Source organism: Polynucleobacter sp. Tro8-14-1 (assembly GCF_018881655.1).
Taxonomy (GTDB): Bacteria; Pseudomonadota; Gammaproteobacteria; order Burkholderiales; family Burkholderiaceae; genus Polynucleobacter.
In genome coordinates, this window is sequence record NZ_JACVPX010000007.1 from 111,050 (window position 1) to 168,720 (window position 57,671).

Here is a 57,671-nt window from a genome sequence, read left to right on the forward strand (position 1 = left end):
CCGCGTGAAGTGCCGGGCGTTAATTCGATATAACCTTTTTTGGCAAGTGCGCGCAGATGTTCTTCGGCAGCATTGGCAGAGGCAAATCCGAGTTGGGTGGCTATCTCTGCACGGGTTGGCGGCAGACCACTTTCATCGATGGCCTTAGTAATCAACTCCAAAATCTCATTCTGACGTGGAGTGAGCTTGGGGAGGGCAGTCAGCCCCTCCGGAAAATCGACTGTGTTTATGTCCATACTGGGATTGTATACAGCAGTATTTGATAGATCAAGCTATTTAAGGGGGATAATGGGGTATGAGCTCTCAACAAAATACTCCTGAAACCTCACCCCACATTTTAGTGTTGGGTATGGGTGGCACGATCGCCGGCTTGGCACCGAGCCCGGCAGATAAACCTCTGCAATATGAAGCTGGCCAGGTCGAGGTTTCCTCTTTGCTTGCCCATATTCAATCTGCCGTTCCAGAAGGCATTAGCTTAGTTTCAAGGCAGGTTGCCAACATCAATAGTCGCAATCTGACAGAGCCCTTATTAACAATTTTGGGTGAAACTGTTAGAGAGGCCCTTGCTAATACCTTGGTTAAAGGCATAGTGGTCACTCACGGAACTGACACGATTGAGGAGACGGGTGTCTTTTTGCAGCTGACTTGCGGTAAATATGCTCAAAATTTAGGCAAAAGAGTCATCTTGACTGGCGCCATGTTGCCGTCCAATGCACCTAAGGCGGATGGCCCATCCAACTTGCTAGACGCTATTCGTTGGGCATCTAGCCCATTAGATGATTGCCCAGGCGGCATATATGCCGTAATGGATGGCAGAGGTTGTTTGGCCATGGACCTAGCAAAACGCCACGGTAGCGCCCTCAATGCGCCCATCCAAGCTTCTCCTAGCAGCTCAGTTGGGTTGATTAATCCATCCTGGTTGTCGGGCGTGAAGGCAGTTCAGGCGCTTTGGAGTGAGGATTTGCCTATTCCTAAGGAGGGTGAATGGCCTTGGGTAGAGATATTGACGAGCCATGCAGGCGCTCGCTCAGAAACGATTACCCATTGGCTAAACTCCAAAGTAAAGGGCTTGGTCCTTGCGGGTTCGGGTATGGGGGGCTTTCATGATGCGTGGAGAGATCCCCTGGGGGCAGCAGTAAAGCATGGAATTGCCTTGGTGAGAACTACTAGAACGGGCGCGGGTGAAACCCTGTCCGATTTGCCTGAAAAGGACATTGGCGGGTGTTTGGCATCAGGCAGTCTTACTGCTCCTAGGGCCAGAATTGCACTCCAGCTAGCGTTGAATGCCGAAAAACAGGCTCAAATAGCTGGTAAATCCCTGACTTGGCAGGATTTTTTTGCTAGAATAGCGGTCTTGCCTGTAATACGGTAAGTGCTGAAAAGCAGTTGTAAAAGTGTTGTTAGCAGTACCTACAATTTGTTACTACCTTGTCACACTGGCGCTGAGTTCACAACCATCAGAACTTAGCAAGACGCCCAGGTGACTCTATCCTTAAGGAGTGTTAGATGCGTCATTATGAAATCGTCTTTATCGTCCATCCGGACCAAAGCGAGCAAGTGCCAGCGATGATCGATCGTTACAAAGCTACATTAGCAGCTGCGGGCGGCAAAATTCATCGTATGGAAGATTGGGGTCGTCGTCAGATGGCTTACATGATCGACAAGCTTGCTAAAGCCCATTACGTTTGCATGAACATTGAGTGCGACCAGAAAACTCTGGAAGAGCTCGAGCATGCGTTCAAATTTAACGATGCTGTTTTGCGTCACCTCATCATCAAGACTAAGAAAGCTGAAACAGAGCCTTCCATCATGATGAAAGAAGTGCAACGTGAAGAAGCACGTAAATCTGCTCAAGCCGACGCTCCTGTAGCGACAGCCTAAGTTAGAAATTTGAAGAGGAATACACAGACTAGAAAACGTATCAGAGAAGCGGAGCGGCGTTGAATCATTTCACCCTCACTGCAATCTTGGTATCTAAAGACGCGATTCGATTTACACCAGCAGGAATACCGGTGATGCATTGCCAGCTAGAACATAGCGGCCAAGCAAACGAGGTAGGAGTGGCAAGGAAAATTCAGATGAACGTTGAAGCCATCACAATCGGTCCGATACAAAAGGACTTAGAGCGAGTGGATTTAGGAACTGAGGCAGTGTTTGAGGGATTCTTAGCACCCAAGACTCTACGTAATCAAAGACTTGTTTTCCATATTACCCATATTCAATTGAAAAATTAAAGAGGAAATCATCATGGCGTTTGGAAAGAAACCCGATTTCAAAAAGAAACCAGCTCAGAACCCATTGTTCAAGCGTAAGCGTTATTGCCGTTTCACTGTTGCTGGCGTAGAACAGATTGACTACAAAGATGTAGATACATTGAAGGACTTCATTGGCGAAAACGCCAAGATCACTCCTGCTCGTTTGACAGGCACAAAAGCAAAGTATCAGCGTCAGTTAGACACTGCTATCAAGCGTGCTCGTTACTTGGCTTTATTGCCATTCTCCGATCAACATAAGAAATAATTGGGAGCCCTCAATGCAAATCATTCTTTTAGAAAAAGTAACTAACCTGGGCAACCTTGGCGACGTAGTTCGCGTTAAAGACGGTTTCGCTCGTAACTTTTTAATCCCACAACGCAAAGCCCGTCGTGCAACTGAAGCAGCAATTGCTGATTTTGCAGTTCGTCGTGCTGAGTTGGAAAAATTGGCTGCTGAGAAATTGGCTGCCGCTGAAGCAGTTGGCATCAAGCTCAAAGATTTGGTTCTTGAAATCGGTCAAAAAGCAGGTGTTGACGGTCGTTTGTTTGGTTCTGTAACCAATCATGACATCGCTGATGCTTTGAAAGCTAAAGGCTTCACAATTGAGAAGTCTTCAGTACGCATGCCTACTGGCCCATTGAAAATGGTTGGTGATCACCCTGTAGCGGTTGCTGTTCATACCGACGTAGTTGCAGACATCACTATTCGTGTAGTTGGCGAGCAAGCTTAAGTCTTAGATCTGTAAACTAGCCACATGGCTGAATCCCGTTCACGTTCCGTTACGCTGAATCCCGGCATGATGGGTTCTGGGGATGCAGTCGTGCAGGCTTTAAAAGTTCCGCCGCATTCTGTAGAAGCCGAGCAATCACTGCTCGGCGGTCTACTGATCGATAACTCTTCTTGGGATAACCTGGGTGGAGTATTAAACGATAAAGATTTCTATCGCCCCGAACATGCTTTGATCTACAAGGCAATTGCTCGTTTGGTTGGCGACAATCATCCCGCTGACGTCATTACTGTTCATGATGCAATTAAATCTGAACAGGGTGGTGATTTGGTTGGTATTGATTACCTAAATTCATTGGCGCAAAACACTCCCAGTGCAGCGAACATTAAAGGCTATGCCGATATTGTTCGTGACCGCAGTATTTTGCGTCGCTTGATTGAGGTTTCAGACAGCATCGTCAATTCTGCATTCGTTCCTGAGGGACGTACTGTTAGAACGCTGTTGGATGAAGCTGAGTCACGCATTCTTCAGATTGGCGAAGAAGGTAGTCGCAAAGCCGACTATCTAGAGATTGAACCTTTGCTGAAGGCTGTTGTTGCCCGCATTGATGAGCTCTATAACCGCCAAGGTGGAAGCGACATCACCGGTATTGCAACTGGCTTCATAGATTTAGATAAGCAAACTAGCGGCCTGCAAAAAGGTGACTTAGTGATTGTTGCGGGTCGTCCTTCTATGGGTAAAGCTCAGCCTCTAGATGCAAAAGTGAAAACGGTTGATGGCTGGAAGTTGATGGGTAATTTGCGTTTTGGCGATCGCCTGGCTTCCGTTGATGGCCAGCATTCAATGGTTACCGGTATTTATCCGCAAGGTCTTAAGCAGATATACAAAGTTACATTTTCTGATGGTCGTCAAGCTGAGTGTTGTGATGAGCATCTCTGGCGGGTGATGTATCGCGATTGGTCCGAGCCACGCGTTGTCAATACCACCCGATTAATGGAAATGCTGCAATGTGTTCGATATAAAAATAGATTGTGGATTGATCCTGTTTCGGGTGACTTTGGCCACTCGAATGCATTGCCAATTCATCCATGGGTTTTAGGTGCGTTGCTAGGTGATGGCACTCTAGCCCTTTCTCATGGATCAGTTATGTTTTCAACTAAGTCACCTGAGCTTGTAGAACGCATGAATTTGCTTGCGAACTATGAGATGGAGTTGGTGCATGCTAATGCATATGACTGGAGAATAGTCTCTAAAGCTAGAATTGCAGCCAATGGTGCACGTCAAGCAGTTCCAACAAATTATTTCAGATCTGCATTGCAGGATATAGGTGTTCTTGGCTGCAGAAGTTTTGATAAATATATTCCTGCTACTTATCTAGAGGCGAACAAGACTTCTCGTCTCGCATTATTCCAGGGATTGATGGATACCGATGGGTGGATTGAGAAGTGGGGTTCTATTCGTTTCTGTACGGCGAGTAAGCAATTGTCTGAAGACGTTGCGGCTTTAGCCAGGTCTTTGGGTGGCTTTTGCTCAACAGCACAGAAAAAATCAAGCTACACCTACAAGGGTGAAAAGAAGCAAGGCCGCTTATCTTATGTTTTAAATATGAGTTTTGGTCCCGGTTTTCAAGCTTTTACTCTGCCCGAAAAGACTGAAAGATTAAGAGCAAGCTGGGATCGCCAACGTAGACTTTCATTTCAAAGTATTGAGCCTTCCAGGATGTCTGAGGCGCAATGTATTTCAGTTAGTCACCCCCAAAGAACTTACGTAACGAATGATTATGTCGTTACTCACAACACTGCATTTGCATTAAATATCGCCGAGAACGTTGCGCTTGCTGAAGGCTTGCCTGTTGTGGTGTTCTCTATGGAGATGTCGGGTGAGCAATTGGCTGCCCGTTTGCTTGGATCAGTAGGGCGCGTAGACCAAGGTCGTATGCGTACTGGTAAGCTGCAAGACGATGAGTGGCCACGCGTCACAGATGCAATTGCTCGCTTAAGTAATACCCAAATTCTGATTGATGAGACTGGTTCTTTATCAAGCTTAGAGTTGCGTGCACGCGCACGTCGCATTGCCAGAAACTTTGGTGGCACCCTTGGTCTAGTAGTAATTGACTACTTGCAGTTGATGAGTGGCTCTGGTTCTGAAAACCGCGCAACCGAGATTTCAGAAATCTCCCGCTCACTCAAGTCACTCGCAAAAGAATTGCAGTGTCCTGTAGTGGCGCTCTCCCAGTTAAATCGTGGTCTTGAGCAACGTCCTAATAAGCGTCCAATCATGTCTGACTTACGTGAGTCAGGTGCTATCGAGCAAGATGCCGACTTAATTATGTTCATCTATCGTGATGAGGTTTATCACCCGGACACTACCACCGATAAAGGTATGGCTGAGATTATCATTGGTAAACAACGTAACGGTCCGATTGGAACTGTGCGCTTAAGCTGGCAAGGTCCGTATACCAAGTTTGATAACTTAGCGATGGGCTCTGTTGGTTACTCTTCTGGTGGATACGAGCCTTTTTAAATCCAAATAAGAAAACAAATTGCCCAAAGAAAAAGCCTCACACTGTGAGGCTTTTTTTATTCGGCAATTAAGCTGAATTGATAAAGCTTATTTACCGCCTTCACATTTCTTGATTGAAGCAGCTTTAGCTGCGCCATAAAGTGGTTTGCCATCTTTGCTAATTGCTTTAGCTTCACATTCATTTGCTTGAGCTCCGCCCATGCATTTTTTAATGGAAGCATCTTTAGCTGCGCCATAGAGGGGCTTACCTTCTTTGCTTACTGCTCTAGCTTCGCAAGCCGCTTGGTCAGCGAAAGCAGAAGTAGAGAGTGCAAAACTAAATGCAATACTTAAAGCGATGATGATTTTTTTCATGACATCTCCAATTGTGAGTACTTCAGTTCGTGGACTACTTAATAAAATACTGTAATCTAAATTAAGATATTAGGAAACATGGGGAAAGTGCTATTAACCCTAAAGAATGTCAATATCAGGGCACCATACGACGTGCTTCAGTAAATTTAGCTGCCCAATAGGGTGATGTGATGTAGTCTAATCGCACAGTGCCACCGGCACTAGGGGCATGAACAAACCTGCCTTGCCCAACATAGATTCCGGCATGGGAATATTTTTCACCGGTAGTGTTAAAGAACACTAAATCACCTGGTGCGGGAGGCTGCCCTTCAATGCTTCTACCTTTGGTGCTCATCAATTGAATCGTGCGCGGTAGTTTTACCCCAGCCGCTTTGTTATAGACATACACAATCAGACCGCTGCAATCAAAACCACCCTTTGGGGTATTGCCACCATAGCGATAGGGCACATCCACCAAGCCTACGGCTGCAATGGAGATATCTTCAGTGCCAACACTAGTATCTTGCTTAAATTGAGAAACTTTCGAAGAGGATCCCGATTTACTGCCGAATGTGCTGCATCCGCTTAGGATGAGTAAGCTGCAAATAAAAATGCCGCACCCTAAAAGAGTGCGGCATGAGAGGGATTGCTTAGAGTGCGTCAGCAGCATGATCCGCAAGACGTGAGCGCTCACCGCGAGCCAATGTCACATGACCACCGTGACGCCAGCCTTTGAAGCGGTCCACCACATAAGTTAAACCGGAAGAACCTTCTGTTAAGTAAGGCGTATCAATCTGGGCGATATTACCTAAGCAAATGATTTTGGTTCCAGGGCCTGCACGGGTTACCAAAGTCTTCATTTGTTTTGGGGTTAAGTTTTGCGCTTCATCGATGATCACAAATTTGCTCACAAAAGTTCTACCGCGCATAAAGTTCATGCTCTTTACTTTGATGCGGGAGCGAATTAACTCTTGAGTTGCAGCACGACCCCATTCACCAGCGCCGCCATCTTCGTTGCGCTGTAATACCTCGAGGTTATCGTCAAATGCACCCATCCAAGGTTGCATCTTTTCTTCTTCGGTACCTGGGAGGAAGCCGATATCTTCACCTACAGGGACAGTGGCACGTGTAATGATGATCTCGTTATAGCGTTTGCTGTCGAGGACCTGCTCGAGGCCGGCAGCCAGTGCTAGCAAGGTTTTACCAGTTCCCGCTTGACCCAATAAAGTCACAAAATCCACATCTGGGTTCATCAGTAGATTCATGGCAAAGTTTTGTTCGCGGTTACGCGCAGTCACACTCCAAACATTATTTTTCTGATGAGAGAAGTCTCTGAGTGTTTGCAAGAGAGCAGTCTTGCCATTAATTTCTCTAACCTGAGCATAGAAAGGCGTGGAACCATCAGGATTTTCTTGATAGACGAACTGATTGACCAACATGCTTTGTACGGAAGGTCCAGTCACTCGATAGAACATCGTGCCGGATTTAGAGTCAGCCCAGCTTTCCATATCCTTGCCATGTTTGGGCCAAAAGTCGGCATTTAGTTGCATGACTCCGGCATACATCAAGTCGCGATCTTCTAAAACTTGGTCATTGAAATAATCTTCAGCCGGTAAGCCAAGTGCGCGGGCTTTGATGCGCATATTGATATCTTTGGATACCAATACTACTTCTTGACCTTTGCGAGTTTTTTGCAGCTCACTCACTACCGCCAAAATCATATTGTCACCCTTACCTTCAGGTAAGCCTTCAGGTAATGCTTGTGTAGAGAATTTGGTTTGGAAGAAGAGGCGCCCAGTCACATCTTGGTTGCCCAGCTTATTTAGGGGGATGCCTTCATCCAGAGTGCCACTAGTACCAGCAATCAGTTGATCCAGGGATCTGCTAACAGTACGAGCATTGCGGGCTACCTCAGTCATGCCTTTCTTGTGATTGTCCAACTCTTCTAGAGTGGTCATCGGCAGGTATAGGTCGTGCTCAGAGAAGCGGAACAAGGAACTTGGATCATGCATCAATACGTTGGTATCGAGAACAAATAAGCTCGGCGGTCCAGTACGAATTACACGTTTAGGTTTTGCTGGTGTAGGCGCCTTGCTTTCGTTTCGCACATTAGAAGTGGGGCGATGATCTGCTTTGATCTTCTCGAGAGCTACTTCTGCAGCGGATAAATCTTCCTCTGCGTCGTTGGTCCAGTCAACGGCTTCCACTACCATCGGTTTTGCTTGAGCAGGGCGTTTCTTTAAGTCGGGAGTATCTTTGCGACTGAGTTTGACTTGATCAGCAATTTGAGTGGGGATTGGGGGCAGTGGCATGGACTCTCCTAAAAGAAAAAACCGCCAAGCGGATTGCATTGACGGTTTATTACGAAACTGGTTGTATTAAGGTCTGAAAAACGGAGGGGGTTACTCCCCGTACCTGATCTGAGATATTCAGGTTTCTGATTCAAACGGATTGTCAGACTTTCCCGTCGTTTACGGTGCATATGAACCACTTTACCCCAAATTTTGGGGTTTGCAAGCACCTCAGATCAAATTATTGTAAAAATTATTTAGTAGCTTGAGCAGCTTGTAATACCTCTGTCACATGACCCGAAACCTTAAGGCCACGCCACTCTTTTGCTAGTTTGCCGGATGAGTCAAATAGGAAGGTGCTGCGCTCGACGCCACGAACTTGCTTGCCGTACATATTCTTCATTTTCATGACGCCAAAGATCTGACAAAGCGTTTCTTCGGTATCAGCAACCAACTCAAATGGGAGTTCTAGTTTGCTGCGGAAATTGTCATGTGACTTGAGGCTATCTCGTGAAACGCCTACCACCAGGGTATTGGCTTTGGTGAATGCTTCAATATTGTCTCTAAATTCTCCGGACTCAGCTGTGCAGCCTGGAGTCATGTCTTTAGGGTAGAAGTAGAGGACCAGTTTTTTGCCTTTCGCGGAATCAGGCGAAAATGTTAATCCAGAGGTTGCTGGAATCGCACACTGCGGCATAGGTTGACCGATGGCTACTGTCATGATGATCCTTTGTTGGTTATTGTCTCTGAGGTCTAGTTATTTTGAATGATTAAATCACCGCTGCGATTGGGTATTTCTCCCCAGGTCAGCGGTAATACAGCTATTTTATCGAGTTGCTTGGTGGCTTCCCAGGATTTGTGAAGCTCGCCCATGGTAACGAGCTCATGACCTTGATTTAGCCATCCAGCTAGCAGCTGCTCGAACGCAGGCAATAGCTTTTGCCCCTCTAGTTCAGCGTGCAGTGTGAAGACTTGGTCATTTGGATTGCTTTGGGTGATCTCTAATAACTTTTTGACTGCGCCAAATTCATCTGCGCCATCGATGCCAATAAGTTCATCAAAGGTCGGGAGTGTTGTTGGGTACTGAACATGCTTCGCTTTTCCTGAAGGCAGTGCAAGGCGATAAGGCATGAGATTGGGTTCAGCTCTACCATCAGAGGAGTAAGCAATGCCCCATTGATCGAGTTGCTCAAAGGCGGCATCGTTCATTTGCCAACCAGCAGCACCATAGGTTAACGGTGCATGACCGAAGATTTCTACAAAGCGATCCCAGCTTTTCTGCATCATCGCTTTTGTCCAAGACGCATCTTGGTCACGCACTGCATCTTGCCAAGCAACATGATCCCAAGTATGAATACCTGTCTCATGACCTGCTTTATCAATGACACGCATTTCTGCAGCAGCTTTCTTGCCGATATCGGGGCCGGGAAGAAGTACACCGTATAAGAGCGTCTTAATACCGTAGTGCTCTACAACAGAAGTGCGGCTAACTTTTTTTAGAAAGCCAGGGCGGAAGACGCGCTTTAAGGCCCACCCTGTATGGTCAGGGCCAAGGCTAAATAGAAAGGTGGCTTTAAGGCCAAAACGCTCTAGAGTGCGAGCTAGATTGGGAACACCTTCTTTGGTTCCGCGTAAGGTATCAACATCAACCTTGAGAGCAATCTTAGCCATGTACCTTTGAATTTACTTTCGCTTATTCTTTATCAACTAAAGTGCGGGCTTTTTCTACGTCTTCACGATAGGCTTCAAAGATGTTCTTGAGCGCATCAGACATCGTAGTAGTAGGTTTCCAGCCTAGTTCACTCATCGTGTTATCTATTGCTGGAACACGATTTTGAACGTCTTGATAGCCTTCGCCGTAGTAAGCGCCAGAGGTAGTTTCTACAATCTTTACTTCATTCGCATTCTTTGCGTACTCAGGAATGCTGCGAGCGATTTCCAGCATCTGATTAGCGAGTTCGCGAATGGAGTGATTGTTCTTTGGATTGCCGATGTTGTAGATCTTGCCGTTAGCAACACCATCTTTGTTATCGATAATGCGCATCAAAGCATCGATACCATCATCAATATAAGTAAAGGCACGTTTCTGGGCGCCACCGTCAACAACATTGATGGATTCGCCGCGAACGATGTGACCCAAGAACTGAGTCACAACACGGGATGAGCCTTCTTTGGGTGTATAGATACTATCTAAGCCAGGGCCAATCCAGTTAAATGGGCGGAAGAGAGTAAAGCGCAACCCTTCCATGCCATAACCCCAGATCACACGGTCCATTAATTGCTTAGAGCAAGCATAGATCCAGCGTGGCTTGTTAATTGGGCCATAAACCATATTGGATTTAGTAGGATCAAATTCACCATCCTCACACATTCCATACACTTCCGAAGTTGATGGGAATACCAAATGCTTTTTGTACTTAACAGCAGAGCGCACGATTGGGAGATTGGCTTCGAAGTCGAGCTCAAATACCTTGAGTGGTTGCTGAACATACGTAGCTGGCGTTGCAATCGCCACTAAAGGCAAGATGACATCGCATTTGCGAATGTGATATTCAACCCATTCTTTATTAATTGTGATGTCGCCTTCAAAGAAGTGCATGCGAGGATGATTAACTAAATCACCAAGACGATCGTTTTGCATATCCATGCCGTAGACATCCCAATCGGTTGTCTCAAGAATGCGCTTCGAAAGGTGGTGACCAATAAAACCATTAACACCAAGAATGAGTACTTTTTTCATCTCTACAGCCTCGTTTTAATCTAATTTGCTATTGCTGAATTTTCTGCTTATTTGCTTGCTGGAAACCATTCCAAAACTTCTACTGCTTGATGGTCGCCACAAATACCGAATACCCGATTATCAACCACTTGGATGCCGCAAACCCCAAGATTGAGCTTGTCTGGAAATGGCCCATTTAGGCTGGTGCGGGCCACAATCATGGTTTTCCCATCATGGTCGCAAAAGGCGCCTGGATAAGGGGGTGCGACAGCCCTAACCAAGTCGTGGACCTGTTTAGCAGTCTGATTCCAGTGAATTTGCCCGTCTGCAGGCTTTCTACCGCCAAAATAACTGCCTTTTTGGAGCTCATTTGCCTTGCGGGGAACAATTCCTTTTAGAAGGCTGGGCAAGACTTGATCGATCACGCTGACGGCAGCCTGACTGACTTTAGCAAATACATCGGTAGCGGTCTCATCTGGGTCGATACTGACGGTTGCTTGCCTAACAATATCTCCTGCATCCGGTTTCGCTTCCATGACGTGTAAAGTTGCGCCGGTCTCTGTTTCGCCATGCAGAATGGCCCAATTCACTGGCGCACGCCCACGATATTTTGGGAGTAGCGAGCCATGCATATTAAGTGCGGCAATTTTGGCGCAAGCCAAGATCTGCTCCGGAATCATGAAGCGATAGTAGAAAGAAAAAATGTAATCTGGTGCTAGCGCTTGAAACTTCGGAATTAAAGTTGCTAATTCATTAGCATTCGGAGTGAGGTAAGAAATATTTTTTTCTTGACAGAGCTTTTCAACGCTTCCAAACCAAATATTCTCATTGGGATCATCTTGATGGGTAACGACTAGATCAACTTGCATACCCGCATTGAGAAGTGCCTTGAGGCAGTTGACGCCAACATCGTGATAAGCAAAGACGACTGCGTGCAATTATTTTTTCTCTAAAACGGTTTGCACTACATAACGAGGGCGCTTGCGGATTTGCTGATAGATGCGACCAATGTATTCACCTAAAAGTCCGAGCCCAAAGAGCATCACACCAATCAGGAAGAAGGTCAGGGCGAAGAGGGTGAATACCCCCTCAACCTCAGCGCCCAGAAGGAAGCGGCGAACTAGCAAGTAGGCAAATAAGCTACCAGCAGCAAGGGATAGCAGCATGCCGAGTATTGAGAAAATCTGCAACGGCATGACAGAGAAGCCAGTGACTAAGTCAAAGTTCAAGCGAATCAATTGGTACAGGCTGTATTTGGATTCACCGGCAAAACGTTCTTCATGTTTAACGGTGATCTCTACTGGATTTGCAGAAAAGGTATACGCCAGTGCCGGTATAAAAGTATTGCTTTCATCGCATTGGCGGACTAAGTCAACAATGCGACGGCTATATCCACGCAACATACAACCTTGATCAGTCATCGTGATGCGGGTAATGTTTTCGCGCAAACGATTCATGGCGCGTGAAGCGAATTTTCTGAAGAAGCTATCGCGGCGATCGGCGCGAATAGTGCCCACGTAGTCATGACCTTTTAATAACTGCTCAGTCAATGCATCAATTTCTTCGGGAGGATTTTGTAGGTCTGCATCCAAAGTAATGATGTGTTCGCCTTTGGCGTATTCAAAGCCAGCCATGATGGCCATATGTTGGCCAAAGTTGCTGTGAAATAAAACTGCACGGGTTACATCAGGGCGTAACTCCACTTGCCTGGAAAGGATGCCGGCGGAACGATCTTTACTACCGTCGTTAACAAATACGATCTCATAGGTGATCTTGCGTTTGGCAGCCAGGGTATCCAATGCTGGATAAAGGCGATCAAATAGAGCCTTTAATCCGTCCTCCTCGTTGTAAACGGGAATAACAATGCTGAGTGTTGGGTTGGCAACTAAATTTGCAGTCATGCTGCAATTTTGCCTGATTCTTTGGGTTTAACCCAAGAACGCTAGTTTTTGCGGTATTTCTGCAAAATTCCGACCAATCCACTGGCTATACGGTCAATATCTTCATCTGCCATTGCCGGAAATAAGGGGAGGGTAAGAATGGATCGACCAATGCGTTCGGCAATTGGAGTGTCTGAAGTTTTGTAGCCCTGGTTTTTATAGAGAGTGAACCCAGTAATTGCAGGGTAATGAACGCCAGTACCAATGCCCAAATCTTTTAATTCCGTCATCACTTGAGCGCGATCCGTATTGAGCTGCTCGAGTGGCAAAACAACTTGAAACATGTGCCAGTTACTATCCGTGAAATTTTCTACTGGAAGCTCTAAATGTAAGTCTTCCAATCCAGCCGATTTTAATTTGGCACGAAGCACATCAAAGTATTGGTGCGCGAGTTCAGCACGACGTGTTTGATAAGAGGGAAGTTGCTTGAGTTGTTCAAGACCGATAGCTGCATTCACATCGGTCAAGTTATCTTTGCCGCCCAATACATCCACATCCATACCATCCATGCCTTGACGAGTTAATCCTTGTAGACGGAATTTCTCAGCCAGTTTTGCTTCATCTAGATTATTGAGAACAAGGCAGCCTCCCTCAACAGTGGTGAGGTTCTTATTGGCCTGGAAGCTAAAGCTCACCAGGTCACCAAAGCTACCAATCTTCTTGCCTTGCCACTGTGAGCCAAAGGCCTGCGCTGCATCTTCAATTACACGAAGCTTGTGCTGTTTGGCTAGCGCATAGAGTTGATCCATATCAACAGGTAATCCAGCTAAATAGACCGGCATGATCGCACGTGTCTTTGGCGTGATTGCAGCAGCCACTTTATTTAGATCAATATTGCGTGTAATGGGATCGATATCCACAAATACTGGTTTGGCGCCAACACCCAAAATCACATTAGAAGTTGCCACCCAAGAAATTGGAGTGGTAATTACTTCATCGCCATCACCAATGCCGGCAACTTGCAGAGCGATCTTCATGGTTGCGGTGCCATTGGCAAAACAGCGTACCGGACGACCGCCAAAGTATTGGCTTAAAGCAGCTTCAAACTCGGCCAATTTCGGTCCAGATGTCACCCATCCTGAGCGCAATACCTCTGAAACAGCGTCAATGGTTTCTTGATTGAAGCTAGGGCGCGTGAAGGGGATGAAGTTTGACATGGTGTCCTATATTACTGCGAGATATCTGGATGCTTGACAATGACCCTGCGTGAATCACGATCGACTTCCTGCATTGGGAAGCCCTGAGTATTAAGCGCATCAAATTGCTCTGGAACCATCATGGCATAAGCTGTTTGATCTTCTTGCCAGCGGGTAATAAAGGCGTCTAATGTTGGCATCCAAAGTTCTGGCTCTTGATTAACCCCAAACTCAAGCTCATCGGGTGATTCAACCATGATCATCGTTCTGCCTAAATAGAAAGGCACGGTGTGATCCAAAAGACGCACTGAATAGAAGTTCACTTTTTCTGGAATAGAGGCTTTGACTCGCTCGACTAGGTCGATACCAGAAACTGCGCGGCCCAATGTCTCGTGACCTGTTCCTGTGATGATCGCGCAGAGAAGGAACCCACAAGCAAAGCTGACGATGCTTTGAATGCCATTGCGCTTGCTTTGCCATGCAGCGTAAGCGCTAAAACTGACAAGCGCTACTAATGCAGCAATCACCCAATAGGTATATTGCGCATAAGCTTCAATCTCATCAGGTCTTGCTTGTTTACCAATGGCATCTAAAAAGAAAAATCCAACACACCCCAAAATTGCAAAGCAAAGTGTCTGTAATTTCCATGGTAATGCCATGGTGTTGGTGTGACCAAGTAAGCGATCTAAACGATTGCCAATAATTAAAGCGAGCGCTGGGAAAACGGGGATGATGTAACCCGGAAGCTTAGAGTGCGATACGCTAAAGAATGCAAAGATCACAGCAAACCAGCAGACTAATAACCAGCCCGCTGAGAATTCGCGACGGCGCTCGCTCCATGCTTGTGCAAACGCCCCAGGGACCTGCAGAATCCAGGGGAGCAGGCCGATGAGGAGGAGCGGTACAAAGTAGTAAATGGGGCCAGTTCTACTGTGATCATCTTGTGTGAAGCGTTGTAGATGTTCGTGAATAAAGAAGAACTCTAGGAATTCAGGATTGCGTTGCGCTACCAATACAAACCAAGGGGCAGTGATAGCTAAGAACAAAATAGTTCCACTAAATAAACGCAAGCGAGCCCAGATTTTCCAGTCCCATGTACTAATGGAGTAAGCAATAAACACCATTGCAGGAATCGCTACGCCAATAACACCTTTGGATAGTGTTGCTAGCGCCATAAAAATCCAGCAAGCCCACATCCAGTTGCGACAGTTATTTTTGTTATGCGAAGTTTGTGCAAGCAAGAGGCTACAAAGAGCCGCCACTAAAAATGAGGACAAGCCCATGTCGAGCGAATTGAAGTGACCACTGATAATCCACATCGGACTCGATGCCAATACAACAGCAGCCAACCATCCTGCTCTCGCGTTGAAGATGCGCGCACCAGTAAAGCCGACCAAAAGAATAGTTAGGAAACCCGTTAGCGCTGTCCAAAGGCGCGCTTGCCAATCGCCAATACCAAATGCCTGAAATGCGGCGGCAGTTGCCCAAGCTTGAAGAGGGGGTTTTTCAAAATACTTATAACCGTTGTAACGCGGAGTAATCCAATCACCGGTAACCAGCATTTCTCGTGCTATTTCTGCATAGCGGCCTTCGTCGGATGGGATGAGGTGGCGGTAATTGAGGGTGCCAAACCAAAGCAGGCCGTAAATAATGACCAGCAGCAAAATCTTGCCTGGGTGCAGGGCTGATGACTGCCGAATCTGGCCAAATTGCATTAAGTGGGTTCCACAATCAGGGCAAGCACGACCTGACGACCCTCACCGACTAGGATGTTGTAAGTGCGGCAGGCGGCTTGAGAATCCATGATTTCAAAGCCAATTTTGGCCTCAATCAAGGATTTAAGAAGTTCTGGCTTGGGAAAGCGCTGGCGGCTACCAGTCCCAATGAGGATTAATTCTGGTTTTAAATCAACCATTTGCGCGAAATGACTAGCTTCTAAGCTATCAAATGTTTGCGCAGACCAGTTAGAGATGGCGCCGTCCGAGCTGAGTAGGACCGCATGGTCGTGAGGGATCTTATTGATCTCTACGTAGCCATCGCCATAGCCAGTGATCGTATTCGCTCCGGAATGGGGGTCAGATTGAAGCTTCAAGTGGACTCTCTGTCATAATTATGTGGATTATAGCTAGCTGTTTTTTCTCATATTTCAAGAACTTACCCTTAAATTTATTGTGAAACCGATCCTAAAGTCCCAAAAGCTCGATAACGTCTGTTATGACATACGTGGGCCGGTGCTTGAGCTTGCTCAGCGCATGGAGGAAGAGGGCCACAAAATCATCAAATTAAACATCGGAAACGTAGGGGTTTTCGGTTTTGATCCGCCTGAAGAGATTCAGTTGGACATGATTCGCAATTTAAGCAATGCCTCAGCTTATTCTGATTCCAAGGGAATCTTTGCTGCTCGCAAAGCCATCATGCAGTATTGCCAAGAAAAAGGCATTCAAGGCGTGACCTTGGATGATGTCTATACCGGCAATGGTGTTTCTGAGCTCATCGTTCTGTCGATGAATGCACTCTTAAATGATGGTGATGAGGTATTGGTCCCAACACCAGATTACCCGCTTTGGACTGCTGCAGTCAGTTTGTCGAGTGGCACACCAGTGCACTATCTTTGTGATGAATCCAAAGAGTGGGCGCCAGACTTAAACGATCTCCGTAAAAAAATTACACCGCGTACCAAAGCGATTGTGGTGATTAATCCAAACAATCCTACTGGTGCAATTTACTCCAAAGAAGTGCTGCTTGAGTTAACTCAAATTGCTCGTGAGCATGGTTTGATTTTGTTTGCGGATGAGATTTACGACAAGATGTTGTACGACGGCGAGAAGCATCTCTCATTAGCTTCTTTGTCTACCGATGTAGTCACTATTACCTTCAATGGCCTTTCTAAAAATTACCGTTCCTGCGGCTACCGTGCCGGCTGGATGGTGGTTTCAGGCGATAAAGAGATGGTCCGAGACTATATCGAGGGGCTCAATATGTTGGCCTCAATGCGCTTGTGTGCGAACGTGCCAGGTCAATATGCGATTCAAACAGCATTGGGTGGTTATCAAAGCATTAATGATTTAGTGGGTGAGGGTGGCCGCCTTGCAAAGCAACGTGATCTTGCATGGAAGCTCATAACTGATATTCCAGGCGTGACTTGCGTGAAGCCAAAATCTGCTTTGTATTTATTTCCAAAGCTAGATCCTGAGGTTTATCCAATTGAAGATGATCAGCAATTTGTAGCTGATCTTTTAAAAGAAGAAAAAGTATTGTTAGTGCAGGGCTCTGGTTTCAACTGGGGCAAACCTGATCACTTCCGTGTAGTGTTCTTGCCTCACGAAGATGTTCTCAAGGAAGCTATAGGCCGCCTTGCTCGTTTTCTGGAGCGTTATCGTAATAAGCACAGCCGCAAGGCTTCTTCAACTGCAGCAAAGGCATCATGAAACCGATTCAAGTAGGTCTGTTAGGTATTGGCACTGTTGGTGGTGGCGTATTCACTGTTCTCGAGCGTAACCAAGATGAAATTACTCGTCGTGCTGGGCGCGGCATTCGTATTAATACGGTTGCTGATTTAAATGTAGAGCGTGCCAAAGAGTTGGTTAAAGACCGCGCGCAGGTGGTGAGTGATGCTCGTGCCGTGATCAATAACCCAGAGATCGACATCGTTGTTGAGCTTATTGGTGGTTATGGCATAGCTAAAGACTTGGTTCTTGAGGCAATTGCGGCAGGTAAGCACGTAGTTACAGCTAATAAAGCATTGATTGCTGTTCACGGTAACGAAATCTTTAAGGCTGCGCATGCTAAGGGCGTGATGGTTGCCTTTGAAGCTGCTGTTGCTGGTGGTATCCCCATTATTAAAGCGTTGCGTGAAGGCTTAACAGCGAACCGTATCGAATGGATTGCAGGCATCATTAATGGCACTACGAATTTCATCCTGTCAGAGATGCGCGACAAAGGTTTGGATTTCGCAACAGTGCTTAAAGAAGCGCAACGCCTAGGCTATGCAGAAGCAGATCCGACTTTTGACATCGAAGGTGTTGATGCTGCTCATAAAGCGACCATCATGAGTGCGATTGCATTTGGTATTCCAATGCAGTTTGAAAAAGCACACATCGAAGGCATCACTAAATTAGATGCAATTGATATTAAGTATGCAGAGCAATTAGGCTATCGCATTAAGTTGCTTGGCATTGCCAAGAAAACGTCAACTGGTGTCGAGTTGCGTGTCCATCCAACTCTCATTCCTTCCAAGCGTTTGATTGCAAACGTTGAGGGCGCCATGAATGCCGTGCAAGTATTTGGCGATGCCGTTGGAACAACTTTGTATTACGGCAAAGGTGCAGGCTCTGAGCCAACTGCTTCCGCAGTGATTGCTGACTTAGTAGATATCACTCGTTTGCTAAGCGCTGACGCTGAGCATCGTGTGCCTTACTTGGCCTTCCAGCCAGATGCTGTCCATGACACACCAGTGCTCCCTATTGGCGAAATCACTACTAGTTACTATCTGCGCTTGCGTGTAGCTGATCAAGCTGGCGTATTAGCTGACATCACTAAAATTTTGGCATCGCATGGTGTTTCTATTGACGCACTTTTGCAAAAAGAAGCTGATGAGGGTGAAAGTCAAACTGATTTGGTGGCTTTAACTCACGAGACTAAAGAAAAGAACATGCTTGGCGCGATTAAAGAGATTCAGAATCTCAAGACAGTTACTGGCGAAGTGGTGAAGATCCGTTTAGAAAATCTGTCTTAAGTAAAACTCAGCAAAATTTATGCGCTACCAATCTACTCGTGGCAATAGTCCACAACAATCCTTCTTAGAAATTTTGTTGGGTGGATTGGCGCCTGATGGCGGGTTGTATTTACCTACTCAATACCCACAAGTCACTGCAGCGCAATTGGATTCTTGGCGCGGCTTGTCATACGCAGACCTCGCTTATGAAGTATTGAGTCTGTATTGCGACGATATTCCTGAGGCGGATTTGCGTGCAATCTTGCGTAAAACGTATACCGAGCAGGTCTATTGCAATGGCCGTGCACAAGATAACGCTAAAGACATCACGCCTTTGCATTGGTTGGGCGAAGAGCAGGGAACACGCATTGGGCTATTGAGTCTTTCAAATGGCCCAACCTTGGCTTTTAAAGACATGGCCATGCAATTGCTGGGCAATCTTTTTGAGTACACTCTCAAGAAAAAAGGTCAGCAGCTCAATATTTTGGGCGCTACATCTGGTGATACGGGTAGCGCAGCTGAATATGCGATGCGCGGTAAAGAGGGTGTGAAGGTATTTATGCTTTCTCCCCGCGGCAAGATGAGTGCCTTTCAGTCTGCACAGATGTATTCCTTGCAAGACCCTAATATTTTTAACTTAGCAGTAGCTGGTGTCTTCGATGACTGCCAGGATATTGTTAAGGCAGTCAGCAATGACCATGCTTTTAAAGCGAAGAACCAAATTGGTACCGTGAACTCCATTAATTGGGGTCGTGTAGTGGCTCAGGTGGTGTACTACTTTCAAGGTTATCTACTGGCCACTAAGTCCAGCTCCGAAAAAGTCTCATTCACCGTACCATCCGGTAACTTCGGTAATGTCTGCGCTGGTCATATCGCCCGCATGATGGGTTTGCCTATCGAGCATCTCATCGTTGCTACCAATGAAAACAATGTATTGGATGAATTCTTTTCCACAGGCATCTATCGTGCACGTAAGTCTGCTGAGACCTTGCATACTTCCAGCCCTTCGATGGACATCTCTAAGGCTAGTAACTTTGAGCGCTTCGTATTTGATTTTATGGGTCAAGATGGTAAAGCGACTGCAGCTATGTTCAAGCAAGTAGATGAAGCAGGTGGTTTTGATATCTCAAAAGAGGCAGTCTTTAAAGAACTGGGTAAATACGGCTTCCAATCTGGCCGTAGCACTCACGAGAATCGCTTAGAAACAATTCGTGATATTGATCAACGCTATGGCGTCATGATTGATACCCATACCGCTGATGGCGTGAAAGTGGCTCGTGAGCATTTGCAAGCCGGAATCCCGATGATCGTGCTCGAGACGGCGCTCCCCATTAAGTTTGAAGAAACAATTGAAATTGCTTTAGGACGTCCAGCTGAGTGTCCACCAGCATTTAAAGACATTAAATCTAAGCCGCAGCGCGTAGAAAATATCGATGCCGACGTGAATCAAGTTAAAGCGTTTATTACTTCACATCTAAGTTAATTCTTAACTTAGAAAATTTAAGCAATAAATAATTACTCTATGACAAAGCCACCGATGTTGACTGCGCAGCAGGCTTTAGATCACTTACTTTCGCATGCTCAAACTGTTGGCGAGAGTGAGAAAGTTGCCATGCAGGCCGCTTTAGGCCGTGTGCTCGCTGAAAACGTCAATAGCCTTGTTGATGTGCCTCCACTTGATAACACTGCGATGGATGGGTATGCGGTTCGCTCTGCTGATATTGCTACTCCAGGAAAATCACTCAAGATTGCTCAGCGCATTCCGGCTGGATCGATGGGAACCCCCTTGGAGTCAGGCACTGCCGCTAGAATTTTCACAGGAGCCCCCGTACCTCCTGGTGCGGATGCAGTCGTGATGCAAGAGGATTGCGCGCTAGAGGGTGAAAGCGGTCAAGTAACTATCAATACCGTTCCAATAGCAGGTCAGTGGATTCGTCGTAGAGGCGAAGATCTCACTGCTGGCAAAACTGCTCTCACCGCAGGCACTTTCTTGCGCCCACAAGAGTTGGGTGTAGCTGCTTCAGCGGGTTTGACTCACTTAAGCGTTAAACGTCGCGTCAAGGTGGCCGCCTTTTTCACTGGCGATGAATTAGCCCTTCCTGGTGAGCCATTAAAACCAGGCGGTATTTATAACTCCAATCGCGACACCTTATTAGCCTGCCTCAAGTCTTTGGGTTGTGATGCCACTGATTTGGGTATCGTCCCAGATCGCTTAGATGCAACCCGTGCAGCATTGCGTAAAGCCAGCAAGGACCACGATTTAATTATTACCTCTGGTGGCGTCTCAGTTGGCGAAGAAGATCACATCAAGCCAGCAGTTACCGCTGAAGGAAGATTGGATCTATGGCAGATCGCGATTAAGCCAGGTAAGCCATTGGCATTTGGTGCAGTCCGAAAATCAGACGAACCTAAGGATGGTGAGGCTTGGTTTATTGGTCTGCCAGGCAATCCGGTATCCAGTTTTGTAACTTTCCTATTGTTTGTACGTCCTTTTATTCTGAAGTTGCAGGGTCGTGAAGTGAGTCTTCCTCAGTCGTATTTAATGCGCGCAGATTTTGATTGGTTGAAAGCCGATCGACGTAATGAGTTTCTGCGTGTCAAATTGAATAGCAACTGCGGCTTAGATTTATTTCCTAATCAAAGTTCTGGCGTGCTCACTAGCGCCTCTTGGGGCGATGGTCTGGTTGATTGTCCGCCAAACCAGCAAATCAAAGCTGGCGATTTGGTGAAGTACATCCCATTTGATGCGCTGCTCAAATAATCACTTTACGATTAGCTCATGAAACTCGAATTACGATTCTTTGCCTCACTACGTGAAGCGCTTTGCATCTCGCAAGAGAGCATCACCATCCCGGCGACAGTAAAAACCATTGCCGATCTCAGAACGCACCTCATTGAACGTGGCAATCCATGGTCTGAGGTCTTGGCAGATGGCAAAGTCTTGCGTTGCGCCTTGAACCAGCACATGGTTGATGCAAATACAGCATTGCAAGATGGTGCAGAAGTTGCTTTCTTTCCTCCGGTGACTGGGGGCTGATATGCCAATCAAAATCCAAGAGAGCGATTTTGATGTCAGCGCTGAAATAGCGGCATTACGTAAAGGTGATCCGCGAGTAGGTGCGGTAGTTTCTTTCTTGGGTACCGTGCGAGATATGAATGACGGTAGCCAAGTAAAGGGCATGACGCTTGAGCATTACCCCGGCATGACTGAAAAAGCGCTACAGGAAATTCTGGATCAAGCCAAAGCGCGCTGGGATATTTATCAGGCCTTAGTGATCCATCGTGTTGGTCCCTTATTGCCCGAAGATCAAATCGTATTAGTGGTGGTCACCAGCGCACACAGAGGTGAAGCATTTGCTGCCTGTGAGTTCGTCATGGACTACCTTAAGACGGCGGCCCCATTTTGGAAGAAAGAAGACACCCCTGAAGGGGCTCGCTGGGTTGATGCCCGCGTTACCGATGAAGTGGCATTATCTAAATGGAAAAAATAATTAAAAAACATATAACGAGAAAGCTCTATGTTTGCCTATCGATCATGCTTACAGGCGGACTATCTGGTTGCGGTGCTGGCGATAGTGTGCAAGCACAATCAACCCCATCTACTTTGGCAACAAAAGATCTTACTGCTTTTGTGGATACGTATTGGTCTGTGCCTACGGATTATTTGCTGGCCTATGCCTATAGCTCTTCCGGAAATCCAAAGACTAGTGCGGTAAACGATCAGACTATTTGGCATATCACTTCTGTCAATCAGGGATTTTTATTGGGCTGCTCTTTTGCTAGCACCAATAATGGCGCTACTTGGTCTGCATCAACTATTGTGGGGTCTGTAACAGCCAATAATTCGGTATCTATTGGTTTTTATGGATCATCTCTAACCGTAGGTTCTGGGCAGTTAACTACATCTAGCGGTCAACCTGCATTTTTGATGCAGATGTCAACCGGAAATGGAGCAGCCGGTCTCACGCACTGGGCTTATATGCTGCCCGTAACCTCATCTAATCCTGCCTGGTCTAGTTTGCCTGGCACTAATAGTGTGAGCGTCCCTACGGCAACTGCTTCGGGGTGCTAGATCAAATTCGTTTTATAGAAGCAGATGCCTGTTTGAAAAGATGAGCCATCCTTAGGGGTGGTTTTATTTTTATTGGTGCATCAAGCTGCATCAAAATAAGCGCTTCTGCACCATATCAGGGAATTCCTTAGTAATTACCCGTAAATTTAGATCAAAATGCATTAACAAAAGCATTTTAGAAATTTTGATTAAACAAAGCTCAGGAGATTTACATGACAACAGCAGCATTGAGTACGGAAAGTACTAGTAGCAGCCCCCTAAAGTCGAAATGGGTGCAATTGGCTTTAGGCGTCATTTGTATGATGTCCATATCCAGCCCTCAATATGTGTGGGCTTTATTTACTAAGCCAATCATGGGTCAGCTCGGTGTTACTTTGACTGAGTTGCAAATTACATTTTCGATTTTGATTGTGTTGCAGACTTTCTTTTCACCGTTTCAGGGTTACTTAGTTGATAAGTTTGGCCCTCGCCTTTTGTTATCCATTGGTACTATTCTGACGGGTGCAAGCTGGGTTCTTTCGGCTAACCTGACTACTGTATCTCATCTTTACCTCACCTATGGAGTGTTAGGTGGCTTGGGTACCGGTATTGTTTACATCGGCGTTGTTGGCTTGATGGTTCGTTGGTTCCCAAACAATCGAGGATTTGCAGTAGGTATGGTTGCTGCAGGTTATGGCATCGGTGCATTGCTGACGACTTTCCCAATCTCCACTAGTTTGACTGAGACAGGGATTCAGGGCACGTTGACATTCTTTGGTTACATCATTGGCGCTGTTGGACTATTGGCTGCTCAAGGCATTCGTGTGCCGCACGCTGATCGTGTGCAAACGGCTGATCAAAAAGAGGCTGCTGCATCGGGAGTTGCACCAAAGGTAATGTTAAAGACACCGGTTTTTTGGCTTATGTTTTTAATGATGTCCATGATGTCTACATCAGGTTTGATGGTTATCTCCCAAATGGGCGCATTTGCAAAAGACTTTGGTATTACATCGACCATGGTTTTTGGTATGGCTGCCTTACCTTTGGCCTTAACAATTGACCGCGTTACCAATGGTTTAACTCGACCAATATTTGGCTGGGTATCTGATCGTATCGGCCGTGAATACACCATGACGATTGCTTTTGGTTTAGAAGCGGTCGCTATGTTTGCTTGGGTAATGACACGCTCAGATCCCGTCATGTTCGTATTGCTCTCAGGTATTGTGTTCTTTGGTTGGGGTGAGATTTTCTCCTTATTCCCATCTACTTTGACTGATACTTTTGGCCAAAAGCATGCCACTACAAACTATGGTTTCCTTTACATGGCTCAAGGCGTTGGCTCTATTGTTGGCGCACCAGTTGCAGCCTACATTCATGGTGTTACAGAAAGCTGGATACCAGTATTTGGCATCATGATCGTATTGGATGCTACTGCGGCTATCCTGGCATTCTTCGTACTACGCCCAATGCGTGCTAAGTATTTGAAGACCTGTGCTGCATAAGTGCTAACTCAGTGGTGATTTGAAATTCGAAGATAGAAAAAGGCTACCAAGTTTGGTAGCCTTTTTTAATGCCATCTAATTGTTACTGAATTGAGACCTATTAGAATGAGCTCACAGCCCCATCACTTCTAGGATCCCATCCACCTTGTAGCGTACCCGATGGATCGCGAATGATACAACCCGCATGACCAACGGTTTCGTCAAATGCATCGAGCATTTCAATTTCATGACCTAAAGCGTGAAGTTCTTTAGCTACCCATGGACTAAAGCGCGACTCTAATTTAAGGCTATCACTGGTTTGCCCCCAGGTCCGTCCAAGCAACCAGCGTGGACGACTGATAGCATCCTGTGGATCAAGACCATAAGTTGCTGTTCGAGTAAATACTGCGCACTGGGTTTGTGGTTGACCATCTCCACCCATCGTTCCATAAACCATTGAGCGACCATCTTTAAATAAAGCCATCGCTGGGTTAAGAGTATGAAAAGGCTTGCGATGCGGCTCAAGGTGATTGAGTGTATTTGGGTCAAGAGAAAAGCTGCAACCACGGTTTTGCCAGTTGACACCTGAGGTAGGAAGCACAATGCCTGCGCCAAACTCATGATAGATGCTTTGAATGAAAGAAACACAATTGCCGTCGCCATCAATCACACCCATCCAAATAGTATCTGCAGGACCTTTACCCTGACCCCAAGGGAGCGCTTTTTCTGGATCAATATTCTTGGCTAACTTTTTCAGGAATGCGGGTGATAAGAAAGATTGCGCATTCTTTGTCATATAGGCAGGATCAGTTACAAATTGATCGCGTACTTTAAATGCTTGTTTGGTAGCCTCAACACAATGATGAACGTACTCGGCGCTATCAACCTTAAAGCGTTTTAAGTTCAACTGGTCCAAGATGCCAATAATCATCAATGAGACAACGCCTTGTGTGGGCGGCGTCATGTTGTAGACATTACCCATGCTATGTTTGAGCTCTAGAGGGTCTATGAGTTTTGCCTTATGACGGTGTAGATCGTCTAACCTCAGTGGACTGCCTAACTCAGCGAGTTCTTTTGCTAGTGATTGAGCTAGTTCGCCGCGGTAATAGTCATCCGTACCTTTTTTGGCAATCTGACGTAAGGTTTTAGCAAGACGCTCTTGCTTAAAGATGCTGCCAACAGCGGGCGCTTTGCCATTTGCTAAAAAAGTCTCTGCAAAGCCTGGAATGGGACTCAGTTCTTGACGCTTCTTTTCTGTGAGGCTTGATTGGCTGAAAGTAACGGGTGTGCCAGCTTCTGCATAGTGAATCGCATCAGCTAATAGGCGTGAAAGCGGTAGTTTGCCGCCTAACCCTTGTTTCGAGAGTTGGTGCGCTGCGCCCCAGCCAGAGATAGTTCCAGCAACGGTATTCGCTGCTACTGCACCACGAAATGGAATGGCCTTAGTGATACCACGTTCTGCGTACCACTGCTTTGTCGCCAAACCAGCAGCCGCTCCACAAGCATCAATTCCACCCATGGCCTTTCCAGGAGAATGAACTACCCAGAAAGAGTCACCGCCTATGGAGTTCATATGAGGGTAGACCACTGCAATAGTTGCAGCAGCAGCTACCATTGCTTCTAAGGCGTTGCCACCTTCTCGTAAAACAGCTAAAGCAGATTCTGATGCTAGAGAATGTGGCGCTACCGCCATTCCTCTGGTTCCCCATTTTGGTTGCATGATTGTTGTCCGGTTAAATAATTGGTTTTGTTATAGCTATATTGTATTGCTGGCTCATAGATTGCTCTGACTAACTGTGCCCAGTTTTGGTGGTGATCTCAGTCTCAAAAAAGGCTAGCTTTTCAGACCTTGGTAAACGCTTTAAGCGGAGCTCTGCTTTAGAGGCTTCAGAACGGTCAGGGTGCTTTTGTGTTGCTAAGAGGACAACTGGTCCGCGCGATCTTGTATAGCGAGCGCCTTGCCCTGAGTTATGGGCCTCTAAGCGATGTTCTAAGCGGTTAGTAATGCCGGCATAGTAGGTGCCATCTGAGCATTCAAGGAGGTAAACAAGCCAGGTCAAAATAGGGAAAATTAGGGTTAAAAGTGCGGTAGATGCTTGAAATTATTAATATTGCCCTTATATTCTATAGATAGATAGACGGAGCTCAAAAATGAGAATAGATAAATTAACAACCAAATTTCAAGAGGCCTTAAGTGAGGCCCAAAGTATCGCTTTAGCCAAAGATAACCAATATATTGAGCCTGCCCACTTGTTGCTGGCCATGTTGCGTGATTCCGATGGTGGCGCCAAGAGTTTATTGACTCGAGCAGGAGTCAATGTCCCTAGCCTTGAAAAAGGCGTAGAGAAAATCATCAGCAATCTCCCCGAAGTGCAAGGAACTAGTGGAGAAGTGCAGGTGGGCCGTGATTTAAGTAATTGGCTCAACCTATGTGAAAAAGAAGCCAATAAACGCAATGATCAATTTATTGCAGGCGAATTGTTTTTGCTTGTGGTGGCTGATGACAAGGGCGAGCTCGGTAAAGTGGCTCGTGAAAATGGATTAAATCGCAAATCGTTAGAAGCGGCTATTGATTTAGTGCGCGGAGGAGAATCAGTGAATAGTGCAGATGCTGAAGGCCAACGTGAAGCCTTAAAGAAATACACAGTGGATTTAACTGAGCGCGCTCGTATGGGCAAGCTTGATCCAGTCATTGGGCGTGACGATGAGATTCGTCGCACCATTCAGATCTTGCAACGTCGCGGTAAGAATAACCCTGTACTCATCGGTGAACCTGGTGTGGGCAAGACTGCCATCGTTGAGGGCTTAGCGCAGCGCATCGTTAATGGTGAAGTGCCTGAGACTCTGAAAAATAAGCGTGTCCTAGTCTTGGATATGGCCTTACTTCTAGCTGGCGCTAAGTACCGCGGTGAGTTCGAAGAGCGCTTGAAAGCAGTTCTCAGTGATGTCGCTAAAGATGAAGGTCAAACAATCATCTTTATTGATGAAATTCATACGATGGTAGGCGCTGGTAAGGGTGATGGTGCAATGGATGCTGGAAATATGCTCAAGCCTGCCTTGGCCCGCGGTGAATTACATTGCATTGGTGCAACTACCTTAGACGAATATCGTAAGTACATCGAAAAAGATCCAGCGTTGGAACGTCGTTTCCAAAAAGTGATGGTGGAGGAGCCTACCGTAGAGGCAACTATTGCCATCTTGCGAGGCCTTAAAGAGCGCTATGAACTACATCATGGCATCGAAATTACTGATCCAGCGATTGTTGCGGCTGCTGAGTTATCGCATCGCTACATTACGGATCGTTTCTTGCCAGATAAGGCGATCGACCTGATTGACGAAGCGGGTTCGCGTATTCGGATGGAGATTGATTCTAAGCCTGAAGTGATGGATAGGCTGGAGCGTCGTCTGATTCAATTAAAGATTGAGCGCGAAGCGGTTAAGAAGGAGAAGGACGATGCTTCGCAAAAACGCCTAGGTCTCATTGAGGATGAAATTAAACGTCTGGGTGCTGAGTATGCTGATTTAGAAGAGGTTTGGAAAGCAGAGAAGGGCGCTGTATTAGGCGCAGCTCAGCTGAAAGAGGAAATTGAAAAAGTAAGGGTAGATATTGCAAAGTTACAACGCGATGGCAAGTTAGAGAAGGTTGCTGAATTGCAATATGGCAAGCTCCCCGAACTCGAAGCAAAACTGAAGTCTGCCGCAGCTGCCGAAGCTAAGGGTGACAAAGATGGCGTATTGAAAAACAAGTTACTTCGCACTCAAGTTGGCGCAGAAGAAATTGCTGAAGTGGTTTCTCGTGCGACAGGTATTCCAGTTTCGAAGATGATGCAGGGTGAGCGCGATAAGTTACTCAAGATGGAAGAGCTATTGCATAAGCGTGTAGTTGGTCAAGAAGAGGCCATTCGAGCAGTATCGGATGCTATTCGTCGTTCACGTGCTGGCTTGGCTGAAGAGAATCGTCCTTATGGATCCTTCTTATTCCTTGGGCCTACCGGTGTTGGTAAGACTGAGCTCTGCAAAGCTCTGGCGGGCTTCTTGTTTGATAGCGAAGATCACCTCATTCGTATTGATATGAGTGAGTTTATGGAGAAGCATAGCGTGGCCCGTTTAATTGGCGCGCCTCCAGGTTATGTTGGTTACGAAGAGGGTGGTTATTTAACCGAGCAAGTTCGCCGTCATCCATATAGCGTGATCTTGTTTGATGAAATTGAGAAGGCTCACCCAGATGTATTTAATGTGCTCTTGCAGGTATTGGATGATGGTCGTCTAACTGATGGTCAAGGTCGTACCGTAGACTTTAAAAACACTGTCATCGTAATGACTAGTAATATTGGATCACATTTGATTCAGTCGATGGTTGATAAGAAGCAAGCAGAGATTAAAGAGGCAGTATTCGAAGAACTAAAGAATCATTTCCGTCCTGAGTTCTTAAATCGTATTGACGAAATCGTAGTGTTCCATGGTTTGGATAAAGGCAATATCGCCAATATTGCGAAGATCTTGCTGAAGAACTTGTCAGATCGTTTGGCAAAAGTGGATATGCAACTTGAGGTCAGTGATGCCGCCTTGAATAAGATTGCTGAGGTGGGCTTTGATCCAGTCTTTGGAGCAAGGCCTCTGAAGCGGGCGATTCAGCAGCATATTGAGAACCCAGTCTCCAAGATGATTTTGGAAGGTAAGTTCGGACCCATGGATGTGGTACCTGTCGATGTAGATAAATCAGGTGAGTTTAGCTTTAGCCGTCAGGTTCATTAAGTAGTCCTAAGTAGCAAATACGTAGTTCAGCAGGAATATTCCTGCCCTAGTAAACTTGGTACATGACTGTTGCGCTTAGTAGGCGTGCCAGTGATGTCCGGGTTATTAGTCTCATTAGCCTAGCTCACGGCAGCTCTCATTTCTTTCATTTAATCCTTCCTCCCATGTTCCCATGGTTGAAGGACGCTTTTTCCCTTAGTTATGCTGAGCTTGGCATGCTCATGTCAATATTCTTTGTAGTCTCTTGCATTGTGCAGGCTGCCTCCGGATTTTTGGTGGATCGTATCGGCGCAAGACCCGTACTGTTTGCTGGGCTTGCTTTGCTAGCGCTTGCAGCACTTACCTATTCACAAAGCACTAGTTATGCCATGTTGATTTTGGGTGCGGTAATTGCTGGTTGCGGTAATGGTATTTTTCATCCAGTTGATTACACGCTCATTAATCACAAAGTATCACCACCCAATCTTCCTTATGCCTATTCAATGCATGGAGTGACTGGATATTTAGGGTGGGCTGCTGCACCCACCTTTATGGTTGGGATTGCAGAGTTATCTGATTGGCGCATTGCCTTCTTATCTGCAGCGCTATTAGAGGTTTGTATCCTAGTGATTCTTTGGATGAATAAAAGCTATTTACTGGATAACGTCAAAGAGCGTCATGAAAATAGTTATGCAAGCGCTCAGGTTGCTAGGCTTGGCGTAGCACCTGAGAGTACATTCGCATTTCTGAAGCTCACTGGGGTTTGGTTATGCTGGATTTTCTTTTTCTTCAGCATGGCTTCTACTTCTAGCCTGCAATCATTTGCCCCTAGCGCGCTCTTTAAGCTTTACGAGATACCTTTAGATGTGGGAAGTTATTTCATTACCCTGCTGGCATTAGGAAGTGCTGGAGGAGTTTTATTTGGTGGATATTTAGCAGCCAAGTTGCAAGCTCCTGAGCGTATTGTGAGTTCTTGCTTATCTATTACCGTAGCTATGTGTTTATTACTTGCTACTGGACTACTTTCCGCACAGATCATTCCCTATGTATTTTTTGCGCTGGGATTTGGATATGGTGTCGTAGCGCCTTCTCGAGATCTCATGGTGAAGCAGGCAACCCCTAAGGGAGTGGCGGGTCGCGTTTATGGGATTGTCTATTCAGGAATTGATTTAGGAGCAGCGGTTGGCCCATTTATCTTTGGCTTCTTTATGGACGCCGGTCTTCCTAAGGCCTTGTTTATTGGAATTGCCCTATTCCAATTGATGATCATTCCTACCGTCTTTAAGGTGTCATCGAGCACACAGAGTAGAGTCTAAGAGAGTTCCGCTTTAATTTTTTTAGCAAATTCAATGGCATGTGGGTTATCCCCATGAATGCAGAGCGTATCCGCTTGAATTGAAACTTCACTACCGTCGATCGCTATCACTTTTCCAGTTTGTGACATTCCCAATACCTGCTTGAGTGCCGCCGATTCATCTTCAATCATTGCGCCCACTTGGCCGCGTGGCACCAAAAACCCTTCTTTTGAGTATCTGCGATCCGCAAATACTTCCTGCCACACGGGAATATCGAGTTCATTAGCAGCATCAACTAAACAACTTCCCGCTAATCCATACAAAATGACATCGTTACCAAGATCTTTCACCGCTCTAGCAACCCCTCGGGCAAGTTTCATATCCCTTGCGGCTTGGTTATATAAAGCGCCGTGTGGTTTCACGTGATGCAGTTTTTTGCCTACCGCTTGAACAAATGCTTGTAAGGCACCTGCTTGATACAATACATAGTTATAGGCATCTTGTTCGGAGATAGCCATTTCTCGTCTGCCAAATCCTTCTAAATCAGGAAGGCCGGGATGTGCGCCAATATGAACCTTTTTTTGCGTTGCGAGTCCAACTAATTTTTTCATACGGGCGGGATCACCAGCATGCCAGCCGCAGGCGATATTGGTGGAGGTAATGTAGTCAAGCAAGAGGGCATCATTGCCCATTTCCCAAGCTCCGAATCCTTCGCCCATATCACTATTTATATCCATCACGCTTTTCCAGTAGTTTGAATCATGGTTTGAATTGAGTGCATCGTTGCATCTTGTAACTTTAATGCTTCTGCATTGATGCGATCCGCCTCTTCAAGATCAATTGGCATCAATTGAATTTTATTACCTGGTTTCAGTTGCGCTAACTTCACAAGATCTGCGCGAATAACTTCTGCGAGGCGCGGGTATCCTCCCGTAGTTTGATGTTCTGCCAACATGACGATTGGCTCTTGAGATGGTGGAAATTGCACAGTTCCGAATGTGATTGCTTGAGAGGGGATATGAGGTAAATCTTTTTTAAGTTTGAAGTTACTTTGTAAGCGCACACCCATACGGTTACTTTGATTGCTCACAGTCCAAATGGTAGACCAAAATAATTCTCGGTCTTTTTCTGGTAAAAAAGATATGTGAGGCCCTGCTAAGCAATTGATGTGCGTTACGGAGTTTGCAGGGTGGAAAGGTGATCTCACATGCCATTTTGGGAAGCATGGCAACAGACCAGATTTATAAAGGGACTTTAGGAATGGTGAGCTCAGAGGTGCTTTGACATCGGAAAGCAAAAGTACATCACCCTTTTCTAAGCGCTTCGGACCGATATCAGCACTGATGTGAGAGCCTGCCCGACCTAAAATTTTAGGAAGCTCAAGACCTCCCCCAATAGCCAGCACTACTCTAAAACCCAAATTGAATGAAGAAAATTTGAGGGTATTTCCCTTTGCCAACCATACTGGCCGATTGCCTGGAATACGTTGGCCATCCACAATACCTTCGCAGGAGGCGCCAACCCAAGCTACACAGCACGCTTCGTGGAAAAGCAGTGTGGGTCCGGTAGAGGTCATTTCAATGGCGGCAGTTTCTGGTGAATTGCCAACCATTGCATTCGCTAGATGAAGCGAATCAAGGTCACACGCGCCCCCGGGTCCCACGGCCCAGTGAGATAAATTTTCACGAGGATTATCTTGAATGGTACTGAATGTCCCAGCCTGCAATACTTCAATACTGGCATTGCCTTCATCGGGTTTCGGTGCGCGAAGAATTTCAGATGAGGGTTGATTTTGATCTAGCTGTTTAAATTCATCTAAGGAGATTTCATGAATTTCCATTTGATCGCCCGCCATAAATAATCCTGGCGGATTTTTTTGAATATCAAACAATGTATTGGGCGATCTGCCGATGATATTCCAGCCACCCGGTGTAGTACGCGGATATATGGCTGTTTGTAGTTCTGCAATCGCAACGCTTCCTTTGGGCACTGATGGTCTAGGAGAGCTGAGTCGGGGTAGACGCAATTTCGGATTCAGCCCGCTGAAATAGGTAAAGCCGGGCATGAATCCAAGAATGTCAGCGGTGTAGAGGCTATCTTTGTGTATGCTGATGACCTCTTCAGTAGTTAGCTTACAAGCCTTGGCGATTGTCATTAAATCCAAAGCTACATCAGGGTGATAGCAAACCTGAATACGATGCGTAGTACTTAGCTCTGACTGAATCCTTTTTTGCTTGAGGAATTTCTCCCCCAGCTTTTCTAATTCATCAATAGCGCGCCTGCGAACGACGCTGGGGTTATCTGAGGAGTACTTCAGTTGCACAATCAAAGACTCTAGTCCGGGGATAATTTCGCCTGCCCATTCTGGCTTATTCGCAAAAAGGAGCTTACTGATTCCATGGATCTCACTTAAAGGATTCGGTGATTTCGAAAAATCTGCCAAAACACTGTGATCGCCAATTAGTGTGCAATGCATCATGAAAAGATATTAAGGGTTTTCTCTAGTTTGCCCTGTGGGCGCAATATTTGAGTTATAAAGATGCTACTCATTCAATAATTTAAAGCCTAAAAATAAAGGAGACAAAGTGAGTCAACAAACAGATACTAGTCTGACCGGTTTTTATAAAGTCATGAACCCTAAAGAGAAAAAAACCTTTTGGGGTTGTTTCTTGGGCTGGGCTTTGGACGGCATGGATTTCATGATTTACCCTCTGGTGATTGGCACCATTATTGCAGTATGGCAGGTGGACCGCGGAATGGCTGGTCTTGCTGTGACGGGTACGCTCTTGGCATCCGCATTTGGTGGCTGGTTTGCTGGTTACTTAGCTGATCGTATAGGTCGCGTTAGAACTTTGCAGTTCACTATTCTTTGGTTTTCTAGCTTTAGTTTGATCTGTGCATTTACCCAAGACTTCAATCAATTGATGGTTGCACGCGCATTACTTGGCTTTGGCTTTGGTGGTGAGTGGGCTGCTGGTGCGGTGTTAATGGGTGAAACGATTCGTGCAGAATATCGTGGCCGTGCAGTGGGTACCGTCCAATCTGCCTGGGCAATTGGTTGGGGTGCTGCAGTACTCTTACAAGCGATTATGTTTAGCCTGCTTCCGCCTGATATGGCTTGGCGTGCAATGTTCGTAGCTGGCTTCTTCCCTGCTGTTCTTTTGTTATACATTCGTCGCCATGTCGAAGAGCCAACAATTGCTAAGCTTGCTCGTGAAAAAGTAGTAGCAGCAGGCCAATCACCCTCCATTCTAGAAATCTTTAAACCTGGTTTATTGAAGACTACGATTTGGGCTTCATTACTCACGATGGGTGCACAAGGTGGTTACTATGCAATTACCACTTGGGTTCCTACATTCCTCAAGACGGAGCGTAAATTGACGGTAGTTGGCTCTACTGGTTATTTAGCATTTCTTATTGCGGGTAGTTTTATAGGCTACTTGGTTGGCGCGTGGATGGCTGACCGATTTGGCCGTCGGAAATTATTTATCACCTTTTCAATTGGCGCGATTGTCTTGGTTCTGGCATATACCCAGCTAGAAATCACAAATGAAATGATGATGTGGCTCGGCTTCCCATTGGGATTCTTTGCTAGTGGATATTTTTCCGGTATGGGCGCTTTCTTGACAGAGTTATTTCCAACTCGCTTACGTGGATCCGGACAAGGCTTTTGCTATAACTTTGGTCGCGGAATTGGCGCTTTATTTCCAGCCTTAGTGGGATATTTTTCAGCGCAATATGGATTGGCAATGGCAATTGCTATTTTTGCTGTAATTGCTTACGGAGTTTTCTTGATCGCTGCTATTGTGCTTCCGGAAACACGTGGTCGCGAGTTACAAGCAAACTAAATAAAGATCCTAACGTTGGAAAAAGATATTCCGTTTTGCCCAGGGCCGCCCGAACATCAAGGCGGTCCTTTTCCTTTTGTGATGCCTAAAGGTGCGGTCGATACACACGCCCATGTGATAAGCGCTGCCAGTCTCGTTCCTGGCCGCTCTTACACTGCGCCAGAAGTAACGGGTGAGCAATATATAGAAATGCTCGATGAGGTGGGTATGACCTATGGTGTTTTGATTCAGGTCAGCGTCAATGGGCAAGACAATGAGCCCATGCTAAGAGTGTTAGACCAACACCCCAAGCGGTTGCGGGGAGTAGCGGTCCCATTGCTTGGGCAGCCCGATGCTTACTATCAAAATATGAAAGATAGGGGTGTAGTAGGAATTCGAGTCAACGTCATGTTTGCTGGTGGTGGTCTAGATCTATCAAACCTAGAAGAATGCGATGCGCTTGCTCGAGACTGGGGATGGCATATTCAGTTCTTATTAGATGCAAATGATTTGCCCGCTCTGATGCCGCGCATGCAAAAGATGAAATCTACTTTAGTCATTGATCACATGGGTTTCCTGAAAACTTCAGTCGGCGTTCATTCCCCTGGGTTTATGGCATTGGTGGAATTGGTGCGCGAGCGAGCTTGGGTAAAAGTATCGGGTGCTTATCGCTTGAGTGAAAAATACCCCGGCTATCATAATGTGGTTCCTTATGCAAAGGCATTGATTGAGGCTGCGCCCAATCGCTGTATTTGGGGATCGGATTGGCCGCATGTTGCAACGTGGGGGAATATGCCTACCATTGCACAATTATTGGATTGTTTCGCTTTATATGCTCCTAATGAGGCAATTCGTAAGCAAATCTTGTGCGACAACCCTCAGCGTCTATACGGGTTTTAATTACCCATACCTAGCACTTTCTTTTTCATAATATGAAACTTCATTACGCTGCGTAAAATCCAGCGCAACATCTAGCCCTATATTCCATTCCAAGAAGTGAATAAATATTCCACATAGTAAAAATATATATATAAGTTATTGAATTTAAATAACTAAATATTTTGAAAAATATCTTAAATTCCTCTTGCCTGCTTTTTTGAACTGTCTAAACTCTTATATAAGACATAAGACTGAATTCAGTCTTAAGAGTCCTCAAATTTAGAAGTACTTGTTTAACTTAGGGAGAAAAACATGGCAGATCGCAAAGCAGAAATCGCAGCACTACAAAAAGACTGGGATACCAATCCACGCTGGAAAGGTATTACTCGTGGCTATACGGCTGAGGACGTAGTGCGTCTTCGCGGTTCATTGAAAATTGAGCACACTTTAGCTAAGCATGGCGCTGAGCGTCTTTGGGAATTAGTAAATAACGAAGCTTACGTTAACTGTTTAGGTGCTTTGACTGGTGGTCAAGCAATGCAACAAGTTAAAGCTGGTGTACAAGCTATTTACTTGTCAGGCTGGCAAGTAGCTGCTGACGGTAACTCTTACGCAGCGATGTACCCAGACCAATCTTTATATCCAGTAGATTCAGTTCCTAAGATGGTTGAGCGTATTAATAACTCATTCCAACGCGCTGATGAAATTCAAACAGCTAAAGGTATCAACAAAGGTGATGCAGGTTACATTGAGTATTTCGCTCCAATCGTTGCTGATGCTGAAGCTGGTTTCGGCGGTGTATTGAATGCATTTGAATTAAGCAAAGCGTTGATCAAGCAGGGCGCTGCTGGCGTTCACTTTGAAGATCAATTATCTTCCGTTAAGAAGTGTGGTCACTTAGGCGGTAAGGTATTGTTACCTACTGCTGAGTCAGTTCAGAAGTTGATCTCTGCACGTTTGGCTGCTGATGTGATGGGTGTTTCAACTATCATCTTGGCCCGTACTGATGCTGAAGCTGCTGACTTGTTGACTTCTGATTATGACGCGAATGACAAGCCATTCTTGACGGGCGAACGCACGCCAGAAGGTTTCTACAAAACACGTAAAGGCTTGGATCAAGCGATCTCACGTGGTTTGGCATATGCTGCTTACGCCGACATGGTTTGGTGTGAAACTGGTACCCCTGATCTTGATTTTGCTCGTCAATTTGCTGAAGCAATTCGTGCGAAGTTCCCAGGCAAGATGTTGGCTTACAACTGCTCACCATCTTTCAACTGGAAGAAGAACTTAGATGATGCAACTATTGCTAAATTCCAACGTGAATTAGGTGCAATGGGTTACAAGTATCAGTTCATCACATTGGCTGGTATCCACTCTATGTGGTACAACATGTTCGACTTGGCTCAAGACTACATGCAGCGCGGTATGACTGCATACATCGAGAAGGTACAGGAGCCAGAATTTGCTGCTCGTGACCGTGGATACACATTCGTTTCACATCAGCAAGAGGTTGGTACTGGTTACTTTGATGATGTAACGACTGTTATCCAAGGTGGTAAGTCTTCTGTAACGGCATTGACTGGTTCTACTGAAGAAGAGCAGTTCCATTAAGAATCCCTAAGTAGTGCGTTGTAAGCAGTAGCACCATACTGCCGCGGCACCTAAATGACCCCACAAGGGTGACTTAGGTGCCGTTTTCGTTTACATTCTTCAAATGACTAATTGCGTACTTTGTAAAGACGAACTCAAGCCTGAAGATGGTCAACTCATTTGGCGCGGCGATGACTGTCGGGTTATGCTCGTAAACGATCCCGACCTACCTGGATTCTGCAGGGTGATCTTGAATCGTCACGTAGCTGAGATGACGGACCTTACCCATGGTGAGCGAGAGCATTTGATGGCTCTAGTATTCGCTGTTGAAGAGGCCATGCGATACGTCATGCACCCAGATAAAGTCAATATTGCCGCCTTAGGCAATATGGTTCCTCATATTCATTGGCATGTCATCCCTAGATTTAATGATGACGCATTCTTCCCTGGATCGATTTGGTCCAAAAAAACTCAAGAAACAAAAGAGGCTGTATTGGAGGCCAGAAGAAAAAAGGCTCAGGAATTGCCAGCCGCAATCAAGGCTGCAATTGCCAAATTATCTTAGGTATTTAGTGCGTAAAATATTTTTTACCTTTTTAATACTTGCAACTAATGTATTGCAGGTTGACTATTCTTATGCGGCAGAAATACAAGTAATTACCTCGGGAGCATTCGCTGAGGCGTTAAAGCAGTTAGTCCCTGAGTATGAAAAACAATCTCCTAATAAAGTCATTATTTCTTATGGCTCATCAATGGGTGCTGCACCCGACTCCATCCCTTCTAGATTAGCCAAGGGTGAGCAGTTTGATATATTAATCCTGGCTGCACCGTCTTTAGAGGGGTTTATCAAGAGCGGAGATCTTCAATCTGGGGCGCGAGTTGATTTGGTTGCTTCGGTAATGGGTGCGGTAGTAAAGACAGGTGCACCAAAGCCTGATATCAGCACAATGAATGGATTGAAATTGGTTTTATTAAATGCAAAGTCGGTTGCTTATTCGGCAAGCGCAAGTGGAGTTTATTTATCAACCGAGCTTTTCCCGAAAATGGGGATTTCGGAGCAGATGAATAAAACTGCAAGAAAGATATATAGCGAAAGGGTTGCTTCAGTTGTGGCTAGGGGTGATGCGGATTTGGGCTTTCAGCAAGTCAGCGAGCTACTCCCCATTCCTGGCGTTGACTTTATAGGTGAGCTACCGCAAGAAGCTCAAAAGACAGTGCTATTCTCTGCGGGCATTACAAGTAACACGCAAAATTTAGATGCATCAAAAGATCTCATAGTATTTTTAGCATCAACAAAAGCAGTTGATACCATTCAAAAAGCAGGATTAAAGCCAGTATTGCCAGCAATACCTTGGTAGGATAAAAGGGACCATAGAAATGAAGTGTTTTACAAAAGCCGTTCTGATTACATTCTTATCTTTAGCATTTGGACCGGCGTTTGCTGCTGACCCTTGGCCCAATCACCCCATTAAATTTGTTGTTGGGTTTGGTCCTGGCGGTGCTAACGATACTGTTGCCAGGGTGGTTGCTGAAGCTGCCTCAAAGCAATTGGGTCAACCTATTATTGTGGAAAATAAGCCAGGCGCCGGTTCTGTATTGGGCGCAGATTTTGTAGCAAAGAGTGCGCCAGATGGTTACACCTTCTTTGTTAGTGCCGGTGGCATTATTACTAATCCCATGATTAAGTCTTCTATGCCATATAAGGAGGGCGACTTAGTTCCGGTGGGTTTGTTAACAATCAGCCCCTCTATTATTGTTGTTTCAGCAGACTCCAAAATCAATAATATGAAGGATCTGCTCGTGCTGGCCAAAGATCCCAAGGGGCTTAACTTCTCGACTGCTGGCACTGGGAGTACTCCACACTTCGTAGCGGAGATGTTGAAAGTAAAAGCAGGCGGTAAATATGAAATCATTCCTTATAAGAGTGGCTCCGAAGGAATGGTGGCTGTTATCTCCAATCAAGTTGACGCAACCTCAGAGGCAAGCGTTGTAGTAATTCCGCAAATCCAAGGCGGCAAATTAAAAGCAATTGCTTCCACTTGGAATAAAAGAATTGCTGCTCTGCCTGATGTTCCAACAACTAAGGAGCAGGGGCATCCTGAAGTTTTCATTGGTCACTGGGCAGGGGTCTTTGCGCCCAAAGGCACACCTGATGCTATCTTAGAGAAAATGAATCAGGCGATTAATGCGGGCCTTAAGACTGCAGCTGTTCAGAGCCGCTTAACACCACAAGGTATTGAGCCATCACCCGGAACGAGAACCTCGTTTACTAAATTCCTCGCAGATGAGAAAGCAAGGCTAGAGCCAATAGTGAAGCGCGCCAATATGAAGGAGGATTAAGCCAATTTCTTGAGAGTTTCGAGACATCTTTCAGGATTTGGTAGTAGATCAGTACGTTACGTTTTCCATAGTGCCTGGGAAAAGTCTGCCTTTAGCTAATGGGGGCATTCAAGTAAAGCGTTCTTAGTTCATCTAAGGCAACAATAGCCATTTGATGGCTCCATCAAATTCGCCTCCGAAGATAAATTTCTTATTCCATATGTCTGATAGCGAACATGAAATTTATTCATTAAGGAATACGCTTAAATCTTGCATTGCTTAAAGAGCAAGCTGTAAGTGCATTATTTAATTAATGAATTAAACCCCATCTTTGATTTTTATTAAGTTTTGGGGTTTCACAAAAAGGAATTGATATGAATATTCTTCAAAAAATTGGACTTGTGTCTTTATTTAGTATTGCCTTAGCCGCATGGGCTCCAATGTCTGCTGGTCAAAGCATCGTTAAATCCAATAATGGCATTTTAGTTAGCACCAGCAATATGACCCTGTATACCTTTGATAAGGATCAAGCGGGATCGGGCAAATCAACCTGCAATGGGGATTGCGCCATTAACTGGCCTCCATTATTGGTTGATAAAAATGCCACATCTTATGATGACTACTCAATTATTACGCGTGATGACGGTAAACAGCAGTTTGCCTACAAAGGTAAGCCCTTGTATTTCTTCAGTTTGGACAAAAAGCCCGACGATCGCAACGGTGATAACTATTTAAATGGTGCCTGGCATATCGTTCAGATGTAATGCGCTGGAATTTTTGAAAGCTGCCCTTGGGCGGCTTTCATCTCACCTTTACTTTCCCAGATTTTTCAAAGCCTCTAAATACTTCTCGGGACTGAGGGGTTGTCCTTCACGCTGTGCTTCCCACATCACTTGCCCTAGGCATTCCATCATTACGTGCTGGGCCTCATGCATTGAACCCAACTTCAGAGATAGCTTGTCTGCAATCTCTTTAATGCCTGGTGGTTGATTGATCGAGATCTGCTCACTAATCGAAAGATGCATCGACAAATGTAAGAAGGGGTTGGTTTCGCCACGTTCCGGCGTGTAGTCCTGAGCAAGAGCGCTCTCTGGATCCTTGAGTAAGTCGTGGTATTCGGGATGCTCAACCATCCAATCGCTTGCGAGCGTCTCCATGGGATCAAGAATATGATTCTCGATCCTCTTTTTCCAGGTGTCACAGAAAAAGCGACGCACTTCTTCACGGGTTGGATTAAATATCGCCACGAACTTTTCCTTTACCAGTTTTTTGTTTAAAGCCGCATAGTGGTTCTACTATGCATTGTGCACAATCTGGGTTGCGCGCCTTGCAGGTATATCGACCATGCAGAATTAGCCAGTGATGAGCATCTAGTAGGTATTCTTTTGGCACGCGCTTGAGTAATTGCTCTTCTACTTTCACTACATCTTTGCCGGGCGCCAGCCCTGTTCGGTTAGATACTCTAAAGATGTGCGTATCCACCGCAATCGTAGGTTGCCCAAAGGCAGTATTCAGAATGACATTCGCAGTCTTTCTGCCAACACCAGGTAGGGCCTCTAATTCTTCGCGAGTCTGCGGAACTTCACCACCATGTTTCTCTAGGAGCAGTCGGCATGTTTCTTGAATATGTTTACCTTTGGAATTGAATAATCCGATATGCTGAATAAAGGGTCTAACACCATCTTCACCAAGATCTAAAAGGGCTTGTGGGGTATTGGCAATCTTATAAAGCTTGCGCGTTCCCTTATTAACTGAGACATCAGTTGCTTGTGCCGATAGTAGTACCGCAATTAACAACTCAAATGGCGAGCTATATTCCAGCTCAGTTTCTGGTTTGGGATTGTTGGCTTTGAGCTGCTCAAAAAAAGCACGACGCTTTTCTAGATTCATCATTTCTTTTGTTGGGCTCGTGCAATGGCGGCTGCAATGATGGCACGCTTACGTTCTTGCTCTTTAAGCTCATCTGCTGATGATGGGCTTTCAGCATTAACTGCTGCTAATTTGCTTGCCGCTTTTTTGGCTAAGCGATCATCATTATCTTTTTGCTCTCTATCGAGTCGTTGTTCACGATCGTGGTAGCGCTTGCGGGAAACATCTGCCAACTCTTGGGACCAAGCATCCCAACCAGTTTGATTGCCCGTTACATCAATCATGCTAATGCAATCAACTGGACACGGCGGAATGCAGAGGTCACATCCAGTGCACCACTCAGTCAACACCACATGCATTTGCTTGGAAGCTCCAACGATCGCATCAACAGGACAAGCCTGAATACATAGTGTGCAGCCAATGCACTTTTGTGGATCTATGAATGCAACAGGCCTGGGGCGCTCAGCTCCACACTCCGGATCAATGACGGGATGTAGCTCAAAGGCATCTTGAGGGTAGATGGGTATTAGAACCTTGCTCAAGCGCTCAATACCCTCAATCCCACCAGGCGGGCAGCGATTTGGGAGTGCATCTCCAGAGGCCATCGCCTCAGCATACCCACGACAGTCTGGGTAGCCGCATTTAGTGCATTGGGTTTGCGGAAGAATATCCTCAAGTTGGTCGATGAGGTTATTTGCTTGGCTCATGGAAAGGGCTTGTTCGATTCTTCTTAAAATTAAAGGCTCCGAAGAGCCCTTAATTTATGCAGACTTGGTAGTCCGTGTAGCGGTTTTCTTCGTATTCTGATGCTCACGAATGAACGTCTTAATCTTTGGATAAACTTTTTCACGCCAACGACGACCAGCAAAGATGCCGTAGTGACCAGCACCAGCAACTTCATAGTGGTCTTTGCTATCTTTTGGAATGCCGGCACATAAGGCATGAGCTGAACGTGTTTGACCACTTCCAGAGATATCATCCAGCTCACCTTCAATGGTGAGGAGGGCAGTCTTTTTAATGTCTTGTGGTTTTACAAGCTCACCAGAAACTTCCCAAGTGCCGTTTGGCAATGAGTAGTCTTGGAAAACAGTCTTAATAGTGTCGAGGTAGAACTTAGAGTCCAAATCCAATACCGCGTTGTATTCATCGTAGAAACGGATGTGTGATTTCGCATCTTGTTCGTCGCCACGCACTAAGTTTTGGAAGTAATCCCAATGAGATTGCAAATGGTTTTGCGGGTTCATGGCGATAAAGCCAGTGTGCTGCAAGAAGCCTGGGTAAACTTTACGGCCAGCGCCTGGATAGTTAGGCGGAACGCTATAAATCACATGGCTTTCGAACCACTCGAATGATTTTTGATCTGCAAGGTTATTTACTGCAGTCGGTGACTTGCGTGCATCAATTGGGCCGCCCATCATGATCATAGAGGCTGGCGTTGCTTCGCCGGCAGAGGCCATCAATGAGATTGCGCCCAAAGTTGGAACGGTGGGTTGGCAAACAGAGATCACATGTAAATCTTTGGCGCCAATGGTGCGAATGAATTCTTGTACGTAATGAACATAGTCATCAAGACCAAATTCACCATCTTCTACCGGTACCAAACGAGCATCGATCCAATCGGTGATGTAAACCTTATGGTCTTGCAAGAGGGTGCGTACTGTGTCGCGAAGCAAAGTGGAGTGGTGTCCAGATAATGGAGCTACCACCAATACTGTTGGATCTTCTTTGAGTTTCTTGATAACTTCTACATCATCAGAGAAGCGCTTGAAGCGTACCAAGTTACAGAATGGCTTTGCAACTGCAGTTCTTTCATGAATGGCAACTTCTTTGCCATGGGCCATGACTGAACGAATACCAAACTCTGGCTTCTTGTAATTCTTACCTAAGCGATAGAGGAGTTCATAACTAGCAGCCAATCGATCCGATCCCGGAACCTTAGAGGCGGGATTCGAAGCATTGATAAAAGCTTCTGAAGCAGCGCGTGCCCAAGAACTAACTGGTTGAAGTAAGGCTTTTTGAAACTCATGTAACTGATATAGCATGGTACCTCCGGTAATTCAGTGTATCCGCTTATTACGCTTTAATTAAGCCAATACGCGGGCGATTGCTTTAGCCACTTTATCAATATTTTTTGTATTAAGGGCTGCAACACAAATGCGTCCAGTAGAAAGGGCATAAATGCCGTCCTCTTTCTGTAAGCGATCAACTTGCTCAGCTGTTAAGCCTGAGTAAGAAAACATGCCACGTTGCTTCTCGATAAAAGCAAAATCTTGCTTTACACCAGCAGCAGCGAGTTTTTCAACCAAGCCATGACGCATTGCTTTAATACGGTCACGCATTTCTGCCAACTCATCTTCCCAGAGCTTACGTAATTCTGGTGAATTCAAAACAGCAGCAGCAATTGCAGCGCCGTGAGTTGGGGGATTGGAATAGTTAGTGCGAATGACGCGCTTCAATTGTGAAAGTACGCGAGTAGATTCATCTTTGCTTTGTGTGACGATAGACAATGCACCAACACGCTCACCGTAGAGTGAGAATGATTTGGAGAAAGAGCTTGATACAAAGAAAGACATCCCTGAATCAGCAAAGAGGCGAACTGCAATACCGTCTTTCTCAATCCCATCAGCAAAGCCTTGGTAGGCCATATCCAAGAAGGGGATGAGACCTTTGTTCTTGCAGATATCAATCACTTGGCGCCATTGCGCTTCTGTAATATCTGCACCAGTAGGGTTGTGGCAGCAAGCGTGCAACAACACGGTCGTGTTCTTTGGGAAAGACTCTAAGGACTTCACCATACCGTCAAAATCTACGCCACGAGTTTTGCCGTCAAAGTAGGTGTACTCGACAACATCAAAACCAGCAGATTCAAAAATGCCGCGATGGTTTTCCCAAGTCGGGTTGCTAATCGCGCAAGGTGCATTGAGATTCAAGCGCTTGATGAAGTCGGCGCCTACGCGCAATGCACCGGTACCGCCGAGACACTCAGCAGTGACAACGCGACCATCCTTAATGAGCGCAGAGTCAGCGCCAAACAATAAATTTTGCACTGCACTGTTATATGGGTTTGGACCTTCAATGGGGATGTAGCTGCGAGGGGAGTGCTTTGCAACAATCGCCTCTTCCGCTTTCATGACCGCCTTGAGAAGTGGTACCTTGCCTTCGTCTGTGTAATACACGCCAACACCTAAATTCACTTTGTCAGCACGCTGGTCTGCAACGTAGGCTTCTGTGAGGCCAAAAATAGGATCTTTAGGGGCTAATTGAACTGAGGCAAACAGGGTCATTTGAGGTCGAAAGTGTGGGTTAGGGGGTAATTAAGGACGGTTTTGTTTGTAATTGACGTTAGATTCAGTTTAATTGTCGGTTTTTGAGGCCAGAATCAACTATTTCCTAAGAAAAACGGCAAAATCATTGTTTGTACAAAATTCTCTGTGAAGAAGTCTCACAGGTGAAATGATAGCCGAGATGCCCCCTAAGTTGCCTAAAACTGGTCCAAATTCTGAAGTAAAAGTGGTAAATAAAATCCCTGCGGCAGATCCGTTGGGCGAGGCTGGCCACGACCTCGATCCAGCCAAGTTTGTCACCTTCCCGGGCTCCCCCTATTTCCTCTATCAGCCATTTGCCCCCGCTGGAGACCAGCCTCAGGCGATTGATGCCCTGGTTGAGGGTATTGAGGATGGGCTGACCTTTCAGACTCTTTTAGGGGTTACTGGGTCTGGAAAGACTTTCACAATGGCCAATGTCATTGCTAGAACAGGCCGTCCAGCCATCATTTTTGCCCCGAATAAGACCCTAGCTGCCCAGCTTTACAGTGAATTTAGGGAGTTTTTCCCGAGAAACGCCGTTGAGTACTTCGTCAGCTATTACGACTACTACCAGCCAGAGGCTTATGTACCTCAACGCGACCTCTTTATTGAAAAAGATTCCTCTATTAACGAGCACATCGAACAGATGCGTTTGTCTGCAACCAAGAGTTTATTAGAGCGTCGAGACGTCATTATTGTTGCGACCGTATCTGCAATTTACGGCATTGGTAATCCTGGTGACTATCACAGTATGGTGATGACATTGCGTCCTGGCGACAAGATGAGTCAGCGTGATATTTTGATGCGCCTCATTGCGATGCAATACGACCGCAACGAAACGGATTTCAAGCGCGGTGTATTTCGAGTGCGTGGCGACACAATTGATATTTTCCCGGCTGAACATAATGAGTTAGCAGTAAGGGTGGAGTTGTTTGATGATGTCGTGGAGAGTTTGCAATTCTTTGATCCCCTCACTGGCAAGATTCGTCAAAAGATTCCACGCTTCACTGTTTACCCAAGTTCTCATTACGTTACACCTCGCGATACTGTTTTGAAAGCAATTGAAACTATCAAAACAGAGTTGCGCACGCGCTTAGATGAGTTTGTGAAGGATGGCAAACTGGTCGAGGCACAACGTCTCGAGCAACGTACTCGTTTTGATTTAGAGATGCTCAATGAGTTGGGTTTCTGTAAAGGTATTGAGAACTATTCTCGCCACCTGTCTGGTGCCGCTCCGGGCGATGCCCCGCCGACGCTAGTCGACTATTTGCCGAATGATGCCTTGATGTTCTTGGATGAAAGCCATGTCTTAATTGGGCAGCTTAATGCAATGTATAACGGAGATAAATCTCGTAAACATACTTTGGTGGAATTTGGCTTCCGTTTGCCTTCGGCGATGGATAACCGCCCACTCAAATTTACTGAGTTTGAAACCAAAATGCGTCAAACTATTTTCGTTTCTGCAACACCGGCTGATTATGAGAAAACACATCAAGATCAAGTAGTCGAGCAAGTAGCAAGGCCAACCGGTTTGGTTGATCCAGAAATTGAAGTGTTGCCAGCAAGTACACAGGTTGATGATTTGTTAGATCAAATTCATGCACGCGTCAAAGTGCATGAGCGAGTTCTAGTTACTGTATTGACTAAACGTATGGCTGAGCAATTAACGGACTATCTTTCTGATAATGGTGTAAAGGTGAGGTATGTTCACTCAGACATCGATACAGTTGAGCGAGTAGAAATTTTGCGTGACTTACGTTTGGGTGTCTTCGACGTACTGGTCGGTATTAATTTATTACGCGAAGGCTTGGATATTCCTGAGGTATCTCTTGTAGCCATTTTGGATGCCGATAAAGAAGGCTTCTTACGTTCAGAACGCAGCCTGATACAGACCATAGGCCGTGCTGCTCGTAACGTTCGTGGCAAAGCCATTTTGTACGCCGATCGGATTACCGACTCCATGAAACGCGCAATGGGCGAGACCGAAAGACGGCGAACCAAGCAAATTGCCTTCAATAAGCTTCATGGGATTGAGCCTAAGGGCGTCAAAAAGCGCATTAAGGACATTATTGATGGCGTCTATGACGTCAAAGAGAAGCGTCAGGAGATGCAGGTTGAGCAGGAGCGGGCTCATTATGAAGATATGGGTGAGAAGGACTTGGCGGCTGAAATTAAGCGCCTAGAGAAGCAAATGAACGCTGAAGCCAAGAATTTGGAGTTTGAAAAGGCTGCCAGCACCAGGGATAGACTCACTAAGGTTAAAGAAATGGCTTTTGGGGCTAGGTCTAGGGACTCCGTCTAGGGGCTCAAACAGCTAATTCCTGACTTACAACGCGGTTTTTTTGGGATAATTCCCGAGCAATTTGCTGGGGAATATGGTAAAGTTGAGTGGAATGGTCCGGTATTACCCGCCCGACTGTTAGCTGTCCATAACAATCCATTACCAAGGTGACATATGAGACTTACAACCAAAGGTCGTTTTGCAGTAACCGCAATGATTGATTTAGCCCTGCGTGAAACGCATGGCCCCGTAACTTTGGCCGGAATTAGCCAAAGACAAAAGATTTCCCTCTCTTACCTCGAGCAATTGTTCGGCAAATTACGCCGTTTCAATATCGTGGAGAGTACTCGTGGACCTGGCGGTGGATACACCCTGGCGCGACCATCCTCTGAAGTGAGCGTTGCTGACATCATTGTCGCAGTCGATGAGCCTCTCGATGCGACTCAATGTGGCGGCAAAGGCAACTGTCATACCGATGAAGAAAATCATGGACGCTGTATGACTCATGATCTCTGGAGTAATCTCAACTCCAAAATGGTTGAGTACCTCAGTTCTGTGAGCTTAAAAGATTTAGTTCAGCAACAAGAAGGTCGCGGTATTGTCATTCAAGACATGCGCCAAAAGAAAATTAAGGTTGAAAGCACTAAGGCAGATAAACCTGCCCCAGCCCTTGCAGCTAAAAAAGAACCACCCCCTAAAGCGCCATTAATTAATTCAGTATTCAATTTGGCGCGACAGAGTTAATAACCACATTACCTATAAATAAGTACATCATGAACGCACCACAAGTATTACCGCAACAACCGGTTCCAATGTTTAGCCCTGAACACTTTCCTGTGTATATGGACTATTCGGCTACTACGCCGATTGATCCACGCGTGGTTGACAAAATGTTGCCTTACTTGCGCGAGCAGTTTGGTAATGCCGCTTCACGTAGCCATGCTTATGGCTGGGCCGCAGAAGAAGCGGTTGAGTGGGCGCGTTCTGAGGTTGCTCAATTGGTACATGCTGATCCAAGAGAGATCGTATTTACTAGTGGTGCAACTGAAAGTATTAACTTGGCCTTGAAGGGTGCTGCGCATTTCTACAAAGATCGTGGCAATCACATCATTACTGTTAAGACCGAGCACAAAGCCACTTTAGATACTTGTCGTGAGCTTGAGCGCGAAGGTTATGAAGTTACTTATTTAGATGTGTTGCCGAATGGCTTGATTGATTTTGCTCAGCTTGAAGCTGCGATGAAGCCAGGTACGATTTTGGCTTCAGTGATGTATGTCAATAATGAAATCGGCGTAGTTCAGGACATTCCTGCGATTGGTGACTTATGCCGTTCGCGCGGTGTGATTTTGCATGTGGATGCAGCTCAGGCAACCGGCAAGGTAGAGATTGATCTCGAAAAGATCAAAGTCGATTTGATGAGTTTTTCTGCGCATAAGACTTATGGCCCTAAAGGTATTGGCGCTTTGTTTGTGCGTCGTAAGCCCCGTATTCGTATTGAGGCACAGATTCATGGCGGTGGTCATGAGCGTGGTATGCGTTCAGGAACTCTTGCAGTTCACCAGATCGTAGGCATGGGTGAGGCTTTCCGCATTGCTCGTGTTGAGATGATTGAAGAGAACAAGCGTATTCGTGGACTGCGTGACCGCTTACTCAATGGTTTGAAAGATATTGAAGAAGTCTATGTCAACGGCGACATGGATGATCGTGTTCCACATAACCTCAACATTAGTTTTAACTATGTTGAAGGCGAGTCTATGTTGATGGCGCTAAAAGATTTAGCGATCTCCTCTGGTTCAGCCTGTACCTCAGCATCTCTAGAGCCTTCTTATGTATTGCGTGCACTGGGTCGCAACGATGAGTTGGCGCATAGTTCGATTCGTTTTACCTTGGGTCGCTTTACGACTGAAGAAGAAGTGGACTTCACTATCAAGTTGGTAAAAGAAAAGATTGCCAAGTTGCGTGAGTTATCTCCGCTCTGGGAAATGTATAAAGACGGAATCGATATCAGCACGATTCAATGGGCTGCACACTAAAACTAATACATAGAAATTAAAGAGGAAATACCATGGCATATAGCGATAAGGTCATTGACCACTACGAAAATCCCCGCAACGTTGGTTCATTCGAGAAGGGTGATAACACCGTAGGTACGGGTATGGTTGGCGCACCTGCTTGTGGCGACGTCATGAAGTTGCAGATTCGCGTGAATGATCATGGAGTGATCGAAGACGCCAAGTTCAAGACTTATGGCTGTGGCTCTGCGATCGCTTCATCTTCGCTTGTGACTGAATGGGTTAAGGGTAAGACTTTGGACCAAGCGCTTGAGATTAAGAATTCGCTCATCGCTGAAGAGTTGGCTTTGCCCCCTGTAAAAATTCACTGCTCCATCTTGGCTGAAGATGCTATCAAGGCAGCGGTAGCGGATTACAAAGAGAAGCACCCAGCGAAATAAAAGCTGAAATAAAGAACGAAAAAATACGAAGTCAAAACTATGGCAATTACCTTAACCGACAAAGCAGCTGCACACGTAAACCGCAACCTAGAAAAGCGCGGTAAAGGTTGTGGCTTGCGCTTGGGTGTACGTACAACAGGTTGTTCTGGTTTAGCTTATCAGCTGGAGTATGTTGATGAGCCTGCAGCCGAAGACCAAGTCTTTGAGTCCAATGGCGTTAAGGTATTCATAGATCCAAAAAGTTTGGCCTACTTAGATGGTACGGAGCTAGACTTTGTGCGCGAGGGTTTGAACGAAGGGTTTAAGTTCCAAAATCCAAACGTAAAAGATGAGTGTGGTTGTGGCGAATCCTTCCGCGTCTGACGATTACTTTCGCTTCTTTGGATTAAATCAGCAATTCAATATCGATTTGCCTGCTCTAGAGCAGGCCTACCTTGCCATTCAAAAGGAAGTACACCCTGACCGCCATGCGCGCGGGAGCGACACTGAGCAACGCCTTGCTATGCAAATGGCAACCCTAGCTAATACTGCTTTGCAGACCTTGAAGAGCCCTATTCAGCGCGGTCTTTATATTTGCCAACTACATGGCGTTGATGCCAAGCTAGAAACCAATACTGCGATGCCTACTGCTTTTCTGATGAGGCAAATGGACTGGCGTGAAAGCTTGGATGAGCAAGCAGAAAATTTACCTGCATTAGATGCTTTAATGACTGAGGTGGAAGAATCTAGGCAGGAAACACTTGCAGAAATTGCTCAAGCCATTGATGGTGCCAAGAACTATGCGCGTGCCGCAGAGCTACTTCGCGGTTTACTGTTTATCGATAAGTTTGCCGTTGAGCTTGATGACACTATTGCAGCCTTAATCTAGCCCTCACTCAAGCTAAACTCATTACTTATGGCCTTACTACAAATCTCCGAACCCGGTAAATCACTTGCGCCCCATCAACGCCGCATTGCTGTTGGTATTGACCTGGGCACCACCAATTCTTTAGTAGCGATTGTGCGTGATGCGTTGCCAAAGGTCCTAGCAGATGCGCAAGGGCGCGAACTGCTTCCTTCAGTCATTCGCTATTTGCCAAATGGCAGAACGCAAGCCGGCTTTGAGGCACTTGAGAGTGCCGTGATTGACCCTAAGAACACCATTGTTTCCGTTAAGCGTTTCATGGGCCGCGGCTTGCTTGATGTTGAGAATATTGAAAGTGCCCCATACGACTTTGTTGATCAACCCGGCATGCTTAAACTCAGAACAGTTGCTGGAGATAAGAGTCCAATTGAAGTCTCGGCGGAAATCTTGGCGCGCTTGCGTCAATTAGCGGAAGACTCTGTGTCTGATGAGATTGTTGGCGCAGTGATTACAGTCCCCGCTTACTTTGATGATGCGCAACGTCAAGCAACCAAAGATGCTGCTAAGTTTGCCGGCATTGAAGTTCTTCGTTTATTGAATGAGCCGACCGCTGCTGCGATTGCCTACGGATTGGATAATGCCTCCGAAGGTATCTATGCGGTTTACGATCTAGGTGGTGGCACCTTTGATATTTCCATATTGCGCATGAGTCGCGGTGTATTTGAAGTGCTTGCTACTGGCGGTGATTCTGCTCTAGGCGGCGATGACTTTGATCACCGCTTGTATTGCTGGGTCATTGAGCAAGCCAAGCTTCCTCCTTTATCCATTCATGATCATCGTACACTCCTGCAGGCCTGTAAGCATGCCAAAGAGCTGCTGAGTCACAACCCTCTTGCGCGCGTGCATGAAACTTTGGCAGATGGCACGGTAGTCAATGTTGGGGTTAGCCAGGCACAGCTCTTTGAAATAACTCAAAACCTAGTTGCCAAGACTTTGATGGCTTGTAAAAAGGCGTTGCGCGATGCTGGCCTTAAGGCGGAAGACGTTAAAGGCGTAGTGATGGTGGGCGGTTCAACTCGCATGCCGAATGTGCAGCGTGCTGTAGGTGAGTTGTTCGGCACTCAACCCTTAAATAATTTAAATCCTGATCAAGTCGTTGCATTAGGTGCGGCGATGCAGGCTGACTTATTGGCTGGCAACCAGAGTAAGGATGACGAGTGGTTGCTTTTAGATGTCATTCCGCTATCGCTTGGTATTGAAACCATGGGCGGCTTAGTGGAAAAAATCATTCCACGCAATACACCTATACCGGTAGCTAGAGCGCAAGACTTCACTACATTTAAAGATGGGCAGACTGCATTGGCCATTCAGGTAGTGCAGGGCGAGCGCGAACTTGCTCAAGACTGTCGCTCATTAGGTAAATTTGAACTACGCGGCATTCCAGCAATGGCTGCAGGTGCAGCCCGTATCCGGGTCACCTTTCAGGTGGACGCAGATGGATTGCTATCTGTGAGTGCTACCGAGCAAGGCTCTGGCGTGAAAGCTTCTATAGACATTAAGCCTTCTTATGGTTTAACTGATGCAGAAATTACGCGCATGTTGCAAGATGGCTTTGCCTCAGCAAAAGAAGATTTACTTTCTAGGTCATTGCGCGAAGAGCAGGTAAATGCCCAGCGTTTACTCGATGCTGTACAAACTGCTCTTGCAAGCGATCGCTCTTTATTGAATCCAGAAGAACAGCAAGCAGTTGACCAGGAGATGGCAGCCTTGCAAAAGATCTTAAATGAAGAAACCGATAGTGCGATTGTTCGTAAGGCAGTAGATCACGCCGCCAAGGCCACGGATGACTTTGCACAAAAGCGCATGAATGCCAGCATACAGAGGGCTCTGTCTGGTAAAAATGTTGCTGAAATTTAAGTAAAAAACAAATTAAAAATAAGTAGAAAAGAAATATGACTCAAATCGTTGTACTACCGCATAGTGAATACTGTCCTGAAGGTGCAGTTGTTGAGGTTGCCCCAGGCACTTCAATTTGTGAAGCTTTGCTCGAGAATAATATTCCGATTGAGCATGCTTGTGACATGGTTTGTGCCTGCACTACTTGTCACGTGATTGTGAAAGAGGGCTCTCAAAGCCTAAATCCTCCTGATGAGAATGAGGAAGATATGCTTGATCGCGCATGGGGCTTAAACCCGCAATCGCGTTTGTCTTGTCAGGCCATTGTTGCTAAAGAAGATTTGGTGATTGAGATCCCTAAATATTCAATCAACCATGCCAAAGAAAATCATTAATGCACCAAAATATTGCATTCATGCTTAGAATCATGCGCATCTAATAAAGAAAGGTTTCTGGTGGGACTAATATGAAGTTGTAGTTCATTCTTTAAGTAGTGCCTCCAAAAAAATCTTTTAAGCCATCCTTCGGGGGGGCTTTTCTTTTACCATCTGATAAAGAAAAAGCCTCGCAGTACGAGGCTTTTTGTGTGATGCTAGATCAATATTTACTGCGCTATTGCCTCACGAATCATGCCTGCAGCGACCGTATGATTTGTGGCCTCATCGATCAAGATAAAGGCACCAGTGCGCTGAGATTGATCAAACAAGTCTGCAACAATCGGCTTTTGCAAAATAAAGTCTACTCGGCCGATCTCATTAGTAGACAATCCACGCACATCACTTGCCTGAGACAGTGTCTGCACATCTAGAACTTGTTGAATGCTCTTCACTTTCGCACCAACAGTATTGGTGGTGTGTCGCAAGGCATATTTTCGGCTTAATGAGAGTGGTTCGCTATCTAACCAGCATAAATCAGCAGAAAGTTGTTTGCTCAATACTGGTGGATGACTATCTTCAGCGCTAATAAATAAAGAGCCGCGTGAGACATCAATGTCTTCTGATAATTGGATCGCAACAGCTTGACCAGTTTGTGCAGAATCCACAGCATTATTGCCATTAGTTTGCTTGCTGCTAGAGCGATTGCCCAAATAAATCTCAGCAACAGTTGCCTCAGAGCCGCTTGGCAATACTTTAATCTTTTGTCCTTTGCGAATACTGCCCGACTCGATTTCTCCAAGGTAGCCACGGAAGTCATCAGAAGCGCTACCATCCTGACGGGCTACATATTGAACAGGAAAGCGCAGTGACAGTTTTTCAGACTCAGGGCTAGTGTCCAAACTCTCTAGCCACTCAAGCAGAGTAGGGCCCTTATACCAAGGGGTATTTTTACTAGCAGTAACGACGTTAGCGCCAAGCAATGCAGAGATCGGAATCAAAGTTGGCTTAGGTAAGCCAATCTTTTGGGTGAGATCTTCAATAGCGGTCTTGATGGTGTTGAATACTTTTTCATCAAACTCATATAAGTCCATTTTGTTAACGGCAAATACAACATGACGTAGACCTAATAAATGTACAATCGCCGCGTGACGTTTAGTCTGCGCCAATAAAGTAGATGGACTGGTATTGAGGTCAACACGTGTTGCATCAACCAAAATGACTGCAACATCCGATTGAGAGGCGCCAGTAACCAAGTTGCGGGTGTACTGCTCATGGCCTGGGGCATCAGCAACAATAAATTTACGCTTTGGGGTGGAGAAGTAGCGATAGGCAACATCAATCGTGATGCCTTGCTCACGCTCAGCCTCAAGGCCATCGGTCAAAAGGGCCAAGTCAACTCCCGCATCAGATGAGGTAACGCGAGCATGCTTGGTTTTTGAGAGTGATTCCAATTGATCTACCAAAATAGACTTGGTGTCATAGAGTAAGCGCCCAATTAAAGTGCTCTTGCCATCATCGACGCTACCTGCGGTAATGAAACGAACAACGTTTTGCTGCTGAGTTTGAATGCTAGTCATCAGAAGTAACCTTCTTTCTTACGGCGCTCCATTGAGGCCTCGTTAGTTTGATCGTCCATTCGAGTAGCGCCACGCTCCGTGATTTCAGAAATAGCAGTTTCAGCAATGATCTCTAATGGAGTAGCTGCAGTACTGAGAACTGGGCAGGTACAACTGATATCACCAACAGTGCGAAAACGTACGCTCAGGACCTCGCTAATATCATCAGCCGATTTTGGTGTGACGTTAGTCACTGGAACTAATAAATTATTTTTCTTCACTACTTCACGCTGGTGTGTGTAGTAGATGCTCGGAAGTTCTAGTTTCTCGCGAGCAATGTATTGCCAAATATCGAGTTCAGTCCAGTTCGAGATTGGGAAAACGCGCATATTTTCGCCTTTAGCGATTCGTGCGTTGTAGAGGTTCCAGAGCTCAGGACGTTGTGCTTTGGGATCCCATTGACCGAATTCATCACGGAAAGAGAAGATGCGTTCTTTAGCGCGAGCTTTTTCTTCGTCTCGGCGGGCGCCGCCCATGAGGGCATCGAATTCATATTGCGCAATTGTCTCGAGCAAAGTTACTGCTTGGGCAGCATTGCGAGAATCAGTTTCCTTACGCAAACGTACAGTACCTTTTTTGATCGAGTCTTCAACGTGACCCACAATCAGCTTGACACCAGTCTTTTGCACTACAGCATCACGATACGCAATCACTTCTGGATAGTTATGACCAGTATCAATATGCAAAATTGGGAATGGTAATTTCACTGGGCGGTCACCAAACTGGAATGCCTTACGCGCTAAGTGAAACATCACTATCGAATCCTTACCGCCAGAGAACAGCATGGCTGGGTTGGAGCACTGCGCTACGACTTCCCGGATGATGAAGATCGATTCAGCCTCAAGCCAATCTAGGTGATCATCAAGTAATTTTTGTTCTGACATTCTGTGAGTTATTTCTACTAAGTTTTTATGATTGGTTATTTATTAACGTGCAAGCCACATTCTTTGCTATCACTTTGTAGCCACCACCAGCGGCCAGCCCGTATGTCTTCACCCTTCTTAACCTGACGGGTGCAGGGTTCACAGCCAATACTGGGGTAGCCCTTCAAGTGTAGCGGGTGAATGGGAACGTTTTCTTGTTTGATATAAGCCCAGATATCCGCTTCACTCCAATCAAACAAAGGATTGAACTTTGAGATGCCTCGTGCATCATCGAGTTCTTCCAAATTAAGCTCAGTACGAGTGGTCGATTGCTCACGTCGCTGGCCGGTAATCCAGGCGTCGGCGCCAAGCAGTGCGGCATTGAGTGGTTTAATCTTGCGCGCTCCACAGCATGCTTTCTTGGGTTCTTCACCATCGTAAAAGCCATTCATGCCATATTGATCAATAAAGGCTTGAACGTCACTATCTTGTGGATAGACTTTTTCAATGGATACGCCGTAATGATCTTCAGTAGTTTTGACCATATCAACAGTCTCTTGATGCAGGCGTCCAGTCGCTAATGTAAATAACTTAATCTTTGCGCCAGTCTTAGCAATAGCATCTGTAATCACCATATCTTCTGCCGCCAAGCTAGTTGCAAAGCGAACGTCAGAAAAGCGCTCGGAAATATCAGCCAAGCGCTGTTTTAAAACGGTGGACTTCTCAGCAAGCTCCGCAGGAGTGAGGGCGCTTGATGGAATTGACCAAAATATGGGTTTTTCGAGGGTAGTTTGTTGATTTTGCTGGGTCATTTAAATGCTCCGAGCGAATGGCATATAGGCCTTTCTGACTCTGACTCAGCAGTTTATTGGCTATTCTTATAACTTACAAATATATATAAGTCATCGCTTTATACCTAAAAGTAATGTTTTAAAACCTCTAAAGCGAGCAGATATAGCGAATTAGACCTTTAATCAAGGTCAATATCAGTTTCGGGCTTTAGCGCTGCTTTGACTTTGGCCTCATCAAGCTTGGACGAGCATAGTTCGATAAATTCATAGGCAAATCCACGCAAGAAGTAGCCTTTACGTAATGCGATGCGGGTGGTGTTGTCTTCAAAGAGGGTGCCAACATCCAAAAGGGAGAGTTTGGTATCGCGATCTTCTTGGTAGGCCATGGAGGCGATGATGCCAATTCCTAGCCCCAGTTCAACGTAAGTTTTGATAACGTCAGCATCGAGCGCTGACATCACGATATCTGGAGTAATGGCTGCTTTCGCAAATGTTTCATCAACTGATTTTCTACCGGTAAATCCTTCGTGATACGTCACGATAGGATATTCAGCAATTTCCTCTAGGGTTAAATTCTTCTTGCCTTCGAGTGGATGACCCTTTGGAACAACTACGGTATGGTGCCAAGTGTAGTACGGGAAAGTAACTAGCTCAGGTATACCTTCTAATGCTTCGGTCGCAATACCAATATCTGCGCGACCTTCTAGTAATAGCTCGACGATCTCTTGGGGGCTGCCTTGATGAAGCGCTAAATGTACATTCGGAAATTTTTTCTTAAATTGGCTAACTACATTTGGCAATGCATAACGTGCTTGTGTATGGGTTGTAGCAATAGTAAGCTGACCTTTATCAGCCTGACTAAATTGAGCTCCAAGCTGCTTAATATTTTTAGTATCAAGCAAGATGCGCTCAACGATCGTTAGAAGCTCTTTGCCAGGCTCTGTAAGACCTAGAAGGCGTTTACCTTTGCGGACAAATAGCTCGACCCCCAACTCATCTTCTAAGTCCAAAATATGCTTACTAACACCTGACTGCGAAGTCGCTAGGGCATTTCCCACTTCGGTGAGGTTGAAGTTACGACGGACGGTTTCGCGAATGATGCGGAGTTGTTGAAAGTTCATACTTAATTATCAGTCTTTTGGTTATTTTTATGCAATCTGATTACTTTGTATTTTCAAAAACCCGTAACTGAGAGGGCACAATACGTACTTGTTGCCCCTCAGCCAGGCCTCGTTTGGCAACTTCAGATCTTGGCAACTCCACTTCGTAAAAGTGGGGTGCTGACTTTGTATCTGAGCTGGAGATAGCTGAAAGCTCTACTCTGGAGTTCAATCCAAAAGAGAGGATGCGGTCAATAACTGCAACAACACCATCATTACTTTCATTTTCTCCAACAATATCTAATTCGTGTGGGCGGGCAAATGCGAGTACTGATGCCCCCTGCGCTATGGAATCAGATTGATCATGTTTTAGATTATGTTTGCCTACCTGGATTCCTTCGCCCTCTACACGGCCATGGAACAAGTTCACATTGCCCAAGAAGCCATATACAAATGGGGTGGCAGGATGGTCATAAACTTCATCTGGACTACCAATTTGCTCAACATTGCCCTGGTTCATGAGAACAATACGGTCCGCTACCTCTAATGCTTCTTCCTGATCGTGCGTAACAAAGATCGAGGTGATATGCAATTCATCATGTAGCTTGCGTAACCAACGACGTAGTTCTTTGCGAACTTTGGCATCTAATGCGCCAAAGGGCTCATCTAGTAATAGTACTTTCGGTTCAACTGCGAGGGCTCGTGCCAATGCAATGCGTTGGCGTTGACCGCCGGATAACTGTGCGGGAAAGCGATCATGTAACCAATCTAATTGAACAAGCTTAAGAAGTTCATGCACCTTATGGGCAATTTCATCCTTGCTTGGACGTTCTTTGCGATTCTTTACATTTAAACCAAAGGCAACATTGTCAAAAACGGTCATGTGCTTAAAAAGCGCATAGTGTTGAAATACAAATCCAACTTGTCGATCACGCACTGGAGTGGCTGAAGTATCAATGCCATCCAGAATGATATTCCCGCTATCGGGAGTTTCGAGGCCGGCAATGATGCGTAATAGCGTCGTCTTTCCGCAGCCGGATGGGCCAAGGAGTGCGACTAGCTCACCAGAGGGAAAGTCTAGAGAAACATTATTTAAGGCAACAAAGTCACCAAATTTTTTTGAAACGTTCTTAACGGTAATACTCATAGTGGTCCTTCGATTGCAGGTGCTGCATTTGTTTCTGATTTAAGCCGCCATTCGACATAAGTTTTAGCAGCCAATGTCAGTAGCGCCAATAAAGCGAGCAAAGATGCTACTGCAAAGGCAGCAACATAGTTATATTCGTTATAAAGAATCTCTACTTGGAGTGGAATGGTGTTGGTATAGCCACGAATATGGCCTGATACAACGGATACCGCACCAAACTCACCCATTGCTCGTGCATTACAAAGAATGACGCCGTACAAGAGTCCCCATTTAATGTTCGGCAGGGTTACGTACCAGAATGTTTGCCAACCACTC

Annotated in this window: 57 protein-coding genes and 1 pseudogene (2 of these 58 running past the window's edge); 31 read left to right on the forward strand and 27 right to left on the reverse strand. The window is 45.8% G+C overall.

Going from position 1 to position 57,671, the window contains the following annotated elements; genetic code table 11:
- Positions 1-236, reverse strand: the 5' portion of a protein-coding gene (lexA, locus tag ICN34_RS09080) for a transcriptional repressor LexA (protein WP_216122116.1). The gene continues 484 nt to the left of window position 1, outside the view; only the first 236 of its 720 coding nucleotides appear in the window; the start codon lies at positions 234-236; its stop codon lies beyond the left edge, outside the window.
- A gap of 59 nt (positions 237-295) precedes the next feature.
- Here lexA and ICN34_RS09085 point away from each other — a divergent pair, with 59 nt between their 5' ends.
- The 6 genes from ICN34_RS09085 (at position 296) to dnaB (ending at position 5,506) form a co-directional block, all read left to right on the forward strand.
- On the forward strand, positions 296-1,372 hold the full coding sequence (locus ICN34_RS09085; RefSeq protein WP_216122118.1) for an asparaginase: 1,077 nt from the start codon (positions 296-298) through the stop codon (positions 1,370-1,372).
- A gap of 134 nt (positions 1,373-1,506) precedes the next feature.
- Positions 1,507-1,881, forward strand: coding sequence for a 30S ribosomal protein S6 (gene rpsF, locus ICN34_RS09090; RefSeq protein ID WP_072583121.1), 375 nt, complete (start codon positions 1,507-1,509; stop codon positions 1,879-1,881).
- Between the two features lie 59 nt (positions 1,882-1,940).
- The gene (priB, locus tag ICN34_RS09095) at positions 1,941-2,234 is read left to right on the forward strand and encodes a primosomal replication protein N (RefSeq protein WP_216122120.1); all 294 of its coding nucleotides are present in this window, start codon (positions 1,941-1,943) and stop codon (positions 2,232-2,234) included.
- A gap of 13 nt (positions 2,235-2,247) precedes the next feature.
- Complete coding sequence (gene rpsR / locus ICN34_RS09100) at positions 2,248-2,520, forward strand: 30S ribosomal protein S18 (protein WP_011902267.1); 273 nt, start codon at positions 2,248-2,250, stop codon at positions 2,518-2,520.
- A 13-nt stretch (positions 2,521-2,533) separates the two neighbouring features.
- Entirely contained in the window at positions 2,534-2,986 is a 453-nt protein-coding gene (rplI, locus tag ICN34_RS09105; RefSeq protein WP_216122122.1) for a 50S ribosomal protein L9, read from the forward strand.
- A 69-nt stretch (positions 2,987-3,055) separates the two neighbouring features.
- On the forward strand, positions 3,056-5,506 hold the full coding sequence (gene dnaB / locus ICN34_RS09110; RefSeq protein ID WP_370624004.1) for a replicative DNA helicase: 2,451 nt from the start codon (positions 3,056-3,058) through the stop codon (positions 5,504-5,506).
- An 87-nt stretch (positions 5,507-5,593) separates the two neighbouring features.
- Here dnaB and ICN34_RS09115 read toward each other — a convergent pair whose 3' ends face one another.
- From ICN34_RS09115 to ICN34_RS09165, 11 genes and pseudogenes are all read right to left on the reverse strand, one after another.
- Complete coding sequence (locus ICN34_RS09115; RefSeq protein WP_216122124.1) at positions 5,594-5,860, reverse strand: hypothetical protein; 267 nt, start codon at positions 5,858-5,860, stop codon at positions 5,594-5,596.
- Positions 5,861-5,978: 118 nt separating this feature from the next.
- A pseudogene (locus ICN34_RS09120) lies at positions 5,979-6,362 on the reverse strand (C40 family peptidase); the annotation flags it as partial.
- Positions 6,363-6,489: 127 nt separating this feature from the next.
- Positions 6,490-8,151 carry a PhoH family protein gene (locus ICN34_RS09125; protein WP_072583115.1) on the reverse strand — a complete coding sequence of 554 codons (1,662 nt, stop codon included), beginning with the start codon at positions 8,149-8,151 and terminating at the stop codon, positions 6,490-6,492.
- Between the two features lie 232 nt (positions 8,152-8,383).
- The gene (locus ICN34_RS09130; RefSeq protein ID WP_216122128.1) at positions 8,384-8,851 is read right to left on the reverse strand and encodes a peroxiredoxin; all 468 of its coding nucleotides are present in this window, start codon (positions 8,849-8,851) and stop codon (positions 8,384-8,386) included.
- A gap of 32 nt (positions 8,852-8,883) precedes the next feature.
- On the reverse strand, positions 8,884-9,801 hold the full coding sequence (locus ICN34_RS09135) for a polysaccharide deacetylase family protein (RefSeq protein WP_216122130.1): 918 nt from the start codon (positions 9,799-9,801) through the stop codon (positions 8,884-8,886).
- 22 nt (positions 9,802-9,823) lie between these two features.
- Complete coding sequence (locus ICN34_RS09140) at positions 9,824-10,870, reverse strand: bifunctional UDP-4-keto-pentose/UDP-xylose synthase (RefSeq protein ID WP_072583112.1); 1,047 nt, start codon at positions 10,868-10,870, stop codon at positions 9,824-9,826.
- 47 nt (positions 10,871-10,917) lie between these two features.
- Complete coding sequence (locus ICN34_RS09145; RefSeq protein WP_216122132.1) at positions 10,918-11,787, reverse strand: formyltransferase; 870 nt, start codon at positions 11,785-11,787, stop codon at positions 10,918-10,920.
- Positions 11,788-12,750: a glycosyltransferase gene (locus ICN34_RS09150; RefSeq protein ID WP_216122134.1), complete on the reverse strand. Its 963-nt coding sequence runs from the start codon at positions 12,748-12,750 to the stop codon at positions 11,788-11,790.
- Between the two features lie 41 nt (positions 12,751-12,791).
- Positions 12,792-13,946 carry a DegT/DnrJ/EryC1/StrS aminotransferase family protein gene (locus ICN34_RS09155; protein WP_216122136.1) on the reverse strand — a complete coding sequence of 385 codons (1,155 nt, stop codon included), beginning with the start codon at positions 13,944-13,946 and terminating at the stop codon, positions 12,792-12,794.
- Positions 13,947-13,957: 11 nt separating this feature from the next.
- Entirely contained in the window at positions 13,958-15,640 is a 1,683-nt protein-coding gene (locus ICN34_RS09160) for a glycosyltransferase family 39 protein (RefSeq protein ID WP_216122138.1), read from the reverse strand.
- Positions 15,640-16,017 (reverse strand): Mth938-like domain-containing protein, encoded by a 378-nt coding sequence (locus ICN34_RS09165; RefSeq protein WP_216122140.1) that lies wholly within the window; start codon positions 16,015-16,017, stop codon positions 15,640-15,642. Before ICN34_RS09165 ends, ICN34_RS09160 begins: the two co-directional genes overlap by 1 nt.
- 79 nt (positions 16,018-16,096) lie before the next feature.
- Between ICN34_RS09165 and ICN34_RS09170 the strand changes: the two genes are divergently transcribed.
- The 8 genes from ICN34_RS09170 (at position 16,097) to oxlT (ending at position 24,192) form a co-directional block, all read left to right on the forward strand.
- Positions 16,097-17,353, forward strand: a complete 1,257-nt coding sequence (locus ICN34_RS09170) for an aminotransferase class I/II-fold pyridoxal phosphate-dependent enzyme (protein ID WP_216122141.1) — start codon at positions 16,097-16,099, stop codon at positions 17,351-17,353.
- Positions 17,350-18,660 carry a homoserine dehydrogenase gene (locus tag ICN34_RS09175; RefSeq protein ID WP_216122143.1) on the forward strand — a complete coding sequence of 437 codons (1,311 nt, stop codon included), beginning with the start codon at positions 17,350-17,352 and terminating at the stop codon, positions 18,658-18,660. The genes ICN34_RS09170 and ICN34_RS09175 overlap by 4 nt, the downstream gene beginning before the upstream one ends.
- Before the next feature lie 19 nt (positions 18,661-18,679).
- Positions 18,680-20,122 carry a threonine synthase gene (thrC, locus tag ICN34_RS09180; protein WP_216122145.1) on the forward strand — a complete coding sequence of 481 codons (1,443 nt, stop codon included), beginning with the start codon at positions 18,680-18,682 and terminating at the stop codon, positions 20,120-20,122.
- Positions 20,123-20,176: 54 nt separating this feature from the next.
- Positions 20,177-21,400: a gephyrin-like molybdotransferase Glp gene (gene glp, locus ICN34_RS09185; RefSeq protein ID WP_216122230.1), complete on the forward strand. Its 1,224-nt coding sequence runs from the start codon at positions 20,177-20,179 to the stop codon at positions 21,398-21,400.
- Positions 21,401-21,418: 18 nt separating this feature from the next.
- Positions 21,419-21,676: a molybdopterin converting factor subunit 1 gene (gene moaD, locus ICN34_RS09190; RefSeq protein WP_216122148.1), complete on the forward strand. Its 258-nt coding sequence runs from the start codon at positions 21,419-21,421 to the stop codon at positions 21,674-21,676.
- Position 21,677: 1 nt separating this feature from the next.
- Complete coding sequence (moaE, locus tag ICN34_RS09195; RefSeq protein ID WP_216122149.1) at positions 21,678-22,130, forward strand: molybdopterin synthase catalytic subunit MoaE; 453 nt, start codon at positions 21,678-21,680, stop codon at positions 22,128-22,130.
- Positions 22,118-22,711, forward strand: coding sequence for a hypothetical protein (locus tag ICN34_RS09200; protein ID WP_216122151.1), 594 nt, complete (start codon positions 22,118-22,120; stop codon positions 22,709-22,711). Before moaE ends, ICN34_RS09200 begins: the two co-directional genes overlap by 13 nt.
- Before the next feature lie 212 nt (positions 22,712-22,923).
- Complete coding sequence (oxlT, locus tag ICN34_RS09205) at positions 22,924-24,192, forward strand: oxalate/formate MFS antiporter (RefSeq protein ID WP_216122154.1); 1,269 nt, start codon at positions 22,924-22,926, stop codon at positions 24,190-24,192.
- A gap of 100 nt (positions 24,193-24,292) precedes the next feature.
- Here oxlT and ggt read toward each other — a convergent pair whose 3' ends face one another.
- Both ggt and ICN34_RS09215 read right to left on the reverse strand, forming a co-directional pair.
- Entirely contained in the window at positions 24,293-25,891 is a 1,599-nt protein-coding gene (gene ggt, locus ICN34_RS09210) for a gamma-glutamyltransferase (protein ID WP_216122156.1), read from the reverse strand.
- 70 nt (positions 25,892-25,961) lie between these two features.
- Positions 25,962-26,231 carry a GIY-YIG nuclease family protein gene (locus ICN34_RS09215; RefSeq protein WP_216122157.1) on the reverse strand — a complete coding sequence of 90 codons (270 nt, stop codon included), beginning with the start codon at positions 26,229-26,231 and terminating at the stop codon, positions 25,962-25,964.
- Between the two features lie 91 nt (positions 26,232-26,322).
- Here ICN34_RS09215 and clpB point away from each other — a divergent pair, with 91 nt between their 5' ends.
- Both clpB and ICN34_RS09225 read left to right on the forward strand, forming a co-directional pair.
- Positions 26,323-28,926, forward strand: coding sequence for an ATP-dependent chaperone ClpB (gene clpB / locus ICN34_RS09220; protein ID WP_216122159.1), 2,604 nt, complete (start codon positions 26,323-26,325; stop codon positions 28,924-28,926).
- 62 nt (positions 28,927-28,988) lie between these two features.
- Entirely contained in the window at positions 28,989-30,221 is a 1,233-nt protein-coding gene (locus ICN34_RS09225) for an MFS transporter (RefSeq protein ID WP_216122161.1), read from the forward strand.
- Here the strand turns inward: ICN34_RS09225 and ICN34_RS09230 are convergent.
- A complete protein-coding gene (locus ICN34_RS09230; RefSeq protein WP_216122163.1) occupies positions 30,218-30,937 on the reverse strand; it encodes a 5-oxoprolinase subunit PxpA in 720 nt (239 codons plus the stop codon). The genes ICN34_RS09225 and ICN34_RS09230 overlap by 4 nt on opposite strands.
- Positions 30,937-32,679: a 5-oxoprolinase/urea amidolyase family protein gene (locus ICN34_RS09235; RefSeq protein WP_216122165.1), complete on the reverse strand. Its 1,743-nt coding sequence runs from the start codon at positions 32,677-32,679 to the stop codon at positions 30,937-30,939. The genes ICN34_RS09230 and ICN34_RS09235 overlap by 1 nt, the downstream gene beginning before the upstream one ends.
- A gap of 151 nt (positions 32,680-32,830) precedes the next feature.
- On the opposite strand from ICN34_RS09235, the gene ICN34_RS09240 reads away from it, so the two are divergent.
- The 7 genes from ICN34_RS09240 to ICN34_RS09270 all read left to right on the forward strand — a co-directional run bounded on the left by ICN34_RS09240 (position 32,831) and on the right by ICN34_RS09270 (position 39,579).
- Positions 32,831-34,048 (forward strand): MFS transporter, encoded by a 1,218-nt coding sequence (locus ICN34_RS09240; RefSeq protein ID WP_216122232.1) that lies wholly within the window; start codon positions 32,831-32,833, stop codon positions 34,046-34,048.
- Between the two features lie 15 nt (positions 34,049-34,063).
- Positions 34,064-34,927, forward strand: a complete 864-nt coding sequence (locus ICN34_RS09245) for an amidohydrolase (RefSeq protein WP_255538629.1) — start codon at positions 34,064-34,066, stop codon at positions 34,925-34,927.
- Between the two features lie 291 nt (positions 34,928-35,218).
- The gene (aceA, locus tag ICN34_RS09250; protein ID WP_215359457.1) at positions 35,219-36,517 is read left to right on the forward strand and encodes an isocitrate lyase; all 1,299 of its coding nucleotides are present in this window, start codon (positions 35,219-35,221) and stop codon (positions 36,515-36,517) included.
- A gap of 103 nt (positions 36,518-36,620) precedes the next feature.
- Positions 36,621-37,061 carry an HIT family protein gene (locus tag ICN34_RS09255; RefSeq protein WP_216122167.1) on the forward strand — a complete coding sequence of 147 codons (441 nt, stop codon included), beginning with the start codon at positions 36,621-36,623 and terminating at the stop codon, positions 37,059-37,061.
- 7 nt (positions 37,062-37,068) lie between these two features.
- Positions 37,069-37,854, forward strand: a complete 786-nt coding sequence (locus ICN34_RS09260) for a substrate-binding domain-containing protein (protein WP_216122169.1) — start codon at positions 37,069-37,071, stop codon at positions 37,852-37,854.
- Between the two features lie 19 nt (positions 37,855-37,873).
- The gene (locus ICN34_RS09265; protein ID WP_216122171.1) at positions 37,874-38,836 is read left to right on the forward strand and encodes a tripartite tricarboxylate transporter substrate binding protein; all 963 of its coding nucleotides are present in this window, start codon (positions 37,874-37,876) and stop codon (positions 38,834-38,836) included.
- 353 nt (positions 38,837-39,189) lie between these two features.
- Positions 39,190-39,579 (forward strand): hypothetical protein, encoded by a 390-nt coding sequence (locus ICN34_RS09270; protein WP_216122173.1) that lies wholly within the window; start codon positions 39,190-39,192, stop codon positions 39,577-39,579.
- A gap of 48 nt (positions 39,580-39,627) precedes the next feature.
- Here ICN34_RS09270 and ICN34_RS09275 read toward each other — a convergent pair whose 3' ends face one another.
- From ICN34_RS09275 to ICN34_RS09295, 5 genes are read right to left on the reverse strand one after another with little or no spacing between them, the layout of a single operon-like run.
- On the reverse strand, positions 39,628-40,056 hold the full coding sequence (locus tag ICN34_RS09275) for a DUF1841 family protein (RefSeq protein WP_216122238.1): 429 nt from the start codon (positions 40,054-40,056) through the stop codon (positions 39,628-39,630).
- Positions 40,049-40,705: an endonuclease III gene (nth, locus tag ICN34_RS09280; protein ID WP_216122236.1), complete on the reverse strand. Its 657-nt coding sequence runs from the start codon at positions 40,703-40,705 to the stop codon at positions 40,049-40,051. Before nth ends, ICN34_RS09275 begins: the two co-directional genes overlap by 8 nt.
- Positions 40,705-41,391 (reverse strand): electron transport complex subunit RsxB, encoded by a 687-nt coding sequence (gene rsxB, locus ICN34_RS09285; RefSeq protein WP_216122175.1) that lies wholly within the window; start codon positions 41,389-41,391, stop codon positions 40,705-40,707. Before rsxB ends, nth begins: the two co-directional genes overlap by 1 nt.
- A 54-nt stretch (positions 41,392-41,445) precedes the next feature.
- On the reverse strand, positions 41,446-42,726 hold the full coding sequence (locus ICN34_RS09290) for a polyhydroxyalkanoate depolymerase (protein WP_216122177.1): 1,281 nt from the start codon (positions 42,724-42,726) through the stop codon (positions 41,446-41,448).
- Positions 42,727-42,768: 42 nt separating this feature from the next.
- On the reverse strand, positions 42,769-43,968 hold the full coding sequence (locus tag ICN34_RS09295; protein ID WP_216122178.1) for an amino acid aminotransferase: 1,200 nt from the start codon (positions 43,966-43,968) through the stop codon (positions 42,769-42,771).
- A 169-nt stretch (positions 43,969-44,137) separates the two neighbouring features.
- Between ICN34_RS09295 and uvrB the strand changes: the two genes are divergently transcribed.
- The 8 genes from uvrB (at position 44,138) to fdx (ending at position 51,857) form a co-directional block, all read left to right on the forward strand.
- A complete protein-coding gene (uvrB, locus tag ICN34_RS09300) occupies positions 44,138-46,291 on the forward strand; it encodes an excinuclease ABC subunit UvrB (protein ID WP_255538630.1) in 2,154 nt (717 codons plus the stop codon).
- A 153-nt stretch (positions 46,292-46,444) separates the two neighbouring features.
- Complete coding sequence (locus tag ICN34_RS09305; RefSeq protein WP_216122179.1) at positions 46,445-47,014, forward strand: Fe-S cluster assembly transcription factor; 570 nt, start codon at positions 46,445-46,447, stop codon at positions 47,012-47,014.
- A gap of 29 nt (positions 47,015-47,043) precedes the next feature.
- On the forward strand, positions 47,044-48,303 hold the full coding sequence (locus ICN34_RS09310) for an IscS subfamily cysteine desulfurase (protein ID WP_216122181.1): 1,260 nt from the start codon (positions 47,044-47,046) through the stop codon (positions 48,301-48,303).
- A 32-nt stretch (positions 48,304-48,335) separates the two neighbouring features.
- A complete protein-coding gene (gene iscU, locus ICN34_RS09315; RefSeq protein ID WP_216122183.1) occupies positions 48,336-48,722 on the forward strand; it encodes a Fe-S cluster assembly scaffold IscU in 387 nt (128 codons plus the stop codon).
- Positions 48,723-48,761: 39 nt separating this feature from the next.
- Complete coding sequence (iscA, locus tag ICN34_RS09320) at positions 48,762-49,085, forward strand: iron-sulfur cluster assembly protein IscA (RefSeq protein ID WP_072583082.1); 324 nt, start codon at positions 48,762-48,764, stop codon at positions 49,083-49,085.
- A complete protein-coding gene (gene hscB / locus ICN34_RS09325) occupies positions 49,063-49,590 on the forward strand; it encodes a Fe-S protein assembly co-chaperone HscB (protein ID WP_370624003.1) in 528 nt (175 codons plus the stop codon). The genes iscA and hscB overlap by 23 nt, the downstream gene beginning before the upstream one ends.
- 27 nt (positions 49,591-49,617) lie before the next feature.
- The gene (hscA, locus tag ICN34_RS09330) at positions 49,618-51,483 is read left to right on the forward strand and encodes a Fe-S protein assembly chaperone HscA (protein ID WP_216122187.1); all 1,866 of its coding nucleotides are present in this window, start codon (positions 49,618-49,620) and stop codon (positions 51,481-51,483) included.
- A gap of 35 nt (positions 51,484-51,518) precedes the next feature.
- Positions 51,519-51,857, forward strand: a complete 339-nt coding sequence (gene fdx / locus ICN34_RS09335; RefSeq protein ID WP_216122189.1) for an ISC system 2Fe-2S type ferredoxin — start codon at positions 51,519-51,521, stop codon at positions 51,855-51,857.
- A gap of 209 nt (positions 51,858-52,066) precedes the next feature.
- Here fdx and ICN34_RS09340 read toward each other — a convergent pair whose 3' ends face one another.
- The 6 genes from ICN34_RS09340 to cysW all read right to left on the reverse strand — a co-directional run.
- On the reverse strand, positions 52,067-53,416 hold the full coding sequence (locus ICN34_RS09340; RefSeq protein WP_216122191.1) for a sulfate adenylyltransferase subunit 1: 1,350 nt from the start codon (positions 53,414-53,416) through the stop codon (positions 52,067-52,069).
- On the reverse strand, positions 53,416-54,339 hold the full coding sequence (gene cysD / locus ICN34_RS09345; RefSeq protein ID WP_216122193.1) for a sulfate adenylyltransferase subunit CysD: 924 nt from the start codon (positions 54,337-54,339) through the stop codon (positions 53,416-53,418). Before cysD ends, ICN34_RS09340 begins: the two co-directional genes overlap by 1 nt.
- A 35-nt stretch (positions 54,340-54,374) precedes the next feature.
- Complete coding sequence (locus tag ICN34_RS09350) at positions 54,375-55,130, reverse strand: phosphoadenylyl-sulfate reductase (RefSeq protein WP_216122195.1); 756 nt, start codon at positions 55,128-55,130, stop codon at positions 54,375-54,377.
- A gap of 158 nt (positions 55,131-55,288) precedes the next feature.
- Positions 55,289-56,230 carry a CysB family HTH-type transcriptional regulator gene (locus ICN34_RS09355; RefSeq protein WP_216122197.1) on the reverse strand — a complete coding sequence of 314 codons (942 nt, stop codon included), beginning with the start codon at positions 56,228-56,230 and terminating at the stop codon, positions 55,289-55,291.
- Positions 56,231-56,270: 40 nt separating this feature from the next.
- Complete coding sequence (locus ICN34_RS09360) at positions 56,271-57,356, reverse strand: sulfate/molybdate ABC transporter ATP-binding protein (protein WP_216122198.1); 1,086 nt, start codon at positions 57,354-57,356, stop codon at positions 56,271-56,273.
- Positions 57,353-57,671, reverse strand: partial view of a sulfate ABC transporter permease subunit CysW gene (gene cysW / locus ICN34_RS09365; RefSeq protein WP_216122200.1) — the 3' portion only. Its footprint extends 554 nt past the window's final position; 319 of the gene's 873 nt are visible here — the last part of the coding sequence; the start codon falls outside the window, past its right edge; its stop codon occupies positions 57,353-57,355. Before cysW ends, ICN34_RS09360 begins: the two co-directional genes overlap by 4 nt.

Coding starts and splice junctions, on each gene's coding strand:
- ICN34_RS09085 (WP_216122118.1), top strand. CDS start 296: ATGAGCTCTCAACAAAATACTCCTGAAACCTCACCCCACATTTTAGTG.
- rpsF (WP_072583121.1), top strand. CDS start 1,507: ATGCGTCATTATGAAATCGTCTTTATCGTCCATCCGGACCAAAGCGAG.
- rpsR (WP_011902267.1), top strand. CDS start 2,248: ATGGCGTTTGGAAAGAAACCCGATTTCAAAAAGAAACCAGCTCAGAAC.
- rplI (WP_216122122.1), top strand. CDS start 2,534: ATGCAAATCATTCTTTTAGAAAAAGTAACTAACCTGGGCAACCTTGGC.
- dnaB (WP_370624004.1), top strand. CDS start 3,056: ATGGGTTCTGGGGATGCAGTCGTGCAGGCTTTAAAAGTTCCGCCGCAT.
- ICN34_RS09115 (WP_216122124.1), bottom strand. CDS start 5,860: ATGAAAAAAATCATCATCGCTTTAAGTATTGCATTTAGTTTTGCACTC.
- ICN34_RS09125 (WP_072583115.1), bottom strand. CDS start 8,151: ATGCCACTGCCCCCAATCCCCACTCAAATTGCTGATCAAGTCAAACTC.
- ICN34_RS09130 (WP_216122128.1), bottom strand. CDS start 8,851: ATGACAGTAGCCATCGGTCAACCTATGCCGCAGTGTGCGATTCCAGCA.
- ICN34_RS09135 (WP_216122130.1), bottom strand. CDS start 9,801: ATGGCTAAGATTGCTCTCAAGGTTGATGTTGATACCTTACGCGGAACC.
- ICN34_RS09140 (WP_072583112.1), bottom strand. CDS start 10,870: ATGAAAAAAGTACTCATTCTTGGTGTTAATGGTTTTATTGGTCACCAC.
- ICN34_RS09150 (WP_216122134.1), bottom strand. CDS start 12,750: ATGACTGCAAATTTAGTTGCCAACCCAACACTCAGCATTGTTATTCCC.
- ICN34_RS09155 (WP_216122136.1), bottom strand. CDS start 13,946: ATGTCAAACTTCATCCCCTTCACGCGCCCTAGCTTCAATCAAGAAACC.
- ICN34_RS09160 (WP_216122138.1), bottom strand. CDS start 15,640: ATGCAATTTGGCCAGATTCGGCAGTCATCAGCCCTGCACCCAGGCAAG.
- ICN34_RS09175 (WP_216122143.1), top strand. CDS start 17,350: ATGAAACCGATTCAAGTAGGTCTGTTAGGTATTGGCACTGTTGGTGGT.
- thrC (WP_216122145.1), top strand. CDS start 18,680: ATGCGCTACCAATCTACTCGTGGCAATAGTCCACAACAATCCTTCTTA.
- glp (WP_216122230.1), top strand. CDS start 20,177: ATGTTGACTGCGCAGCAGGCTTTAGATCACTTACTTTCGCATGCTCAA.
- moaD (WP_216122148.1), top strand. CDS start 21,419: ATGAAACTCGAATTACGATTCTTTGCCTCACTACGTGAAGCGCTTTGC.
- moaE (WP_216122149.1), top strand. CDS start 21,678: ATGCCAATCAAAATCCAAGAGAGCGATTTTGATGTCAGCGCTGAAATA.
- ICN34_RS09200 (WP_216122151.1), top strand. CDS start 22,118: ATGGAAAAAATAATTAAAAAACATATAACGAGAAAGCTCTATGTTTGC.
- oxlT (WP_216122154.1), top strand. CDS start 22,924: ATGACAACAGCAGCATTGAGTACGGAAAGTACTAGTAGCAGCCCCCTA.
- ggt (WP_216122156.1), bottom strand. CDS start 25,891: ATGCAACCAAAATGGGGAACCAGAGGAATGGCGGTAGCGCCACATTCT.
- clpB (WP_216122159.1), top strand. CDS start 26,323: ATGAGAATAGATAAATTAACAACCAAATTTCAAGAGGCCTTAAGTGAG.
- ICN34_RS09225 (WP_216122161.1), top strand. CDS start 28,989: ATGACTGTTGCGCTTAGTAGGCGTGCCAGTGATGTCCGGGTTATTAGT.
- ICN34_RS09230 (WP_216122163.1), bottom strand. CDS start 30,937: ATGGATATAAATAGTGATATGGGCGAAGGATTCGGAGCTTGGGAAATG.
- ICN34_RS09235 (WP_216122165.1), bottom strand. CDS start 32,679: ATGATGCATTGCACACTAATTGGCGATCACAGTGTTTTGGCAGATTTT.
- ICN34_RS09240 (WP_216122232.1), top strand. CDS start 32,831: ATGAACCCTAAAGAGAAAAAAACCTTTTGGGGTTGTTTCTTGGGCTGG.
- aceA (WP_215359457.1), top strand. CDS start 35,219: ATGGCAGATCGCAAAGCAGAAATCGCAGCACTACAAAAAGACTGGGAT.
- ICN34_RS09255 (WP_216122167.1), top strand. CDS start 36,621: ATGACTAATTGCGTACTTTGTAAAGACGAACTCAAGCCTGAAGATGGT.
- ICN34_RS09265 (WP_216122171.1), top strand. CDS start 37,874: ATGAAGTGTTTTACAAAAGCCGTTCTGATTACATTCTTATCTTTAGCA.
- ICN34_RS09270 (WP_216122173.1), top strand. CDS start 39,190: ATGAATATTCTTCAAAAAATTGGACTTGTGTCTTTATTTAGTATTGCC.
- nth (WP_216122236.1), bottom strand. CDS start 40,705: ATGAATCTAGAAAAGCGTCGTGCTTTTTTTGAGCAGCTCAAAGCCAAC.
- rsxB (WP_216122175.1), bottom strand. CDS start 41,391: ATGAGCCAAGCAAATAACCTCATCGACCAACTTGAGGATATTCTTCCG.
- ICN34_RS09290 (WP_216122177.1), bottom strand. CDS start 42,726: ATGCTATATCAGTTACATGAGTTTCAAAAAGCCTTACTTCAACCAGTT.
- ICN34_RS09295 (WP_216122178.1), bottom strand. CDS start 43,968: ATGACCCTGTTTGCCTCAGTTCAATTAGCCCCTAAAGATCCTATTTTT.
- uvrB (WP_255538630.1), top strand. CDS start 44,138: ATGATAGCCGAGATGCCCCCTAAGTTGCCTAAAACTGGTCCAAATTCT.
- ICN34_RS09305 (WP_216122179.1), top strand. CDS start 46,445: ATGAGACTTACAACCAAAGGTCGTTTTGCAGTAACCGCAATGATTGAT.
- ICN34_RS09310 (WP_216122181.1), top strand. CDS start 47,044: ATGAACGCACCACAAGTATTACCGCAACAACCGGTTCCAATGTTTAGC.
- iscU (WP_216122183.1), top strand. CDS start 48,336: ATGGCATATAGCGATAAGGTCATTGACCACTACGAAAATCCCCGCAAC.
- iscA (WP_072583082.1), top strand. CDS start 48,762: ATGGCAATTACCTTAACCGACAAAGCAGCTGCACACGTAAACCGCAAC.
- hscA (WP_216122187.1), top strand. CDS start 49,618: ATGGCCTTACTACAAATCTCCGAACCCGGTAAATCACTTGCGCCCCAT.
- fdx (WP_216122189.1), top strand. CDS start 51,519: ATGACTCAAATCGTTGTACTACCGCATAGTGAATACTGTCCTGAAGGT.
- ICN34_RS09340 (WP_216122191.1), bottom strand. CDS start 53,416: ATGACTAGCATTCAAACTCAGCAGCAAAACGTTGTTCGTTTCATTACC.
- cysD (WP_216122193.1), bottom strand. CDS start 54,339: ATGTCAGAACAAAAATTACTTGATGATCACCTAGATTGGCTTGAGGCT.
- ICN34_RS09350 (WP_216122195.1), bottom strand. CDS start 55,130: ATGACCCAGCAAAATCAACAAACTACCCTCGAAAAACCCATATTTTGG.
- ICN34_RS09355 (WP_216122197.1), bottom strand. CDS start 56,230: ATGAACTTTCAACAACTCCGCATCATTCGCGAAACCGTCCGTCGTAAC.
- ICN34_RS09360 (WP_216122198.1), bottom strand. CDS start 57,356: ATGAGTATTACCGTTAAGAACGTTTCAAAAAAATTTGGTGACTTTGTT.